The organism is Bradyrhizobium sp. CSA112 (assembly GCF_029051645.1).
GTDB lineage: Bacteria > Pseudomonadota > Alphaproteobacteria > Rhizobiales > Xanthobacteraceae > Bradyrhizobium.
This window is the reverse complement of the sequence record NZ_JAACFS010000017.1, coordinates 111,991-155,062: the sequence shown is the minus strand read 5'-3', so window position 1 is coordinate 155,062 and position 43,072 is coordinate 111,991. Positions and strand designations below refer to the sequence as shown.

The following is a 43,072-nucleotide window of genomic DNA, read 5'->3' as shown; positions in this document are numbered from 1 at the left end:
GGCCCGCCAGCATGTTGGCGAACAGACGTACGCTGTGCGACAGCGGTCGCGACAGGAAGGAGATGATCTCGATCGCGACGACCAGTGGCAGTATGTAAATCGGAATGCCTGGCGGCACGAAAATCTTGAAAAATTTTAGCCCATTTTTGTAGAAGCCGTAGACCAGCACCGTGAAGAACACGAGCAGCGCGAATGCGGCTGTGACAATGATGTGGCTTGAGACAGTGAAAGTGTAGGGAATGATGCTGATCACGTTCGAGACCAGAATAAACATGAACAGCGAGTACACCAGCGGGAAGAACTTCATGCCATCCTCGCCGGCGGTGGACCGGATCATGCTGGCCACGAACACGTAGCTTAACTCGGCCATCGACTGGTAGCGGCCGGGAACAAGTTGTCGGCCTTTCATGCCGCGAATAGTCAGTAAGCAAATTACCGCTACAGTGAGCAGCATGTAAGCTGAGGAATTTGTGAAGTAGATGGCGTGATCGCCGATCTGGCCGATCTTGAAGAAGTTTTTGATTTCGAACTGGTGGATCGGGTCGAGTGTCATGCGCGGCTCCTTCTCCACTAGACCGGCATCTCCAAACTCTCACCAACAGTTAAATCAATTCACATGCCATGTTGATTTAGGTCAATTGGACCCGCTCCCATAAGCGCCCTTGGCCTTCTGGTAGAGGTTCATTGTCTCAGGGCCTGTCTCACACGTCGAGTTGGGGCAAATTCGAGATTGTTCAGCAATCCTGACCCGTTCCAATTGGAACGCAAAAATTTGAGATTTTTCGAGTGCTCTAAGGGACCGCACGACTGCCGACAGTTGACGAGATGAGATGCTGCTTGTTGCGGCGCATGAGTCGGTTAATGGCACCTTTCGGACATGCCGCGCCAAGCTGACGGGGTCCGTTGATAAGAGCAAAGCGGAAGTCGTACTTGGAAGGGCCGCATAATTTGGCGGCTCCCTTTCTCTAGAGGTCCTCCCGCAGGCCCTTGAAGAAGGGATGGCACACCTTTCCCTCGGCAGACTTGGCGCGGTACTCGATCTCGGCGGTTAGCTCCGGCTCCACCCAAATCCCCTTGTGCGCGATCCGCTTAGTATAGGGCTGGATCTTCCGGATCAGTGGCCTCAGCCGCTTCCGCAATTCGGCGGCAGAGGCCTCGTCGAAGCCAATGGTCGACCTTGCCGGCGTAGACCAAGTCCTTGCCCCTGCGGCGGCCAACGTAGATACCGTCCCACTCGTTACCGTCCAGGGCGAAGCCGGCGATCGTCAGCGTCTCGCGCTGGGCGCAGGTCTTTTTGACCCAGTTGTTGCCTCGGCCAGAGGTGTAGGGGCTGTCACGCACCTTCTAGACAACTCCCTCAAGTCCGACCTTGCACGCGTGCGCGAACATCTCCTTGCCGTCGACCTCAAAGCTTTCGCTGAATTGGATGTCGGTGCCGTCGATGATCTTTTTCAGATGCGCCTTGCGCTCGATCAGCGGCAGCAGCGCGAAGCCGAAGCACATGGCGACCTGCTTGCTATCGAGCGCGGCGAAGCTGCGCTGGTGCGGTCGGCGATGGAACCTACCGGCACTGCACAGGCCAGACTGCGCTTCCTGCGCGATCTTGGACTGCCGTTTGATCACGGTTCCGCATGACGGTCGTCGGGTTATTGCGATGAACACGGATCGTGCGAGCCAGCGCGGCCTACCTGCCAAGCAAAACCTATACCCGGGCATCGCACGGGCACTAAGGTTGGGCGACCATCTGCAGCGCCACCACTAACACGAACCGCGCCAACACAGGCGTCCTCGTCACCTCAACCCGTGTCGACGTGTCAGGGCGGCCACCTCGCTGGCGCAAGGTGTGCCGCCCGATCCGGTTATAAATGGTTCGCTCTGCAAATGACTTCGTCATCGGCTTCGAGCACCATAGGCCAACCGCGTGGCGCCGCTCAGTACGGACGGTACCCGCCGGCGCAAATGTAGTTGCCGTAGGCGTCGTAGCAGCTGCCGCGGTAGGCCCCAGCCGCAGCGGCGCCGACCGCAGCGGCGCCCACAGCTGCCGCACCGACACCGTAGCCGCGATAGCCGTAGCCGCGATACGCCCCACCACGATAGCCGTAGCGCCCGCCGCGTACTGCGACAGCGCCGCCCCGAGCTCCTCTAACTGCTACAGCGCCACCGCCGTAGCCTCCGCCACCGCCCCGATAGCCGCCACCACCTCGACCGCGAGCATCGGCGTCATCGGGAACGAAGGTGACTAGCAGCATGGCCGCGGCTGCCGAAGCGATGAGAATTCGACGCAACATCAGCGTACTCCTTCTTCGAGAGAGAGGAAGCCGCGGACACAGGCGCATCGCGCCGAACCGCGGGTCGGTCCGAAGCCTCGCGCACGGGAGCTGCGCGCCCTTGACCTGGATCAAACCTCACGTTCATCTACGTGAACGGGACTGCTCCATCACCGCTCCATCGCGGGAAGCGGTGTCCGCCCAGTCATAAGCCGTTGCGCGTGAAGCGGCGGACGCTGATCATCCCGGCGCACCATCAGCCGATATCCGTCGTGCTTGATCTCGTGAACCCACGATGGCCCGGACGGTGGCCGCGCCGCCTTCGACGGCTGGCACGGTTCGATGAAGCCGGAGGGTCGCCGCCGCTGGACCATGGCCGGAGGATAGGGCAGCGCGTGACGGGTTCAATCTGCGAGAAAGTGCCTGCGCGTTAACCCTCAACCTGTGGCCGTGTGGTAAGGAGCCTTGGGGGAAAATTCCAATGGCCAAAAAGACAGTCAAGCTCGATCCCGGCGACGGCCTGATCGTTGGCGAGGTTGGTCCGTGGGCGACGGAAAAGCACGACCGTCTGCAGAGATACATCCAAGCGGCGCGCGGCGCGCGCGCGAAGTTCTTGCCGCCAGTCGGAAGAGGCGGCGCGAGCTACATCGAGCTGTATTCGGGTGCTGGTCGATCACTGATCACGGGCACCAATCAGATCATCGATGGCAGTGCCGTGGTGGCCTTCAATGCTGGACGTGCGAGCGGTCATCCGTTTTCCGCGATGCACCTGTCTGATCTGGAGCCGCAGAACTCATCCGCGCTCGCGCAGCGCATCAAGGCGCTGGGCGGCGCGGCGACAACCTATGTCGGCGATGCAAATGTTGTTGTCGATCAGGTCATGAGCGCGATCAATCCGTATGGGCTTCACCTTGCGTTTCTGGACCCTTTCAGTCTCGCGCAATTGCCGTTTTCGATCATCGAGCGAATGTTGCGGGTGCAGCGGATGGACATGATCATCCATGTCAGCCTGCAGGATTTGCAGCGCAATCTCGACAAACATTCGCGCGTCGGCGGAACGCTCGACATCTTTGCGCCGGGATGGCGTGATGCAGTGGACGTGAACCAATCAACTGCTGCTCTGCGGGCGGCGTTTATCGAATACTGGCTCGCGATGATCCGTTCATTGGGAACGCATCCCGCCACAGGCATACCGCTGATTGTTGGCGAGAAGAACCAGCGCCTCTACTGGTTGGTGTTCCTGAGTTCAAATCCGCTCGGACAGAAGCTGTGGAATGACGTACAGAACTTGAGCGGACAGGGATCGCTTTTCTAGGGGGACCGTAATGGCTGACACCTCGATCGAATGGACCGACGCGACCTGGAACCCGGTCGCGGGCTGCACGGTGCTCTCGCCCGGTTGCACGAACTGCTATGCGATGCGGATGGCCGCCCGGCTGGATGCGATGGGCGTGAAGAAGTATCGCGGCCTGACCCGCAAGAGCGGCAAGCGAGCGGTCTGGACCGGCAGGATCAGGCTCGATCACAAGGCGCTCAGCATCCCGGCAGGATGGAAAAAGCCGCGCCGGATCTTCGTGAACTCGATGTCGGACCTGTTTCACGAGGCCGTTCCAGCAACGTTCGTTGCCGCTGTCTGGGGTGCAATGCATAAAACATCGCAGCACACGTATCAAATTCTGACGAAGCGACCGGATCGGATGGCGGATATTACCGCATCCCTGCCCGTGCCGCCGAACGTGTGGCTCGGGACCAGCGTCGAGAGCGCCGATTACCTTGGGCGCATTGACGATCTGCGCAAGGTCGATGCTGCCGTCAGGTTTGTTTCGTTCGAGCCTTTGCTGGGGTCAGTGGCTGCAGCCGATCTGACGGGCATACAGTGGGCAATCGTTGGCGGCGAGAGCGGCCCGCGTTCGCGTCCAATGGCCGAGCAGTGGGTCGCGGAGATTGAGACCGCATGTCGCAAGGCAAGAACGGCGTTTTTCTTCAAGCAGTGGGGCGGCGTTCACAAGAAGAGCACCGGCAGGCACTATCGCGGGCGCACGTTCGATGAAATGCCGGGTGCCGTCGCGATGTCCTGAAAGCGTCGCCGAAAGAATTGTTGGTACGCTCCACTCGCTGCGGTTGGAGAGAATGGGGTGTATTCGGGTAACTGCGTTATCCGAAACTGCCCGCCAAGGCTAACGCCGCCGAGGCGTTGAGCGTGGAAATGCAAGGATGAAGTACCCAAAGCTGGCAGCGTCCAAGAGTTGGCCTAATCGGGAACAGTTCGCAGCGAAGCTGAGAATACTCGAAGGCGAGGAGCCGCTGCGTCGCGACAAAAACGCCGACAGTACCATTCACGTCTCCCGTGGCTTCATGGCGTGTCCTCATTGCAGAGAGACCTTTCTGCATCGCATTTGGCGTTCAATGGCTGGGAGTGACCTGATGACCTCCGGCACATGGTCACTGAACACGGCATGAAGGTCGATGTGGAATTTGAGAAATTCATAACGAAAGAAATCAAATGGTCGGCGCAAGAGACGGTGAAAAACGAGAAGCCTGCTGGGCGGTGAAGCTTGTTGAACGGGACCAAGCAGCGGTTCTCGGGGCTTCAACCAGCCGCGCCGGTGCGGCGACGACGTGTTGCGGATGTTGGTGACCGGCGGCCCGCCGGCACGCGGCGGGTTAGCAATCTCCACCGCATAGTGATCAGCTCGCGTTCATCGCCTGCACTGCGCACCACCGGAGCTGGATAGTCCGGAAATACGCCCGGCATCGGCGGCAGGTTGCCGACGTAGCGGTTGATGACACGGAAGAGCGCGATAATTGCGGCTTGATTCGTGGTGATGCTGTAGAGATTGTACATGATAGCGGCGTTACTGCTGATCCTTAGGAGTGGCCCCGCCCGCCGTGTCGGGGACCGATGTCGGACTAGATTCTTCGGCAGGCGTACCTGTTCTTAGCGCCGGGATCTCCGTGCATTCGCCCGCCCAGAGCTTCGTTCCTTTGACCGTTCCGACGAGCTTGCAACCAACGGGCGCCCTAGGCTTCACCTGAACGAGCGGCTTCGCGCCGACGGTCGGCCGCTTTGCCGGTTTTGCGCCTTGAGCGAGTGCAAGTGTGGGAATGAGCAATATAGCGAAACAAAGCGCTGTCCTCATAACGTAGTTCCACTTCTTCAAAAAGGCGCGCGTCCGCAAAAATCAACTTACCAACTTGTTGGCGCGCGCCAGATCCTCCAATGCGTCGGAAAAATCAAAATCTGCTCATCGGACCAAGCATTGTACCACCCTCCCAATTTTCGACGGCATGGAAACCCCAATGGCATAACGCCAGTCTTATCAAGTTCGCCAACTTCCAAATCGCAATCTTCCGGCGCGAGTTGGATCGTTAGCCACCGCAGAGCCCGACACGACATCCCTGCGAGCCTAAAGAGCGCGTGCAATTAATGCCGGCACCAGGCTATGGAAGCCGCCAATCTGTCTGAACGCATCCTGCCGATCTGATCCCTCAGGAAGCCGTTGCGCGGCTTCCCATAAGCTCGCTAACAACCTCGTGATGTCTTTCAATTCATCTGCCTCGGACATTCCAAATGTGCGTCGGCTCAACGTTGAGTCCTCATTGTACGAACGGATAAATATGGGTGTGTGGGGCCGCGACGAGATAGCGCGGCGAGTAAAGGAAGAGAGTAAGTACAAATGGCAGTATCTATGCAGTTGCCGCGCGGGAAGTACTGGCGCAGCAAAAGGTGCTCTTCTCCACGCACGCGGCGTAACATCGATCTCGACGCTCCACTCATGTTGAAAACGAGGATCGGCCAGCGTTTGCGACATCCCTGTGTCATGCAGCTGTCATATTAGAGCCAGTGCCTTCTAGCCTCCGCGCTGATAATCGGTATGCGGCTTGCCCCGAAGCCGTGGCCGACGTTGCGTGCTATGTGTTGCACTCTCGCCGCGAGAACGCCCATGAAAACGCCGCCACTCGATCCACATATCGCTGACGTGGCTCCAGCCGAACCAACCCTCACGAGGTACGACGAGGAGCACATAATCACGTACATGCGCTTGCTTGATGCTGATCAACAAGGCATCGACTGGCGTCGCATCGACCCAGACACCGAGGCCGACCGCGCGCGGAAAGTATTCGAAAGCCACCTATCGCGTGCCAAATGGATGACGGAGCAAGGTTATCGCCATCTGTTGCGAAGCGGCTCCTGATCATCGCGATCCCGCGACTATCGCGGCGGGCGGCCTCGCTGCTGCAGCGGATTCAGCGCTGTGGCGTTAGTCGCTTGCTAACCCCGTTGCGGCATGTGAAGCCGCCGAGGCCGAGCAGCGACAGGCCGCGAAGTGAAGGCCCCTGTGTCCAGTGCCTACGATTGCTTACCTGTGTTTGCTCTCACAGCTCGACGACGGCTTTTTTTGCAGCAAATATAGGACCAGCCGCTCGAACGGCTCATGTTGAGTGAAGTCGCCCGTGCGCCCGCCGCCCGCTGACAGGCCGAGAGACCCTTCGCTAGGCCAAGAAATTCTTCACGGTTGTTATCGGGGAAATAGAAATAGGCATTGAAGTCTGCCCGCTCCAAATCCTATTCCCCGCAGCCGGTTAACCCGCCCACGATCAGAGCCGCAAACGACAGTGCGACAAATACTCTCCTCACATGTCCCCTCCCATCCAAGGCGCAGCGCCAGCAACGCTCAACGTTTCGTCCTCGCGCTGCGCTTGATATCTGGGAGCGCCTTCCTTTCTGCGTAATAGCTGCAATACGCGCCGACGCCCACTTTCAGAGCAGCCAGCAGGCAAAGCGCTACCAGTGAGGTCACAAGTCCCAGCGCGACGTTGAAGGTGGTTGCGATGACCGCCGCGATTGATGAGACTACAATCGTCTGGCTATGTCTTCCGCGTGTAGAGAAGAACGCCTCGCGGATAGGGACATACCGCCTGCTGTTCGTACACAGCAGAGAATGGATTTCCTTCTCAACATTTCGCAGCAAACTTGGGCGCTCTTTCGGGATCACAGCTTTCAAGGCTGCCTTCGCACGCTTGACCCGAACTACCTCTCCATTTCGCGCAACGTATCGCGCGTATCCATCCAGATTGTTGTCCCAATCTTGTAGCGTAAGATGGCCGGGAGCATTCGCTGCAATGATCCGGCGCAACCCCGACTCCGTAAGCCCCAAGCCCTTGATCACGCTCGCCCCCGCCTCGTGTCAGTCGTATATATGCGAGCATTGGTAGCATGACTCTATCCGAGCTAGAGCAGGCCAGACCGACCTGTACCCAGCTTTCTCCAAAGGGGTGGCAGTTACTGCATCGTCGGAGCCGCCTCGACGATCTCGATCTTGGCCGACCGTCCGACCCCGTCCGACGAAACGCAAGTCACCACCAATGGCGGGATCATCTTGAGACGGTTCGCCTTCGATGGTGCCGAGCACACCTGATCGATGCCGTGGGGACCGTAGCGTGTCACGCTGGGTGCCGCGCCCGTCGATAGCGATCAAATGAAACGGCCGCTCGAATTCGCAGCCCTCGACGAAGTCGGCGATCAATTTGGCAAAGCGCTGTTCGTCGTGGGGCGTCATCGTCCTGCAATGATAGATAGGAGAGCTGGGCTGATATACGATCCGGCGACGTAAAGATACCTTGCTTTAGGGTTGCATCAGGTCAACACTGGCAACTCTGGCCCCCGTGTGTAGAGGAGGGCTGCCATGGTTGAGTGGATTAAGGTGGGCGCATTCTCCTTTCTGCTTTCGACGCTGTTGACCGCCGTGACGTTGTTGCCAATCGTGTTAGCTGCGGGCTGAAAAAGCTCCCCTCGATGGCTTCTCCTACTTGATCCAGATCAACGCCGTCGCCCAGCAGCCGCCGGTGAATGGCGCATGGCACTTTATCCACGGCAGGTTTCCATCATTGAAGTTGCAGGAATCGCGACGATCATTTTGAGCGTGGCTGTAGTCGTCGGCGTGCTGTATTCCCTTTGGGCGGCACCCTGAAGGTCGTGGCGTTGCACCTGTTCCATGCCGCATCTCAGGCTCATTCCAGCAAACTGAACCCAATGCCGGTGACGAGATAGACAGCATCGCTTTCATCCACGAGTACGTCGCCGATTGTCATGGTTGTGTGCTGTAGTCCCTTGCTCCGAAGATCGAGAGCTTCACCATTCGGCGACCAGTTCTCCGCTCGCATGCGAGACAAAGCATCTTCCTGATTATTTGCTTCCATATCCTTCAAGTGAACATGAGTAGCCGAGAGATGATCGGGATCGGGCGAGCTTCCAACGATGCCGCGAATAAACGATTGCTTCATATACCAGATTTGATATTTCATCGTGTTCCCCTTTGCGGGTAGGTCGTCATCGTCGTTGGCCGACCTTGCGACCGCTTGCGTCATATACGGTCGTCGTGTTGCCGCTGCTGGACTCGCGGCTGATGACCTTGCCGCGCGCATCGTAGTTCGTTGTCGAGCCTTGGCTGTCGGTCGAGGCGCGGCCGACGACGTTGCCCCGAGAGTCGTAGAACGTGCGCTGTCCCGCGTGCCGCCTTCGGCGTCGCCATGCTCACGCTCATGCGGGTGCCATTTTCCGCTGAGGCGAGGCGCCCTTGGCGCACGCCTGATCGGGGTCTGCGGCCCTAGGCATCTTAAGGCCAAGTCCCATGAAGAAATGGGACGGAAGGCGGGCCGCGTCGTAGATCTCTCATTTTCTCACTTGTGGCGTGCGGCGAGGGCCAAGCCGGGCTCTCGCATGCCGACCCCATGCGGTCGCATGGTCACACGGCGTCGATTCCGCGCGAACAAGGCTGAGAGTAAGAGTTCGGCCGGGTTTTGCCGTGACGGGTTACAGGCTGCGAGAGAGGCTCGCGGCGCCCGTCGCGGAGATCCGCGATGTCCAGACACTATCTTCGGGCGCGCACCGGTGAGGACCGGACAAGCCTTTACGACGAAATCACCAACAAGATCATCGCTGAACTTGAGGCCGGCCGAGTGCCGTGGGTGCAGCCCTGGGGCACCGTGGCGGCGAAGGCTTCTTTGGCCATGCCGAAAAATGCTTCAACCGATCGGACCTACAGCGGCATCAACGTTCTGCTTCTCTGGGGGAGCACGATCGAACAAGGTTTTACCGGACAAAGCTGGCTTACGTTTCGCCAAGCGCGGTCGCTTGGCGGACACGTCCGCAAAGGTGAGCGCGGCACCACCGTGGTCTATGCCGACCGTTTCGTACCGAGCGACGAAAAGCGACGCGCCGCCGAGACCGGTGACGAAGCGCAAGCGATTCCATTCCTTAAGCGCTTTACCGTATTTAACACAGATCAGTGCGACGCGCTCCCCGAGGAAATCGCCACCACCGCGCCACCGCCGCCAGCGGGCTTGATCGAGCCCAGGGTCGAAGCCCTGATCAAGGCCACGGGCATCACGTTTCGTATTGGCGGAGATCGCGCCTTCTACGCGCCGGTCGAAGACTATGTCCAGGTCCCGCCGCCGCAAGCCTATTTCGAGCCGATCAATTGGCACCGCACCGCGTTGCATGAGCTCGGTCATGCGACCGGGCATCGTTCGCGCCTCAAACGCGACCAAAGCGGATCCTATGGCACCAAAAAATATGCCTTCGAGGAATTGGTGGCGGAGCTGAGTGCCGCGTTCGGCTGCGCATCGCTCGGGATCGTGCCAACCGTTCGCCATGCCGACTACATCGGCGCCTGGCTGGAAGTCCTGCGCGAAGACAATCGCGCTATCGTGCGTGCCGCTTCGCAGGCGAGCAAGGCCGCGGACTATCTGCTCGGCTTCGTTTCCGATCCCGTCGCAAACGCGCCGGTGGATCCAGAGGTTGGCAATTACGAGGCGGCGTGATGCTGGACCTGCCGTGGTCGCGCGAGAGTAAGAGGAGGGGATGTTTTTCCGCGACGGGCTGGAGGTCAAGAGAGAGTCTCTTGGCTGCCCGTCGTGGAGGAGCCAAATGACGAAAGTCCAGAAGATCACGCTGTCGCCTTCGCGCGACATTCCGTTCAACAAGCTGGTGCTGAGCCAGTCCAATGTGCGCCGCGTGAAAGCCGGCATTTCGATCGAGCAGTTAGCCGAAAGCATCGCGCAGCGTACCCTGCTGCAGAGCCTGAACGTCCGGGCGGTCGTCGATACCGAGGGTAACGAGACCGGCATGTTCGAGGTGCCGGCGGGCGGGAGGCGCTATCGAGCGTTGGAACTTCTGATCAAGCAAAAGCGCATGGCGAAAACGCAAGCTGTTCCGTGCGTCGTGCGCGAGGGTGGTATTCCCGAAGATGACTCGCTCGCCGAAAATGACGAGCGGGTCGGGTTACATCCGCTAGACCAGTTTCGAGCTTTCAAGACTTTGAGCGACACTGGCTTGAGCGACGAAGATATTGCTGCCCGGCATTTCGTGAGCCCGGCCATCGTGAAGCAACGATTGCGCCTCGCCTCAGTGTCGCCGAAGCTGCACGAGGTCTATGCCGAAGATGGCATGACCCTCGAGCAGCTCATGGCCTTTTCCGTCACGGCCGACCACGCCAGGCAGGAGCAGGTCTGGGAGAACGTCAGTCGCTCTGGCTATGATGAGCCATACCAGATCAGGCGGATGCTGACGGAGCAGACCATCCGTGCATCCGATCGCCGCGCGCAATTTGTTGGGGTTGGCGCCTACGAGCAGGCTGGTGGCGGTATTCTGAGAGATCTATTCGAGCACGATGACGGCGGCTGGCTTCAGGATGTCGCTCTACTCGATCGTCTCGTCACCGAGAAGCTCGCGGCGGAGGCCGAGACCATCGCCAAGGAGGGCTGGAAATGGATCTCGGTCGCCGTGGATTTCCCCTACGGTCACACCGGCGGCTTGCGTGAACTGGAGGGCAAACCTGCCGATCTCACCATCGAGGAGCAGGCGACCATCGACGCACTCAACGCCGAGCAGGCCAAGCTGGAATTTGACTACCAGGACGCGGATGAATTGCCCGACGACGTCGATCAGCGCCTCAGCGAGATCGAAGCGGCGTTAATGGCGTTCGAGGACCGATCGGTGGTCTACGATCCCGCCGACATCGCGCAGGCTGGCGTCTTCGTCAGCATCGATTCCGAAGGACGGCTCACGGTGGACCGGGGTTACGTCCGACCGGAGGATGAGCCGCCCGCGGCTGAGTCCGACCTCCGGCAAAACGTCGACTCGTCGTCAACCGAGGGTCAGGAGGCCAGTGCTTCTGTGCAGCGCACGGCGATCTCGGTCGCCGGACACTCGGCTGAAGCCGAAGAGGATAATGAGGACGCGGCAAAGCCGTTGCCCGACCGGCTCATCACCGAGCTGACGGCACATCGCACGCTGGCGCTACGCGATGCGCTCGCAGAGAATCCAGCCATCACGTTGCAGGCGGTGCTGCACAACTTCGTGCTGACCACGTTTTTCCGGTTCGCTTCCTCCGGAAGCTGCCTGGAGATTGGACTTCATACACCTACCTTTCCAGCACAGGCTCCGGGTCTGAAGGAGAGTGTGTCCGCCAAAGCCATCGACGCGCGGCACGAGAGTTGGAAGGCGCGGCTGCCGAAGAATGAGACGGACCTCTGGGACGCACTGACGGCATTGGACGGCACCGCCCAGGCGTCCCTATTCGCCCACTGTGCGGCATTTGCGGTCAACGCGCTGTACGAGCCGGCTAACCGCTACAATCAAGGCCGTGTCTCTGCCCACGGTGTGCGCACGCGTCTTGATCAAGCCGACGTGTTGGCGCGTGCCGTCGGACTCGACTTGGTCCAGGCCGGTTGGAGACCAACGGTCGACAACTATCTCGGCCGGGTCACCAAGCCCCGTATTCTCGAGGCAGTTCGGGAGGCAAAGGGCGAGTCCTCGGCGCAACTGATCGACCATCTGAAGAAGGCCGATATGGCCAAAGAAGCTGAACGCCTTCTCGACGGCTCCGGCTGGTTGCCGGAACCGCTCCGTCTGCTCGATGTCGCGCCATCGCCGGCGGAGAAGGAGGGTGAAGCGGGCGCGTTGCCCGAATTCCTCTCCGATGACGAGGAGCGGGAAGTCGCTGCCGACGACGATCGGCCACAGTGTCAGGCTGCCGAATGAAATCACGTCGCGGGACGACTCCGGCCGTCCCGCATTCTTCGTATCAGGGGGCCGGCGTACAGCGTCGGCCCCCATTTTTATTGGCGAGGGCTCAAGAGGAAGAGCGCGGCCGGGACGGGTTTGAGCCGCGGCGGTTCAGGAGAGCGCCGGGCGGTTCGGCCCATTCCCGCTCTCCCCGAGACATCCTCCCATGACCGAATCTCTCGTCGGCGGCGTAAGCGCCGCGCCGCTCTCGATGCGTGCCACCGCAGTTGTCGCCTCCGCTGTCGTAAGGGCCGCGCGGCAGCTTTTGACCGATCTCGAACGCGGCCGGCGCATCGATGCCGCCGTCCTGCGCAGCGCGATGGAGGCCGCCTTCGGTGCCTCCGATGCGACCGGCGCCTGGAACTGGAAGACCGCCTATGACGCCTGCGAGGCGGCGACCATCCTGTTCCTGCGGCGACATGGCACCGCCATGCGTGCCAAGGCGACATCGCCGACAGCCATGCTGCCAATGCTGATGAGGATCACCAGTCTCCTTCCGACCCAGACCCGTCGGTCCGAGGAAAGTGAATCCCTCCAGCAGTTTTCGACACCGATCGGGCTGGCGTTCGTCGCCAGCGTTGCCGCCGCAATCACGCCCGCAGACGTCGTGCTGGAGCCGTCGGCTGGCACCGGCCTTCTTGCCATCCTCGCCGAACTCTCCGGTGCCTCCGTTATCCTCAACGAATTCGCCGAAAGCCGTGCCGGCATTCTTAGCGACCTCTTTCCCGCCGTCTGCACGACGCAGTTTGACGCCGCGCACATCAACGACCATCTCGATGCCGGCGTCGTGCCCAGTGTCGTGTTGATGAACCCACCGTTCTCGGTAGCGGTTCATGTCGATCGCCAAATGGCGGATGCGGCACTACGGCACATCGGCTCCGCGCTGGCTCGTCTTTCGGAAGGCGGACGGCTGGTCACCATCACAGGCGCGAACGTCGCCCCCGAGAATCCCGCCTGGACCGACTCCTTCAAGCGCTTGCAAGAACAGGGCCGCGTCGTGTTCTCGGCGGCGATCGATGGTGCTGTCTATGCCAAGCACGGGACCAGCATCGATACGAGGTTGACTGTTATCGATCGAGTGCCGGCTGACGATGTTGGGATATTCGTCGCATCACCCGGCATTGCGCCTGACCTGCCGACTTTGCTCGCCTGGGTCATGCAATACGTGCCGCCACGTCGGCCAGTTGCTGGCACTGCGGCGGCGGTGGTGCCGGCAATTGCCAGCGCTCCCACGCCTCGAACCATCCGCGCCTACCTCGGCCGGCGTCAACCAGCGATGGCGCCAGCAATTGACCTCGTAGCGACCGAAGTCGCCTACGAGCCGGTGGACTGGACGCCCACGGATGCCAGCCAGATCAGCGATGCGCTGTATGAGGCCTATACGCTGCAGTCGATCCGCATTCCAGGCGCGCAACCGCATCCCACCAAGCTCGTCCAATCGGCGGCGATGGCCTCAGTCGGACCGCCAAAACCGTCTTATCGGCCGCACCTGCCGGCCAACGTTGTCGCGGATGGCATCCTCTCGGACGCCCAGCTCGAGAGCATCATCTATGCCGGAGAGGCGCATTCCGAGTTTCTTGCCGGCGCCTGGACGGTCGATGCGACCTTTGACGTCGTGGCGGCCGCACGCGACGACGCGGAGAACGCCGTTCGCTTTCGTCGCGGCTGGTTTCTGGGCGACGGTACCGGCGCGGGCAAGGGACGGCAGGTCGCGGGGATCCTGCTCGACAACTGGCTCAAAGGTCGCCGCCGCGCGGTCTGGATCAGCAAATCCGACAAGCTGATCGAGGATGCGCAGCGCGACTGGTCCGCGCTTGGAATGGAACGGCTTCTCGTCACGCCGCTTTCGCGCTTTCGGCAGGGTACGCCGATCCGACTCGCGGAAGGTGTCCTATTTACCACCTACGCTACGCTGCGTACCGACGAGCGCGGAGAAAAGCTTTCGCGCGTTCGGCAGATCGTCGAATGGTTGGGCTCCGATTTCGACGGAGCGATTATCTTCGACGAGAGCCACGCCATGCAGAACGCGGTTGGCGGCAAGGGCGCACGCGGCGACCAGGCGGCGTCTCAGCAGGGGCGTGCGGGCCTGCGGCTCCAGCACGCCTTGCCGAATGCCCGTGTAGTCTATGTCTCGGCGACCGGCGCTACGACGGTGCACAACCTGGCTTACGCTCAGAGATTGGGACTGTGGGGCGGCGACGACTTCCCATTTGCCACTCGTGCTGAGTTCGTCGAGGCGATCGAGGAGGGCGGAGTCGCGGCGATGGAGGTGTTGGCGCGCGACCTCAAAGCGCTCGGCCTATATGCGGCGCGCTCTCTGTCCTACGAGGGAATTGAATACGAACTCGTCGAACATCAGCTCACGCCCGAGCAGGTTCGTATCTATGACGCCTATGCCGGCGCGTTCGGCATCATCCATAACAACCTCGACGCCGCGATGCGGGCCGCCAACATCACCGGCGAGACCGGGACCCTGAACGCGCAGGCAAAATCCGCAGCGCGATCCGCGTTCGAAAGCTCCAAGCAGCGCTTCTTCGGCCACCTCCTGACCTCGATGAAGACGCCATCGCTGATCGGCTCGATCGAGCGCGATCTCGACGCGGGCCACGCCGCCGTCATCCAGATCGTCTCCACGGGCGAGGCGCTGTTGGAGCGGCGGCTCGCCGAAATCCCGACCGGGGAGTGGGGCGACGTCCAGGTCGATATCACCCCGCGCGAGTATGTGCTCGACTATCTCGCCCATTCCTTCCCGGTCCAGCTCTACGAGCCCTTCACGGACTCCGAGGGCAGCCTCTGTTCCAGGCCCGTCTATCGCGACGGCCAGCCGGTCGAAAGCCGTGAGGCCGTTGTACGCCGCGACCGCCTCATCGAGAAGCTCGCGTCGCTTTCGCCGGTGCCCGGCGCGCTCGACCAGATCGTCCAGCGATTCGGGACGGATATGGTCGCCGAGGTAACCGGCCGCTCGCGCCGGATCATCCGCAAGGGCGATTGGCTGCTGGTCGAAACCCGTGCGGGCTCCGCAAACCTCGCCGAGACCGCCGCATTCATGGATGACATCAAGCGTATCCTGGTGTTCTCCGACGCGGGCGGCACGGGTAGGAGCTACCACGCCGAGCTATCGGTAAGGAATCGCCGGTTGCGGGTCCATTATTTGCTTGAGCCCGGCTGGAAGGCGGATGCCGCCATCCAGGGCCTCGGCCGCACGAACCGGACCAACCAGGCGCAGCCGCCGCTGTTCCGGCCGATTGCGACGGACGTGAAGGCCGAGAAGCGCTTCCTGTCCACGATTGCTCGCCGGCTCGATACGCTCGGTGCCATCACGCGAGGTCAGCGACAGACCGGGGGCCAGGGCCTGTTCCGGCCCGAGGACAATCTCGAAAGCCAGTATGGCCGTGACGCCTTGCGTCAACTTTACATGCTGCTTGCGCGCGGGAAGGTGGAGGGCTGCTCGCTCGAGACGTTTGAAGACGCCACCGGGCTGAAGCTGTCCGATGCGAATGGGCTCAAGGACGAGCTGCCGCCGATCACGACCTTCCTGAACAGGTTGCTCGCCCTCACCATCGAGCTTCAGAATATTCTCTTCACGGCCTTCGAGCAGTTGCTGACCGCTCGCATCGAGGGGGCGATCGCGTCCGGCACCTATGATGTCGGGCTGGAAACACTCCGTGCTGAGAGTTTTGTCATCACTGATCGGCGGACAATTTATGTTCATCCGACAACCGGCGCCGAAACCCGGCTTCTCACGATAACCCAGCGCGAGCGCAACCGTCCTGTCACCCTGGATGATGCCCTCGGCCGTCTTTCGGATCTACGTGCCGTCCTGCTGATCAACGAGCGCTCCGGCCGGCCCGCGGTGCAGTTTCCGGCGCCGAGCTTCATGCTCGACGACGGTGAGATTGAAAGCCGTGTCCGGCTGATCCGCCCGATGGAGCAGCACAGCGTCCCCATGAAGTTGATGGCGGAAAGCCATTGGGTTGAAGCCGATCGCGAGCGTTTCAGCGCGGCCTGGTTGGCGGAGCTTGCAGAGGTCCCCGAGTTCACGGAAAGCACGATCCATGTGGTGGCAGGCTTGCTGCTGCCGATCTGGAAGCGGCTGCCGAACGAGTCGACCCGGGTCTATCGGCTGCAAACCGATGCTGGCGAGCGCGTCGTTGGCCGCAAAGTCTCGGCCGCCTGGGTCGCAAACGTCCTTGCGGCCGACGCGCCAAAGCTGGCTCCGGACGCTGTCTTTGCTGCGCTGCTTGAGGGCCGGACGGTTCTCACTCTCGCCGAAGGCCTCCAGCTTCGCCGCGTTCGGGTCATGGGCGCCTGCCGTATCGAATTGTCGGGATTCACCGACACGATGCGCGATCGACTGCGCACCTATGGGCTCTTCGGGGAGATCATCTCGTGGAAGCTGCGCATGTTCGTGCCGACTGACGCTGATGGCACCGAAGTGCTGGCGAAGCTCCTTGATCGCTACGCAATCGAGCGCATCGCCGAACGGGAGGCCGCGTGATGCCCCGCGATGCCTCCCACCTTGCACATCGCCTCGCGCGCGAGGCGGAGGCGGTGTGCCGCCATTACCTTTCCAATGGCAAGCGCGAGGGACGGTATTGGCTGGTTGGTGATGTCCACAATTCCCCAGGCCGCTCGATGTTCGTGCGGCTCCAGGACTCGCCGAAGGGGCCCGCCGGCAAGTGGACCGATGCCGCGACCGGCGCGCATGGCGATCTCCTCGACATCATTCGCGAGAGCCGAGGCTTACGCGAGTTCCGCGAGGTCGCCGAGGAGGCAAGGCGCTTTCTGAAGTTGCCCCATACTGAACCGGAGCTCATCACGAAACCCGCTCGTCTGGCAGTACCGGTTGGATCGCAAGAGGCTGCGAGACGGCTGTTTGCGATCTCAGGTCCGATTGAGGGCACCATCGTTGAGACGTACTTGCAGCGCCGTGGAATACTGCACGTGCACCATGGTGGTAGCCTCCGCTTCCATCCTCGTTGCTATTATCGGCCTGACGAGCATCTGCCGACCGAAACCTGGCCGGCGATGATCGCTCGCGTCACCGACCTCGACGGCAGGATTACCGGCGTGCACCGCACGTGGCTCGATCCGGACGGGTTTGATCACGTTCGGCTCGGCAAGGCCCCGATCGACACGCCCCGACGAGCCATGGGCGACCTGCTTGGCAACGCAGTTCGTTTCGGCGCAGCGGACGATGACGTGCTTGTTGCCGGCGAAGGCATCGAGACCATGCTATCGCTACGCTGCGTGTTTCCGACCCTGCCGATGGCCGCTGCACTGTCGGCCAATCACCTCTCAGCCATGGCGCTGTCGTCGAGTTTGCGTCGGCTTTATATCGCCCGCGACGCCGATGCCGCAGGTGATGTGGTGCAAGTCGTTCTGTCGCAACGCGCGGAAACCGCCGGCATCGAAGCAATCCCGTTGTCACCTCGGTTGGGTGACTTTAACGAGGATCTGCATGTCTTCGGCCTCGATGCCCTCCGCGTAGCGTTGCGGATTCAGCTGGCACCGGAGGACGTTTCCCGCTTTCTGCTCCTGTCGGCCACTGTCGAATAAGCGTGTTTGGTTGTCATCGACGCCGACAGTTCGGTCACGACGGCCAATGCCGGAGAGGCGCGACCACGGCCTTCTAGAGGGCGATCGGACGGCAGGCGGCCCGGGCCGGCAATGGCTTCGACCGGCTATTTTCCGCCGGCCCTTCGGGCCTTTGCATCGCGAAGCAAAATAGCCGGCCTTCGCCATCCTCCGCTGGCGCTTCGGCCCTTCGCTTCGCTTTCGGGTTCTGGCCCGTTCCGCCCGCCGTCTAAGGATCGCCACGAAGGCCGCGATGGTCGCGGCCGATCCGGCGAAGGACCTCATCCCATGACCGATCATGACGACATTGAACCGCCGCACGCGTCATCTCCGACCGACCACGTCCTCAGCGAATTGCAGCTCTTTGGCTACCGTCCATTCGACGACCAACCTGATCCGAGACCGCTGCCCGAAGGTACGATGATCGCTGGCGCAATCGCGGACATCTTCGACGCGTTGGTCGCCACGCTGAACGCCACCCGGCTCGAACCGGACCTCGAGGATCTGCTCTGGTCGACCGTCAACCTCTTCCACCGTGCGGCAGGCAGAATCAATCGCCAGCTTGACGACAACGAACAGGCGCAACGCAAAAGCCAGCGCGAGCAGAATGGCTCCGAAGTGCAATCAGTTGAGCTTGAGCGCCTTACGGCCGAAGGCATCACGCTAGTCGAACGCCGCAACTGCCTCGAACTGTTCCGCGATCAGGCCATCGAGCGTTTTGAGGTCCACACCGGTTCTTCCTGGCGCCCCCGATCGGGGTCACTTGTCAATCACCGCACGCTCACGGCAGCAATGATCGACTCACGAGATTTCATCGCCGCCAAGCGCCGCGCCGAGGCAGAGGTCATGGTGCCGGCAGGGCCAAAAATCGCACTCACTGGAGGCCTTGACTTCAACGACCATCGTTTGATCTGGGATCGCCTCGACAAGGTTCACGCCAAGCATCCCGACATGGTCCTGATCCATGGCAGCTCGCCAAAGGGCGCCGAGCTGATCGCCGGCAAATGGGCGACTAACCGCAAGGTGCCACAGATCGCTTTCAAGCCGGATTGGACGAAGCACGCCAAGGCGGCGCCGTTCAAGCGCAACGACGCCATGCTCGAACTCCTACCGATCGGCGTCATGCATTTCCCGGGCACAGGAATCCAGGACAACCTCGCCGACAAGGCAAAGCGGCTCGGCATACCCGTCTGGAAATTCGGCGGCGCATGAGCGCCGCTTTGCTCCCTTCCGACGCCACCAACGCGGAGTTGCATCGCCGCAACTCCGCCTCGTTTCGATATTATGTCCAAATTCGCGCCGCGGTGGTGGTGGAAGGCGCGTCCGTTACACCTTTGCACATAGAGCCACCACCATGCTCGCCCTAGGACTTCTTCTCAACACCGTTGGCATCGGTCTGTTCTGCTGGTTGATCTTCACGCTGGCGGTTCACGCCGTGCCGTTCTTCGTGGCGATCAATGCCGGCATTTGGGCCTTTCATAGCGGCGCCGGCGTGCTCGGCACGCCGCTAGTTGCCGTCGCCGCCGGCGGCATCTCCCTTGCGATCGCTCAAATCGCGTTCGCCATCACCCGGTCTCTGATCTTGCGCGCCATCATTGCGGCGGTGTTTGCTTTGCCGGCTACATTTGCTGGCTATCATGTCGTCCTAGCAATGGCGCAACTCGGCGTGCCGTCGCTCGTTTGGCGGGAGGTCTTCGCTTGCGTCGGTGCGGTCTTTATCGGCGGCACAGCGTGGACGCGTTTGGCCGTCTTCACGAAGACCCGACCAGTCGAACCGGGCAGGGCGGTCGGCGACAGTCCTCAGCCAGTTCTCGCGGCCGCCACGCGAGAGGGATGATCTCTTCACCCCCTCGTCGTCGAACAGGTTCGCGTAAATCGGCGCGAGGGGTGTTCAGGACCGGAGCGAAAGAACGCCATTGTCTTCCCCCAGCGCTTGGACCGGGTGGGGTGGATCTCAGTCCCGCTGCGCATAGACGTGCAAGGACGTTGCTCTCGGCGGTCGCTCTGAGGAACGATTCCGCCATTCCCCGCATTATGTTTCTTTTTCTTCGCCCAACTGTTCAGACCTCTTGTACAGCATCACCGAGATTAGCCACGTCTTCTCCCGAGATTGCGTTTCAGCACGCAACGCACCGGGCCTCTGTGATGGCTTGATCTGGCCGAAGACCGGCTGCGCCTCGATCGTCTGAGCCGCAACGCTGTCGAAGCGACTTTCTTCCCCTGGGCTAACGCCCATTCCTCGCGAGGCAAGAAAGTCGCTTCGACAGCGTCCTCCGCTTCGCTCCGGCCCGCGAGCGGGTGCGTCGCCGATCGTCCTCGGCCTGCCCATCGCCATCGAGGCCGCGGTGGTCGCGGGCTCGAAACACAACAGGAGAAATGACATGGCTAACATCGGTTCTTTCAAGAAGGTCGGCAACGATTTCCAGGGCGAGATCAACACCTTGAATCTTGCCAAGAGCGTCCGCATCGTCGCCGAACAGAACCGCTCCTCTAACGAGAACGCACCAAGCCACCGCGTTTTTGTGGGCAGGGCCGAGATCGGGGCGGCCTGGTCGAAGCGCTCGGAGGAGGGCCGCGACTACCTCTCGCTCAAGCTCGACGATCCCTCCTTCACGGCGCCGATCTACGCGAACCTGTTCGACGATGAGGGTGGCGAAAGTTACACCCTGCTCTGGTCGCGGCCGCGCAAGAACGGCGAGTAAACCCCGCCGCCAAGCCCCGCCCGAAGAATCGGGCGGGGCTTTCGCTTTGTCCGCACTTCCGGCTTTCGCGAACTACGAGTTAGACAGGTTATTTGCGTTTGCCGCTCTTCGTCCGCTCGCTGCGGGCTTCATCATCGGCCACAACGAGATCGATGTGGCTCATCCCGAGCGTGCTGGCGAGTTCAAATATCGTCACCACGGTTGGATTGCGTCGGCCGCGCTCGAGATCGCTGATGTATTGTTGGGTAAAGCCGGAAGTCTCGGCAAAACTTTCCTGGGTAAAGCCCTTAGCTTTTCTAAATCGCCCAAAGTTGCGTCTCTACATACTATGAGGTTTATCTCCTATAATATGTATTCATCGAGTTTGTGCTACTGTCGTGGATCGAAGACGACAGCACCTTTCAGCCGGTCCACCGAGAAGCCAGTATCTTGAAAAGTGTTCCATCACGGGCTGCACGTCACGATCGCACTGGGACCTGGAAACCTTGGCATTCGAAGAATTAATTAAGCTTTGCAGTCCAGAAACCTGTGGACCGGTTGGGCCGCTAGCGAGAAGATAGCTGAGGTGCAGCCAGCATTCGCCCGGTCGAAGCTTCTAGGGCCTTAGGAGTTTCCTGTAATGCCGCCGCTCAATGCCAAAGTTGTTGATACAGCGCCAGACGAGCCGGCGCTGACGCCCTACGATGAGCAACATGCCGTCACTTATGCACGTCTCCTCGATGCCGAAGCAGACAACGCTGACTGGCGCGAAGTCGCGCGTATCGTTCTTCAGATCGATCCCACACTCGATCCGGACCGCGCTCGGCGTGCTTTCGACAGTCATCTAGCTCGAGCGAAGTGGGTGGCGCGCCACGGCTACCGTGATTTGCTCCGGCGAGGATGGCCGAAGGGCGAATGATGAAGGCCCTTTGACACTAACGTGAATTCTTATTGACGCCCAATCGGGAAAGCTAATGGTGCGATTGGGCGGACGCATGAACGCAACCAGAAAGCGTCACATTTGTCGTGCTGCAATTCTTCCGTTTTAGTGCAGTGGGGAATTAGTACGATGTCAGGTTTTGATTGGAGATCAGAGCAGGCCTACGCCAACTTCGAGAAGGCAGAAACGGTGGACATTGCCTGGGAGTGGCTGCGCCGCGACAGCGAATACCATAAGGACTATGGAGCCCTTACCACTCCCGCGCGGTTGAATGGTGCGACCGACGATTTCCGGCACAAATGGGGGTTGTCTTTTCGCAGCTGACCCCCAAAAGGCGTTCGATCGACAACCGATTTTCTGGGCGCCGGAGGCTCTGCCATCCGTCCTGTCGTTGCGCCAAATAGCCCCGTCCAGGGACATCGGGCATTATAATCTTGATCTGACCATGCTGCCTGGCGGCGAATTTCGTCGTGCACCAGATGGATGGCACGCGATCGTACCACTACGAGGCGCGATCCATCGCCTTTACCTGCCAAGGCTTGTTTCCAGAGGCGCACCGCTCGCCATTGAATTGCGGCTCGATGCCAATTTCGACATTAGCTCCCTGGCAGCAAACAGATTTTGGTTGGCGCTTGAAGGCCGTTCTATGGGTCCTCCTCATCTCGACCTGCCTGGCCGGCGGCGCCAGCGATTTATTCTAGCCGTACGAGCCCTCGACGGATGGCTGGAGGGAAATAGCTATCGAGAGATTGCCGAAGGCCTATTCGGTAGGCAGCGAATCCACGGCCGCTCCTGGAAAAGCCACGATCTTCGCAGCCGGACGATCCGCCTGGTTCGAGACGGCATCGCCCTGATGCGTGGCGGTTACCGCGCATTGCTGCGTCCGCGACCTCGGAAGAAATAGGCGTTCTCCTGCGGGGTATCGAAAATAGACCCCTCATCTTCGGCATCCCCCTTCCAGCCCCTTCTCCGTCATTGTCGCCATCAACGCGCCAACAACCTCGCTGGCGCTCCACACGGCAACGGAGCTTGTCAGATGTCCGACGCTAGCCTCGGCATATCGCCACGATACCTGCGGACTGCCGAAGCAGCCCGTTATCTCAGCCTTTCACCCCGCACCCTGGAAAAGCACCGGACTTACGGCACCGGTCCCGCTTACCGAAAAATCGGCGGCCGGGTCGTCTACGCGGTTGCCGACCTGAATGCATGGGCAGACATCGGCACCAGAACCTCGACCAGCGATCCAGGCACCGGCTCCGTACTGCCGGCAAAACGCCACGCTCCCATCCCCTATGCGGGAAAGGAGCGGCGCTGATCCATGAAGAGACAAGCTCACACCCCCGAAAGATACCCAACCAGAGAATTCACCGTGAGCGATCTCACCACGGTCGAGCTCTTGTGGCTCGAGAAGCGCATCGAGAATCGCGTTCGGTTTGGTCGTCCCGTGTCGGAGAAAGTCCTGGACCGCAATCGACGCGTCCTGTCTTTCACTCCCGGCAGCATCTTCGCGTTTGTCCGTTGGACATCCAGCGACTTTGGGACCGTTCTATCCCGCATCGATATCTTGCGCGCGGCGATACCGGGGCAACGCTATTCGACGGTACCCTGGATCACGCCGGGCGGTGAGAGCCTGTTGCGACTATCAGGCTGGCTGAAGGTCGAACGGGTTCTGCAATTGATCGATGCCGTCGAGGCGCTCGACATCGATCCTGCCGACGCGGCACCCGACTACTGGCACCACGTTCATAACCGATTGTCGGTCAACGAAACACCGCGACCATACACCCGATCCAGTCACCACGCCTGGCTCCATCGGCGGAGAGTGATGTCATGAATGCTCGGTGCGCGACCATTTTCACGACATTTGCAACGGCCGTTCTTCTCCTTTCGACGGTCAGAGGAGCAACGCCGCACTACATATGGAACGCATCAAATAGCGTTCCGATCGGCCTTTACCGGCTTCGGCCCGTGACAAAGTTGACCGTGACTGAACTTGTTGCCGTTCAGCCACCCGATCTTCTCGCCGCATTCCTCGATCTCAATGGGTACCTGCCACTCGGCGTTCCTATGCTCAAGCGCGTGTTGGCGCTTTCTGGACAAACGGTCTGCAGACACGGCGTAGCAATCGTTGTCGACGGTATCGATATGGGCCATGCACGTGAACGCGACGGGCGAGGCCGTCCGCTTCCGGCCTGGCACGGATGCCGCGTCATTGCTGATGGTGACGTCTTTATCATGAACTGGCAGTCACCGGACTCACTCGACGGTCGTTACTTTGGACCACTGCCAGCATCCGCAGTCATCGGGAAAGCGGTTGCGATCTGGACCGACGAGGAATGATCATGCGCTCCACTCGCTGCCTATCATCCGATCGTTGCTCCTATCTTTGGTCGTTGATCTTTCCCTCCCGGCCGGAGCTCACAACCGTAACCCTCTCACGCCGCACGCAACGGCACAGCTATGCCGACGCACCTGACCGTGCATCCAAGCGCTTAGGTTCGCTTTCGCCGATCGCACGCATTTTGGCTTCAGTCTTGCTGTTCTTGTTCCCAACTGCGGCCTTTTTCCGCTTCGCGTCACCAGCGTCAGCGCAGAATCTATCACGAGCAAAGTCAGCCGATCGGCTTGCGAAAATCATCGAGGAAGCCTCCGATCGTTTTGCCGTGCCGGCGCGTTGGATCCGTGCCGTCATCCAAATTGAAAGCGGAGGCGACAGGCATGCAATCTCGCCTCGCGGTGCAATGGGCCTGATGCAACTCATGCCTGGCACCCGGGTTGAACTCGGCGTTCGCTACGGCCTCGGCCTCGACCCCTTTGATCCGCGCGACAACGTATTTGCGGGCACTGCGTATCTCAGGGAGGTGCATGACCGCTTCGGATCGGCAGGCTTCCTTGCGGCCTACCACGCGGGTCCGTCGCGATATGAACATCGCCTCGCAACAGGGCAACCGCTTCCACCGGACATTGTGGCCTATGTCGCTGCAGTCGCACCATTGCTCGGCGACGAACACGGAGAGCGCGCCGGATTTGGCGGCAGGCGTGCCGTTCCTTGGCGGCAGTCTCCGTTGTTTATCGGTCGCGTCGACGCACGCGACTGACTATCGGTGTGCATCCGTCAAGCTGCAACATCGCAATTCATTGCTCAGTTCACGGCGGTTTTCCCACGCCACAACGGTCCCAGCCGAGCTATCTCTCCATCCATTAAACAAGGATCAACCGCAATGACTGCATTTGCATTTTCTCGCGAGTGGCTGCGAATCCTTGGGAAGTTCAGGCTTGGAGGATGGGCGCTGGGAACGAGCGACCGAGGAGGGCAGGATAAAAGCCGCAAGGTGCGGCCGGTCGGTCGGTTGGGAAATGTCAGCAATCTCAACCATGTTTTGAACATTGCGAAGAACTTGCACAACTTGCCAATTTTGCCAGGGCGCTGTTCTTACTCAACTTTCAACACCTTATGGCGGGTACGATGAGCCGCAACGACGATTTCCGCATTCGTCCAGGCCGCATCCGTTCGACGCGCGCGCCCAAGACAAAATCCTTTCTCGCGCAGGCCCTCAGAGCCGCGCAGAAGGCAGGCGGTCTCTCACACGGCGAAGTTAAGAGGAGTGGCTCCTTCGGGCGCGGTCGCGCGGCGAGCCTCGCCGCGGCGCGGCTCTTGAACAACCGCGCCCGCGGCGCCATGGTCAAGGCGCGTGTCGTGCGCCGGATGCGGTCGCCCGGCGCGCTGCGGGCCCATATCGGTTATCTCAAACGGGACGGTGTCACCCGCGATGGATCGCCGGGTAAACTCTTCGATGCTGCCGGGGATGATGCAGACGGCCGTGCTTTCGCCGAACGCTGCGAGGGCGATCGGCATCATTTCCGATTCATCGTGTCGCCGGATGATGCCGCCGAACTGGAAAGCCTGCGGAGCTTTACCCGTGATCTGATGGATCAGGCCTCGCGCGATCTCGGCACGCGGCTCGACTGGGTCGCCGTCGACCACTGGAACACCGAGCATCCCCATATCCATATTCTCGTGCGCGGCCGCGCTGACGACGGTTCCGATCTCGTCATCAGCCGCGACTACATCGGATCCGGCTTGCGGGCACGCGCGGGTGACCTCGTCACGCGTGAACTCGGCCCGCGATCAGAGCTAGAGATACGGCGCGGTCTTGAGGCGGAGGTCACCAGCGAACGCTGGACTCGGCTCGATCGGGTGCTGGCCCGGGAAGCGGGAAGGGCGGAAGGGGTGGTCGATCTTCGCCCCGAACGTGACGCCGGGCGCGATCCGCTGCGGGATATCCGGATCGGCCGGATGCGGACCCTTGAGCGGCTCGGGCTTGCTGAACCAGCCGGCCCGGCGCGCTGGGTTCTGGCCGCTGACGCGGAACAGCGCTTGCGGGCGCTAGGGGAGCGCGGCGATATCATCAAGCGGCTGCACAAGAGCCTGGCCAGGGATGGCGCTTCTCGCGCACCGTCGTCCTGGGCTCTCGAGGGCGAAGGCCACGGCGAACCCGTAATCGGCCGTCTCATCGCCCGCGGGCTGGATGACGAGCTGAGGGGAACAGCGTTTGCCGTGGTGGACGGGATCGACGGGCGTGTGCATCACCTCAAGCTTCCCGAGATCGCTACGGCCGGCGACGGTCCGATCGGCGGCATTGTGGAGTTGCGTCGCTTTGAGGATGCGAGCGGCCGGCAGCGGATCGCGCTTGCCGTCCGTTCCGACCTCAATCTCGAGCAGCAAGTAGCAGCCGAAGGGGCGACCTGGCTCGATCGGCGCCTGGTTGCCCGCGAACCTGCCGATTTCTCACGCGCCGGTTTCGGTGCCGAAGTCCGCGCCGCGCTCGATCGACGGATCGGCGCATTGGCGGAACGGGGCCTCGTCCGTCGAGATGGAGACAATGTCACGCTCGGCCGCAAGCTGATCGATACCCTGCGCAACCGCGAGATCGATGCGGTGGGCCGGCGCTTGGCGGAGGAAACGGGGCTGGTGCATATGCCCGCCGAGGCAGGCGAGTCAGTTTCGGGAGTTTATCGCCGAAGGCTGTCGTTGGCCTCAGGCCGCTTCGCGATGATCGACAATGGCCTGGGCTTCCAGCTTGTACCCTGGACACCGTCGCTTGAGCGCGAACTTGGCAGGCAAGTAAGCGGCATCGCCGGCCCCGGCGGCGTCGATTGGAGCTTTGGACGCAAGCGCGACCTCTCCATTTGACCCGCCGATCTCTGCGCTGCGATGCGAGAGACCGCGATAGCTTGGATGTGGTCGTTGCGCGCGCCTGCGGAGGGAGCGCATCTGCGCTCATGTCCGCGACCAAGATTCTCTGGGGGCAGCTGTTCTTTGTCTCGATCGTCGTGCTCGCCTTTGTTTGGGGGGCGACCGAGTGGACGGCCTGGCGTCTCGCCTTCCAGTCGCAGCTCGGGCCTGCTTGGTTCATGGTTGGGCGCTGGCCGATCTATCAGCCGCTTTCTTTCTTCATCTGGTGGTTTCAGTTCGACGCCTACGCGCCGAAGATATTTGTCGAGGGCGCCTGCATCGCCGCGAGCGGCGGATTCGCCGCCATCGGTATCGCCATCATGCTGTCGGTCTGGCGGGCGAAGGAAGCTCAGCAGGTGACCACATACGGCTCGGCGCGCTGGGCTGATGCACGTGAGGTCAGGCGGGCGGGACTTCTTGGGCTCGACGGCGTCGTGCTTGGCCGTTTTGATGGCCGATATCTTCGGCACGACGGCCCTGAACACGTCCTTTGTTTTGCCCCGACCCGCTCGGGCAAGGGTGTAGGCCTGGTCATTCCGACCCTGCTGACCTGGCCGAGTTCCACAATCGTCCACGACATCAAGGGTGAGAATTTCCAGTTGACGTCCGGTTGGCGCGCACGCTTTGGAACCGTGCTCCTGTTCGACCCGACCGATCAGGCAAGCGCGGCCTATAACCCGCTCCTTGAGATCCGCAAGGGAGATTGCGAGGTAAGGGACGCCCAAAATATCGCTGACATCCTCGTCGATCCCGAAGGCGCGCTTGAGCGCCGGAATCATTGGGAGAAGACCAGCCATTCCTTGCTGGTTGGCGCGATTCTACATGTCCTCTATGCCGAAGCCGACGAGACGCTCGCCGGCGTCGCCAATTTCCTGTCTGATCCGTCACGCCCGATCGAGGTGACGCTGAATGCGATGTTGGCGACGCCGCATCTCGGCGAGCGCGTTCATCCCGTGGTCGCTTCGGCCGCGCGCGAGCTCCTCAACAAGAGCGAAAACGAACGCTCAGGTGTTTTGTCGACCACAATGAGCTTCCTGGGGCTCTATCGCGATCCCGTCGTCGCCAAGGTCACGGGACGGAGCGACTGGCGCATCCGAGATCTCGTTGACGGGCCCCAGCCCATCTCGCTCTACCTGGTCATACCGCCATCCGACATCGCGCGCACAAAACCCCTGATGCGGCTGGTGCTCAATCAGATCGGACGGCGGTTGACCGAGAGCCTGGACATCGATCGACGACGGCAGAAGCTGCTTCTGATGCTCGACGAGTTTGCAGCACTCGGGCGGCTCGACTTCTTTGAGAGCCAGCTTGCCTTCATGGCAGGTTATGGCATTCGCAGTTTTCTGATCACCCAGAGCCTGAACCAGCTCGAACGCGCCTACGGACCGAACCACGCTATCCTCGACAACTGCCACATCCGGGTCGCGTTTTCGACCAACGACGAGCGCACCGCCAAGCGCGTATCCGACGCACTCGGGACCGCAACCGAGATGCGCGCGATGAAGAACTATGCCGGGCATCGCTTAAGCCCGTGGCTAGGCCACCTGATGGTGAGCCGCCAGGAAACATCTCGACCGCTGCTCACGCCGGGGGAAGTCATGCAGCTCTCGCCTAACGAGGCGATCGTGATGGTCTCGGGTGTGCATCCGGTGCGCGCCAGCAAGGTGCGATACTATGAGGATGCGCAGCTAACGTGCCGGGTCTTGAAGCCATCCCCTGCCAGTCCGGTAACTATGGCCGCGCAGACGGACGATTGGTCATTCCTCACGCAAATTGCACCCTCTGTCGAACTCCTCGCAAAAGTGAAGCGCAGGTCCCGTGATCCCAACGGGGGCATTCGCCGCGAGCCAAAGTTGCCGCAACACGAGGATGTTGTCATCAGGGCACCGCTGGTCGAGAACGAATTCGATACCGCTCCAGATGATAGCGATGCTGAGGCCGTGCAGGCGCGGGTCTTGGACCGCTCGATGCAGGGCGTCGCGCGTTCCGTCAGCCTCGATCCAGACGATCCAATGGACCTCTGACCAGGTCGACGTGAAAAAATCCCAGCTCAGCATCTACCTCGATCCAGAGACGTTCGCGAGCCTAGAGGCTTTCGCAAAGCGTCACAGCAAGCCCAAGTCGCTAGTCGCCGAGGCTGCCATCGCCTCCTTCCTTTCGCCCGACGACTCCGACCGGAGGGAGGCTGCCATCGCCAAGCGGTTGGACCGGATCGTGCGTGTGCTCGAGCGGCTCGAACGAAACGATACCGTCACGCTGGAGACGATCGCGCTATTCATCCGCTTCTGGCTGACATCCACACCGGCGCTGCCGGAGCAATCGAGCCCTGCAGCACGGGCCAAGGGCGCTGAACGCTACGATCGCTTCGTCGAAGCGCTCGGACGGCGGCTATCCAGTGGGTCGACCATGCTGAAGGAGGTGAGTATCGAATCTTATGACGCGGAGGACGCCGTCCGCGGCAAAGACGACGCCGGCGCGAGCTAATCAAGCCGCCAATTTCTTCTTTCGCTACGCCAGGGTACGATCACCATCATCAACGGTTGCAAGCGTCCACGATGCTGCCCTTCTGTTATCTCCGACAGAGTCAATCACTCCTTGGCAAATCCCATCGCACCGCAATCGTTGCGGCCATGACCGGTGTGCTGAGAGTACGGAGAAGAGCGAAAATGCAGCTCCACGGCGAACTCGATCTGGAAGCCAGCCAGGCCGCGGTGGCCAAATCGTCGCCTCACAAGCGGAATTCCTTGGTAACCCGCAAAGTAACCATCCGGATCACCGAGAAAATTCACGAGCAACTCGAAGCCGCGACTGAACGTCCGGGCGTGGGAAAGAGCATGGTCGTGGAGGCTGCCCTTGCACAATTTCTGAATCCGCGTCCTTCAGAAAATTCGGTGCGGCAGAGCTTTGACGAAATACATGCCCGATTCGATGCTCTAGAGCGCAATTTGCGGACGATCGCTGAGACGGTCGCGCTGCATGCGCGATATCACCTCGCGGTGATGCCGCCTTTGCCGCAACACCAACTGCGAGAAGCCTGCCAGCTCGGCGACGAGCGCTTCAAGGTTTTGGCCGAGCAGGTCGATCAGCGGGTTCGGCAGGGTCGTCCGCTTATACAGGAGACAATTGATCGCCTCGATGCAACACGCGTCAACGGCTCGAAATCGACAATCGATGAGGATGAGCCCGTCGAGCCTGAGCCGACATACCGCCTAAACGGCGCCGGTTCGCGAGGCGATGAAGACATCAAGCACGGATCGTCCGCTGCCGCCCAGGAGGGCGGCAGCAATTCCAACTTTCGGCACTTGCCAAACTCCTTCTGCTGGCCGGCATGATCAAACTGGAAGCGAAGAGTCGGAGGCACTACAAGCGGCGCCAAACTCCGAACCGGATGCGGATGAATACCAAGACTTCGGAGAGCACCCGCGCCAGAAGTGGCGCCTGATCCTGGCCGTCTTCCTTCCGTTTGCCGCCGGCTATTACCTTTCGTTTTTGTTTCGGACCATCAATGCGACGGTCGCCGGCTCCTTGACGGCGGAATTTGGCCTTAGCGCTGGCGATCTTGGTCTGCTGACGTCTGTTTACTACCTGACTTTCGCGGCCGCCCAGATTCCGATTGGCATCTTGTTGGACCGATATGGTCCGGGGCAGATCCAAGGTGCCGTGATGGTTGCTGCAGCTCTGGGCGCGGCATTATTTGCTGTCTCGGACAATTTTTGGCTGCTGCTTGGCGGTCGAGCGCTGATCGGTCTAGGTGTCGCTGCATCATTGACGGCTGGCCTGAAGGCGCTCGTGCTCTGGTTCCCCAGGGAACGTGTACCACTGCTCAACGGTCTAATGATTATGTTGGGTGCGTTGGGTGCTCTGACGGCAACCCTGCCTGCGGAACTCGTGCTGCTCTCGATGGGCTGGCGAGGATTGTTTGAACTGCTCGCGATTGCCTCGGCCGGATGCGCTCTTGTCATCTATCTTGTCGTCCCAGGGATGCCGGCAGCTATATCGGGGGCAGGCGGACCTGCTCGTTGCAGTCTTAAGACGGTTTACGCCGACCCACGCTTCTGGCGCCTGGCCCCACTTTCGGCGACGTGCATTGGGACGGCCTGGGCGTTGCAGGGATTGTGGGCGGCGCCATGGCTCAACGATGTCCAGCGTCTCGACCGGTCGGAATTGCTCCGCCATTTGCTTATCATGGCGATTGCATTGAGTTTGGGTGCGCTCTTGTGGGGCGTCGCGGTCGATCGGTTGCGCCGACATGGGGTCGGACCGCGGGCGCTGTTGGGCCTTGTCGCCACGATTTTTATATCGGCTCAGTTGGCATTGATCCTTCGGCTGCCGCTCCCGTCGTATGTCCCGTGGATCGTGGTGGCGGCGGTCGGTGCTGGAACTGTCCTCAGTTACGCGATCCTGGCCGAGTTCTTCCCCACGGAATTGGCGGGTAGGGCCAATGCGGCTCTGAATCTCTTCCACATCGGTGGCGCGTTTGTCGCGCAATACATGACGGGTTTAGTAGTTCAGCTCTGGGCTCCCACAGATGGGCACTATCCTGAAATCGCTTACCAGACCGCGTTTGCTTTGAACGTCGGCCTGCAGATCGCGGCTGGGGTCTGGTTTGCCTTGGGTCCTGACGCGCTTGCGAAGGCTCGGCAGCCATATCCGGGGTGCAGCATGTTGCAAAAAACTCAAGCTCGCTTTCGTGCAACGGGAAGCCGACGGAAGGCTGCGCCGGCACGTCTGTCGAAAGGGCCTGCTCTGACTTAGGGGCTATCGCGCTACCTAAGATGCGTACTCATAAAAATGGGCTTGATCGGTGCGGTTGATGGATGTCCGTATGCCTCCATAACGACCAAATTCCGCATCGCACCGAAATGAGGCGATGTGCCTATAGGCGAACTGGGAAGCCCGCCAATTGCGGAGGGCTTGTCGATGCAAAGTGTTTGGCTGATTTCATTCTATAGTGATGGGGAAGGGGTTGCCCCGATAACCACCCTCTTGGCTGATGACTCCTACTAGCTGCGAGAGCGCAAGTAGGAGCATGTGCAAATGACCCCTCAACTCATTCTTGCTGTAGCGATCGGCGGCGCGCTCGGGTCGGTCGCGCGATATTTGGTCAGCATCGGATGGGGAAAACTGTTCGGAACGGACTTTCCTTGGGGCACGCTCATAATCAACGTGACCGGCTCATTTTTGATTGGTGCTCGTTGGCCCGTTCGCAGCCAAATGGGAGTTGTCGCAGGCAACGCGGGTATCCCTGACAGTCGGCATTGTGGCGGCTACACGATGTTTTCCACATTCTCTCTGGACGCCTACTACCTGACTGAACGAGGACAGACGTTGGCATCATTCGCTTACATGGTTGCGTCGGTCGCGCTGTCTGTTGGTGCGCCGATCGCCGCGCTGCGGGTCGTTCGGGCACTGTCCTGAACTTGGCTGGCGTCTCTGGCCGCTTTGCCAGGACCCGCTGCCGGACGAGTAATGGGAATAACGCGGGCGAGGCGCCCGAAGTCTCAGCGCGGCCCATAATGCGCCACGCCGAGGCCGTTTCTTTTTTGCGCTTCCGCGTGATTAGCGTATCGCGCAAAGCTTCATTTTGGTCGGCGTCGTTCAGCATCAAAATCATACGATTGATTTTGGTCCTAACACCGTCGGGGAAACGAATTTATCCTGGGCCCATCTGCCCAGCGTAGGTCGGTTGGGCGAAGTCCGCCAATGCGAGCCGACCAACCGGAATATAAAGGACAACATATGTTCCCAGGATGGCGGTCCAGCGCTCGGTGGCGGTAAGCTGCCCATTGTCGTAGCGGCGCTCGATCCGGGGCGCCAGCAATCGTCTTTCATAGCTCTTCGAGCCTTCCTTGATCATCGTCTCACGGGTGCACCCCCCTCCGGTCAAATCTGCCACCGGATGCATACACGCAGTGTTGCGAACGGATACAGCGATCTCCGGCCAGAATGGCATGTTGATGCGCGATCTGTGGAAGGTGTTTGGCCGATCAGTCGCCGCAAGGTTCAGATGCAGGTTCCGGGCTGTGTCTTGATATAGCTCAAACGAGGCTTGCGGCCCGCGCGCCTGTACTGCAGCACAGCATAGACATGCCGACCGGCATCGATACTGCGGAACCATGCGCGGGAGAAGATCGCCGGGGCCCACCATTTGCCGCTATCCAGGTTGGACGAGGCCGACCTCGCGCTGCACGAAGGGAAGCCCGTCATCGGGCTGCCCGAATGAGCTCGCGCACGGCTCTGCCGGTGTGACGTGATGGCCGCTTTTGAGACGTGCCGACGGTCACTGAGAAAGTCCGCTAATCGGGGCAGACCGGAAGTGAGCGACGCACGGTCAGAACGGCGCGAATGACCCGGACATGCGCTGATCACATTCAAGCAAGTCAGGAATTGAGTGCGCCATAAACCATGCCCAAGGTTACGCTGTAGGTTAGGAGCATTGCCAGCGAGAACAGTGCGGGTGAAATGCCAAGTCCGGCCTGGAGTGCGAAGAACCCAAGGCCGATCATAGGGAAGAACACCATTCCCATAATCGCCCATCCGAGCACACCGTATGTCATTCCTTTGATCGCACCAGAACTGCCTGGCAGCCATCGATAAAGATGTCCAAAGACCAAACCGACGATGGTCGAGCCATTCAGGAACGAAAGTAACCAAGGGACGACCGGATGGATTGCAGTGCCGGTTACATGGCTCAGCGTCGTCTGGAGACTATCGTAGGGCTGGAATGACGGAAGCAGTCCAGCCCGAGACTTGAAGTACATCAGCAGCGAATGCGCAATGCTTCCGCACAACCCTGCAACAACTGCCTTCCAAATCCTATCTCCTGAAGGCATAGTATCGGTCGCTCATTCTCAGGAGTGGCTTTCCAAATAGCCGCGCGGTCGCAGCCACTCGTCGCGATCATGGACGCAATTCGACTGAGGGCGTCAGGCCGGCCTCGTCGGCTACCGCACCCTGTGCATGGCGGTCCCTGACGACGATGATCGGAACAGCAATGAGACCACTAACCAAAAGCGGCCAATCCTGCCGGACGTCGAGAAGGATAGCAGCGCTACCGCCGATGAGTGACCAGATGAAGGGGATCACTAGAAGCCAGTAAGAGAAGCGGCGGGTCGTCATAAGTAACAGGCCGAAGGTGAAAATCGTGACGGGGCACGGCGCTACGCCGAACATCGGTAAGGCCGGCCAAGAATGCCCCGTTGCGATTCCGATCAGCGGATAGACGAGAGACGCGTAGAGAATAAACCCTGCGCCGACTACTGCCCGAAAGCCGCAATTGATCGCGAAGCGAAGACCATCGCGGACGACGCCGGTGTAGAGTAGTACCACGCCCTCTACCACGAACAAGACGCCAAAGGCGAAAGCGGCCTTATTGACCGACGAGAAGAAGACGCCGTGATAGAGAACGCCGGTGCATAGCCACATCAATCCGAGGACGGCTGAGACGACGCGGTCAGAGGCACGACCCGGCCGAAGAAGGGTGGCCATGGCGATGGCTCCAAGCATGTAAGCCACAATCTGCGTGGGCCAGATCGCCTTATTGTAGGTCGCGAAGACGTTGAGGAACTGCTCAAGCGTGAAGGGAAGCATAGTGCGATCCTCGCCGATAGCTTGCCTTAAGCGTAGAGGACTGCGCTGCGGCGGTGCTTGATGAGGATCAACGTCGCCCCTCAAAGTCCGCTCGTGGACCCAAAGCAGACTTAACGCCGCCTCGGCGATGTCCGCTGCTGTGGGAAAAGTGGACCAGGGCAGGGTTCTAATCGACTTCCGCTTTTGGACCCGAAGCGACGTTGGGCCCCGGGTTGATTTGTCGGACGTCATGTTTGACATCGCTCAAAGCCGCACGGTTCAGCGGCACTACAATGTTCAGCGCGTTCTGCGACGTTCGCGATTGTGGAGACGAGCCATGGACGAGGAAATCAGAGGAAAAATTCTGACTTTGTTGGACCAACACCGCATCATGACGGTTGCGACGCTGCGGCCGGACGGCTGGCCCCAGGCAACTACCGTCGGCTACGTGAACGAAGGTCTGACGCTCTATTTTCTCTGCGGCCTGGACAGTCAGAAGGCAAGAAACCTCGCGCGAGATAATCGGATTTCGCTGACGATCGATCACGACACCGCGAATCTAATGACGATTACCGGTCTGTCGATGGCAGCCCGCGCGCATGCGGTGGATGATCGGGCCGAAGCGGAGAAAGTCTTGGGCATGCTGCCGCTGAAGTACCCCGACGCGCCTCCTTTGCCCATGAAAATGCCGAGCCCGGACGAAATCCGCCTGTTCCGCGTAACGCCGACTGTCATTTCAGTCCTCGATTACTCCAAGGGTTTCGGACACACAGATCTCGTCACTTGCTGATCGCGTCATCTCGGTGGCCTACTATGTTTGCAATCCATAGCAAGCCCTCGCTAGGTAAGGCCGCGACCCGATGAATAGAAGGCAAATCCTAATTGGTTGCGGTGCTCTGGCGGCCGCTGGAGCGGGTGCGACCTACTCGGAGGTACGTAAGCTGGGCTCGATGCTGGATTACAACGCCTCCGTCGCGACGATGCGCGCAGCCCTTTCAGAGCGCCCCGAGATGCGGGATCTCATCCGCTACGCGACACTGGCAGCCAGTGGACATAATACCCAGCCATGGCGGTTCAAAATAGCCAAAGACAGAGTCGACATCCTACCCGACTTCTCGAGGCGGACCCCCGCGGTGGATCCAGATGATCACCATCTTTTTGTAAGCCTCGGCTGTGCAGCCGAGAATTTAGCCATTCCTCTGGCGCGCATGGCCGCCCGGGCGAGCTCCGCTTCGACCCGGCCGACGACGGCTCCATCGTGTTTGCGCTCGGGGCTGGGCCTACCGCGGGCTCTAATCTGTTAGATGCGATCCCGCGCCGCCAATCAACGCGCACCGAATATGACGGCAGGTCGGTCGACGCCGCTGACCTCCAAGCTCTGGCAACTGCGGCTGCAATTCCCGGCGTCGATTTGGTTCTGATCACTGATCGGCCTCAAATAGACCGAGTGCGCGATCTGGTCGTGGCCGGAAACAGCGCCCAAATGGCGGACGCTGCATTCGTGCGAGAGCTCAAGAATTGGCTAAGATTCAGTCCACGCCAAGCAATTGAGTTCGGTGACGGTCTGTTTAGTGGGACGAGCGGCAATCCCGTCCTTCCGACCTGGCTCGGTCCGCTCCTGTTTGATTCGGTATTTCGCGCTAACGCGGAGAACGATAAGTATGATGGCCACCTTCGTTCTTCTGCCGGCGTCGCTGTCTTCGTTTCGCAGAGGGACGACCGGGATCACTGGGTCCGGGCGGGACGCGCGTGCCAGCGTTTCGCATTGCAAGCGACCGTTCTAGGCCTCAAGCTTGCCTTCGTTAATCAGCCGGTCGAAGTTGCAAGCCTGCGGCCGGAGCTGGCGGCGCTGGTTGGCCTTCCAGGGGGCGTCCCGACATCGTCATGCGCTTCGGCTACGGTCCCAAGCTACCATTCTCGGCGCGAAGGCCAGTGCAAGCGGTCCTGGCTTGAGCGGCCAGCGGCGACATCGGAACAGTTTGGACACTATCATGCATCAGTTGATCGACAACGAGCCAGCGCAATGGTCCTCGGCATTCAAGGCCGGCGTTGCGTATTTCGTGGTCGGCTTCGGGTTCGGCTTCCTGTTGGGCACTTTTCGGATGTTCGTCATAGTGCCCGCGGTCGGCGAGATATCCGCTGTTATGCGCGAGATGCCGATCATTCTGGCGATCTCGTGGTTTTCATCGCGGTGCTCCATCATCTGAAGCGCTTCGCGCCGGATCAGAGGAATACGATTTTGTTCTCAGGCTATCAGGCCGAAGGCACGCGGGGGGCGGCGATGACGTCAGGTGCAAGAACAATTCGGATCCACGGTGAGGATGTCCCGGTTGCCGCCGAGGTTCGCAACATCGACGCCCTGTCGGCACACGCCGATGCCGACGAAATAATCGAGTGGCTCAAAAGCGCCAGGATGGCGCCGAGAACGTTCATTACTCATGGCGAGCTGCGAGCCGCGCAGGCGCTGCAGGGCCGCATCGCGAAAGAATTGGGATGGGCCAGCCTCGTGCCTGAACGAGGTCAAGAAGCAGCGCTGAGCTGAACCGGGCCCGAAGGAGGGCAGTGATCCGACGTTCTTAGTCCGTAGGATCACTGCATTACGCTCATTTCTCCTTCTTCGGCCCTATATGGTGCGGCAGATCCGTTTTGGGGCCGCCGCTATAATGATGGCTGCCGCCGGACTTGCTCTTCGAGCCCGTGCTCTCTTTCTTGCCCATGTGGTGCGGCTCGGTCTTCGGTCCACCTGAGTAGTGGTGGCCACCACTCTTATCGCCTCCAGAAGGAGCGGTCTGCGCCATGGCCGGGAGCGCAACGAAGGACATAATGGTGGCGGTTACAAACAACTTGCGGGCGTTCATTCTCATTTCTCCTGTTTGACCCAGGTGGTCTCGAAAGCAATCAAACCAGATGCCCGATCTGGGAAAACGATCAATCCAGAATCGGAGACGTAGCGCTTGAGCTGGATCAACGATCATCCGGCGCCAGTCCGAGTCGATGCACAAGACTTCATCAGAGATATAGACGCGTCAGGTAGCGTTTTCTTACAGCGACCAAGTTGCGCATGTGCCACAAAAGCTTTATCGCGACTTCGGGCTGGTTTGGCCAATTCCAGAAAGACCGGCGCTGAACGACCAGCAACATGGTGACGATCAACACATCGATTCATTACGTCGTCTCATGCAAAAAGATTCGCTTGGCTGAGGACCGTGCATTTGACATTGGTCGACCTGTCGCCGGGTGCGTCACCCCCGCCTGCTTGCACGGCTATCGGAACTGTCCCGCGGGATAAGGTCCTTCGTCGTCTCCGTCGGCGAATGGCGCTGTCGGGAATGAGGGGAGCAACGTTGGCTGACGAAACGCCGAGCCGCGCGTCCAGTTGGACGCTGCAGATTGTACGGAAGCGGCTCTGGGAAACGATCACCATCAGGTCCGTTCTGCCGCAGCCGGAGCGCGATCTCCGTCTGGATCTGTTTCGTGGTCTTGCGAACTGGCTCATTTTCTTGGGGCATATTCCTGACTCCGTCCTCGTCTGGTTCACGACGCGAAACTACGGCTTCAGCGATGGAGCAGATCTGTTCGTATTGATTTCCGGGTACACGGCGACGTTTGTGTTCGGAAAGATGATGATGGACCGCGGTTTTGTGATTGGGGCGACCAGGTTGTTGCGTCGGGTGTGGCAGCTCTATGCCGCGCATCTGCTGCTCTTCTTGTTCTATCTCACCGCGGTGCACTATCTCTCGCACAGGTTCGACGATCCTCATTTCATGGATGAGTTCAACGTCGCGCACCTCATGAACTCCCCTGTCGAGACGCTTTCGCAAGGCTTGTTGCTCAAGTTCAAGCCGCTCAATCTCGATGTCCTGCCGCTCTACATTGTATTGATGGCGGCTTTTCCGATCGTGCTTTGGTTTATGTTGCGGTGGCGAAATGCCGTGCTGATTGGATCGATCGGGCTGTATCTGGCCGCTCGTCACTATGGCTGGAATTTTCCGTCCTATCCCGCGGGAGTCTGGTACTTCAACCCGTTTGCCTGGCAGGCGCTGTTCGTGTTGGGGGCGTGGCTTGCGCTCGGCGGGGCCGAGGCCAGCCGATGGCTGCTCCGCTTTCGGATCCTCTATTTCCTGAGTGTGAGTTTCCTGCTGTTTGCCCTGGTGCTTACCCTCGCAGAGCGGATTCCGGATTTGCGGCAGTTCATTCCGTTAGCCATTGACGAGGTATTCATTCCCAATGACAAGACGAATCTCGCGCCCTACCGCGTGATCCATTTGGCGAGCTTGGTCTTCATCGTTGTCTCGTTCATTCCGATGGACTGGCCGGGGTTGCAGTGGCCAATTCTCAAGCCGCTCATCAGGTGCGGTCAACAGTCGCTACCGGTCTTTTGTGTAGGCCTGTTCCTTTCATTCGTGGCCCATTTTGTGCTGTCGTTCGGTTCAGAGGGGGTTCTGGCCCAGCTCCTGGTGGGTGCCGCAGGCCTATGGATGATGACGATCATTGCCTACTATCGGACGTGGTCGAAGCAGGTCGACAAGAGTCTGTTTTCCAGCCGGAAATCGGCGACCGTACAGGTCGGTGGCGATCCGTGAGCCGTTCTTATGCGGTAGTGCTACTTTGAACTTCCGGACGCATGGGCGAGGCGGGAATGATAACCTCCGAAAAGATTTTCACCGAACAAACGCAAGGTGCCATTCTGCACGGGCTTCACTGGACCGCGTCGGCTATCGAACTGCTCGGAGTCGTTGTGATCGTCTGCGGCGTCATCGCTGCAACGATCTGGTCCTTGGGCGAAATGCGGCAAGGGTCATTTGACGACGCGTTTCGTTCCTATCGTGCCAACCTCGGCCGCGGAATCCTGCTTGGCCTGGAGTTTTTGATTGCCGCGGATATCATCGGAATGGTCGCAATAGTGCCGTCGTTTGATCGCCTCGGCATTCTCGCCCTGATTATCGTGATCCGGACGTTCTTGAGCTTCTCCCTTCAAATCGAGATCGAAGGTCGTTTGCCTTGGCAGCGGTACAAATCGGCTGCGGGGAAGGCGGGTCACGTCGTCCTCTGATTGGAATCCGATTTCGCGGGAGGAGCAAAGCCGTACAAGATCCCGAACATGTGCTCCAGAGATGCGTCGCGATTGAGCCGGGTCGCTTCGATGGACGAGGTAGCTAGGTTGATCAGTTTCCGTTCGGCGCCAAGGTAGGGATTGTCGTCAGCCAACGGCTGACGGTTGTCGTGGATCGACTTGGCAAGGGCCGGGAGCCCGCGCAGCCACGGCAGAAGCGCTGGCGAGAAGAGATAGCGGCTGGCCCGCATCGGGTGAAACCATTTGGCCAATTCTGCCGTCAATGCATTGGAAGCAGCCTGAACGAAGGGGCTGAAGAGCGTCTTGTAGATCGTCTCGGCCATTTCGGAGAAATCCCTTATACGTTCGAAGGCGGCATCCGGCTTCGGGAAGTTGAGATCTTCGACTTGCCGTGGCTCGAACCGAACCGCAAAAGGCAGATTGGACGGGTCGTCCGAAGTGCCTGCTCCCTCGATCTTCATCTCATATAGGCCGGGTGCCAGCTCTTGGATTTCCGAGAGACTGGCGAGGATGGCTCGGTTGCGCGCAGATGGAAGCTTGCATAGGCCCTGCCGTCATGCCTCAGAGCTTTCGAACGAGGAAGCTAGTAGCGAAGCCGTATGTGCCAGACGAGTGTAATTTTCTAGCGGGTTCTCCGTCTATATTACTTGATGCGCCTCAACTTGTGATCTGCCTCAACTTGCTCAGTTGATTTGCCTCAACTTGAGCTGTTTTTGGTAGGCAAGCAGTGGGCATCTATCAGCGTCAGGATAGGAGAAGGCCATGGATAGCATGAAGAGGTTCGTTGGATTTGCAGCTGCGCTTGCCGTCCTGGGCCTAGCCCCGGCCGGGTTGCCGACAGCTAAAGTTGTGGCAGCAGATCGCGCGCAGCTCGCCATGATGGACGAGATGAAGATGAAGTCCGATTCCTCCAGCAACCCGAACAGCAACATGGGGAATATGGGGCAGCCCGGCGGGCAGACGCAGAACATGGGCGGCGGTCGCATGGACGACAAGATGAAGATGCCGATGCCGGGTCAGATGCAAGAGTGTCAGGGCTCCGGCTGTCAGCAGGGGGACTCCAACATGATGCAGATGATGCAAATGATGGAACGAATGCATGGCCGGATGAACGCGCCGTCCGGTGCCGGCATGGCTACCGGTGCCACCGCGAGCGGACCCGCTGATGTGACCGAGAGACTGGAAGGGCGAATCGCGTTCCTCAAGGCCGAGCTGCAGATCACCGACAAGCAAATGGCCGACTGGAACGTCTTGGCGGACGCGCTGCGCTCCAGCCGCCAGCATCTGTTGGAAGCGCGCAAGCTCCTTGTGATGGATGACAAGGCGGCTGGCCCCGAGCGAATCGAGCGGTATGAGCACCATTTGGGCGAACGCTTGGAAGCCATCAAATCGGCGCGCTCTGCCTTCAATCGGTTGTACGTGGCCCTCAGTGAGGGCCAGAAGCAGACGGCCAATGCTATCCTGCTGCCTCTAATCGCGACGTTCTGACGACGTCTTCGTGAAAGCAGAGGCCATGTCGATATTCGAGTTCGTATTTCGACATCGCGCTGGTCTTTGGGTGGCGGGCCTTTGCAGTTTAATTCTTGCAGAGGCCGCATTTGCGGCAAGCGTGGCACCACAACCACCAGCTGAGCAACTACGAAGTGGAGGTACCCCAAAGCGTCTCGACGCGGGTTTCGGACGGCCAAGCGATCTGCGGTTAGCGCAGGCCGAGGACAGTCACTCGGCGCACCATCCAGGCGCCAACTCCGGAGGCGCCAACACGCCTCAGTCGAATAATCCCTCAACTAGAGCTGGCGGTTCCCCGGCACCCTCGTCAAGCAACTCAAGCCCGGCCGAGATGGGGATGATGGGCGAGATGATGGGCCGCCCACGCAAAGAGTTCTATCCATCGTTGATGGAAATGCCCGCTCTCTCCGCTGACCAGCGGCGCGACCTTGAATCCCAAGCTCGTGTCTGGATCAATTCTGGAATCGAGAGCCTTTCTGCCGCGGAAGGAGACCTGCGGCACGCAATCGCGGGAGGTGACATCGTCGCCGCAGATCAGGCTTCGAGTCGAATTCGAGGGTCTCTCGATCAGGTTCAAAGTGGCGTCACCGTGCTGCGATCGTTGAGTGAAGGAAAATCTCCGCATCAGATCGCGCAAAATTGGTTCAAGGCGCAGATGAATCTCCTACCACCGCCGGCAACCTTCACGGCGGAGGGAGTGCTGGGCGTTTCCTGGTTTCATGTTATTACCATGGGGCTGCTCGCGATCTTCTCGGCAGGAATGCTGGCGGTCTATATAGCCAGAATGCGCCGAGCCAACGCTCTCGTCGATAGATTGACAAAGGCGCCCGCTGTTACACCCACACCGTCGCCTGCAGCGCGCAGCGCTTCGCCTGGTCAGGAAAAGGTGGCGCCGATTTCGACGATGGCGGATACCGGCGGTTTGACGAAACCGGGAGAGCTCTGGAAAGGCAAGCTTAGGGTTTGTGCGATCTTCAAGGAAACGCCGAGCGTGAAGACGTTTCGCCTCCAAGATCCGCAGGGTGGCTCCATTCCTTTCACGTTTCTTCCCGGTCAGTTTCTGACCTACTCCGCCCAAATCGATGGAAAGACCGTCAGGCGGTCTTACACGGTCGCATCATCCGCGGCCCAAACCGCCTACGTTGAGACCACGATCAAGCGCGAAGACGGCGGAGTCTTCTCCGATTACATGCACGAGAACGTCAAGGAAGGAGACATGCTTGACGTGATGGCTCCCTCCGGCGCCTTCACTTTTACCGGGAAGGAGGCCGACGGTGTCGTGCTGATCGGAGGTGGCGTGGGCATCACGCCGTTGATGGCCGCGATACGATATCTCTTCGATATCGCCTGGCCCGGCGAAGTCTACCTGGTGTACGGTGCACAGACGACCGAACAGTTCATTTTCCGGGACGAACTGGAATACCTTCAGCGCAGGATGAACAATCTCCACGTTGCCGCCACCATGGCGCGCGCAGCGGGTACGTCGTGGATGGGAAGCGAGGGCCAGATCACGGCTGAATTCTTGACGCGGTCGGTACCCGATTTGGTCAAGCGCCGTGTGCACCTGTGTGGTCCTCCAGGGATGATGCAGGCGCTCAAGAAGACACTTGGCGAGCTTGGCGTCCCGCCCGAACAGATCAAGACAGAGGCGTTCGGCCCTGCTCTCGGGGCTGTTCCGCCTCCGGGAAAGACGGTTATTGAAAGGGGCAGGCCCGACAAAGGCGCAGGCGTTGCAGCGATAGGTCCTGCGACGGCGTCCGTTCGCTTTGCCAATTCCGGCAAGGTTGCTCCCCTGCCTCCAGACAAGAGCGTGCTCGAAGTCGCAGAGTCCATCGGCGTGGCGATCGACTATTCCTGCCGCGCGGGTACCTGCGGTGTCTGCAAGACTCACCTGCTCGAAGGCAGCGTCACGATGGAAGTCCAGGATGCGCTCACCGACGAGGACAGGGCGAAAGGCATGATACTGGCGTGTCAGGCGAAATCGATCGGAAATCTGGTCGTCGAGGCTTGAGATGGGCGATAGAGAGCGGCTGATCGTCGATATCGTCCTCGCCAGCCTGTTGCTGCTGGTTCCCGCATTTTTGCTTCACTCCGATCCGAGATTTGCTGGAAGCTTGGCCGGGTTTGCTCTTGGCGCTGCGGCCGCCGGC

Annotated in this window: 41 protein-coding genes, 4 pseudogenes and 1 riboswitch (1 of these 46 cut by a window edge); of the genes and pseudogenes, 32 read left to right on the top strand and 13 right to left on the bottom strand. The window is 60.2% G+C overall.

The window, feature by feature from the left end; all coding sequences use genetic code 11:
* The 3 genes and pseudogenes from GWE18_RS25445 to GWE18_RS25435 form a co-directional block, all read right to left on the bottom strand.
* The coding region (locus GWE18_RS25445; RefSeq protein WP_275188425.1) for a F0F1 ATP synthase subunit A at positions 1-553 on the bottom strand (553 nt) is incomplete at its 3' end.
* A gap of 412 nt (positions 554-965) precedes the next feature.
* Positions 966-1,482, bottom strand: a pseudogene (locus GWE18_RS25440) (DNA ligase); the annotation flags it as partial.
* Between the two features lie 449 nt (positions 1,483-1,931).
* The gene (locus GWE18_RS25435) at positions 1,932-2,288 is read right to left on the bottom strand and encodes a hypothetical protein (RefSeq protein WP_275188424.1); all 357 of its coding nucleotides are present in this window, start codon (positions 2,286-2,288) and stop codon (positions 1,932-1,934) included.
* Between the two features lie 460 nt (positions 2,289-2,748).
* Here GWE18_RS25435 and tcmP point away from each other — a divergent pair, with 460 nt between their 5' ends.
* Together tcmP and GWE18_RS25425 are read left to right on the top strand one after the other, a co-directional pair.
* Complete coding sequence (gene tcmP / locus GWE18_RS25430) at positions 2,749-3,582, top strand: three-Cys-motif partner protein TcmP (protein ID WP_275188423.1); 834 nt, start codon at positions 2,749-2,751, stop codon at positions 3,580-3,582.
* A gap of 10 nt (positions 3,583-3,592) precedes the next feature.
* Positions 3,593-4,345, top strand: coding sequence for a DUF5131 family protein (locus GWE18_RS25425; RefSeq protein ID WP_275188422.1), 753 nt, complete (start codon positions 3,593-3,595; stop codon positions 4,343-4,345).
* Positions 4,346-4,824: 479 nt separating this feature from the next.
* Here the strand turns inward: GWE18_RS25425 and GWE18_RS25420 are convergent.
* Positions 4,825-5,112, bottom strand: a pseudogene (locus GWE18_RS25420) (SOS response-associated peptidase); the annotation flags it as partial.
* Positions 5,113-6,211: 1,099 nt separating this feature from the next.
* Here GWE18_RS25420 and GWE18_RS25415 point away from each other — a divergent pair.
* Positions 6,212-6,463: a DUF2285 domain-containing protein gene (locus tag GWE18_RS25415; protein ID WP_275188421.1), complete on the top strand. Its 252-nt coding sequence runs from the start codon at positions 6,212-6,214 to the stop codon at positions 6,461-6,463.
* 480 nt (positions 6,464-6,943) lie between these two features.
* Here GWE18_RS25415 and GWE18_RS25410 read toward each other — a convergent pair whose 3' ends face one another.
* Both GWE18_RS25410 and GWE18_RS25405 read right to left on the bottom strand, forming a co-directional pair.
* Entirely contained in the window at positions 6,944-7,438 is a 495-nt protein-coding gene (locus tag GWE18_RS25410; RefSeq protein WP_275188420.1) for a hypothetical protein, read from the bottom strand.
* An 841-nt stretch (positions 7,439-8,279) separates the two neighbouring features.
* Positions 8,280-8,573, bottom strand: coding sequence for a hypothetical protein (locus tag GWE18_RS25405; protein ID WP_275188419.1), 294 nt, complete (start codon positions 8,571-8,573; stop codon positions 8,280-8,282).
* A 555-nt stretch (positions 8,574-9,128) separates the two neighbouring features.
* Between GWE18_RS25405 and GWE18_RS25400 the strand changes: the two genes are divergently transcribed.
* From GWE18_RS25400 to GWE18_RS25375, 6 genes are all read left to right on the top strand, one after another.
* Positions 9,129-10,091, top strand: a complete 963-nt coding sequence (locus tag GWE18_RS25400; protein WP_275188418.1) for a zincin-like metallopeptidase domain-containing protein — start codon at positions 9,129-9,131, stop codon at positions 10,089-10,091.
* A 106-nt stretch (positions 10,092-10,197) separates the two neighbouring features.
* Positions 10,198-12,312: a ParB/RepB/Spo0J family partition protein gene (locus tag GWE18_RS25395; RefSeq protein ID WP_275188437.1), complete on the top strand. Its 2,115-nt coding sequence runs from the start codon at positions 10,198-10,200 to the stop codon at positions 12,310-12,312.
* A gap of 190 nt (positions 12,313-12,502) precedes the next feature.
* Complete coding sequence (locus GWE18_RS25390) at positions 12,503-16,834, top strand: strawberry notch-like NTP hydrolase domain-containing protein (RefSeq protein WP_275188417.1); 4,332 nt, start codon at positions 12,503-12,505, stop codon at positions 16,832-16,834.
* Positions 16,834-17,895 carry a toprim domain-containing protein gene (locus GWE18_RS25385; protein WP_275188416.1) on the top strand — a complete coding sequence of 354 codons (1,062 nt, stop codon included), beginning with the start codon at positions 16,834-16,836 and terminating at the stop codon, positions 17,893-17,895. The genes GWE18_RS25390 and GWE18_RS25385 overlap by 1 nt, the downstream gene beginning before the upstream one ends.
* A 306-nt stretch (positions 17,896-18,201) precedes the next feature.
* On the top strand, positions 18,202-19,125 hold the full coding sequence (locus GWE18_RS25380) for a DUF2493 domain-containing protein (RefSeq protein WP_275188415.1): 924 nt from the start codon (positions 18,202-18,204) through the stop codon (positions 19,123-19,125).
* Positions 19,126-19,267: 142 nt separating this feature from the next.
* Positions 19,268-19,750, top strand: coding sequence for a hypothetical protein (locus GWE18_RS25375; protein WP_275188414.1), 483 nt, complete (start codon positions 19,268-19,270; stop codon positions 19,748-19,750).
* 195 nt (positions 19,751-19,945) lie between these two features.
* On the opposite strand, the gene GWE18_RS25370 is transcribed toward GWE18_RS25375, so the two are convergent.
* Positions 19,946-20,296: a hypothetical protein gene (locus GWE18_RS25370; RefSeq protein WP_275188413.1), complete on the bottom strand. Its 351-nt coding sequence runs from the start codon at positions 20,294-20,296 to the stop codon at positions 19,946-19,948.
* Here GWE18_RS25370 and GWE18_RS25365 point away from each other — a divergent pair.
* Positions 20,295-20,615: a DUF736 domain-containing protein gene (locus GWE18_RS25365; protein ID WP_275188412.1), complete on the top strand. Its 321-nt coding sequence runs from the start codon at positions 20,295-20,297 to the stop codon at positions 20,613-20,615. The two genes, GWE18_RS25370 and GWE18_RS25365, sit on opposite strands and share 2 nt — an antisense overlap.
* An 88-nt stretch (positions 20,616-20,703) precedes the next feature.
* Here the strand turns inward: GWE18_RS25365 and GWE18_RS25360 are convergent.
* A pseudogene (locus tag GWE18_RS25360) lies at positions 20,704-20,931 on the bottom strand (helix-turn-helix transcriptional regulator); the annotation flags it as partial.
* Between the two features lie 303 nt (positions 20,932-21,234).
* Between GWE18_RS25360 and GWE18_RS25355 the strand changes: the two are divergent.
* The 13 genes from GWE18_RS25355 to GWE18_RS25295 all read left to right on the top strand — a co-directional run bounded on the left by GWE18_RS25355 (position 21,235) and on the right by GWE18_RS25295 (position 32,188).
* Positions 21,235-21,513: a DUF2285 domain-containing protein gene (locus tag GWE18_RS25355; protein ID WP_275188411.1), complete on the top strand. Its 279-nt coding sequence runs from the start codon at positions 21,235-21,237 to the stop codon at positions 21,511-21,513.
* A 150-nt stretch (positions 21,514-21,663) separates the two neighbouring features.
* The gene (locus GWE18_RS25350) at positions 21,664-21,858 is read left to right on the top strand and encodes a DUF6499 domain-containing protein (protein WP_275188410.1); all 195 of its coding nucleotides are present in this window, start codon (positions 21,664-21,666) and stop codon (positions 21,856-21,858) included.
* A gap of 121 nt (positions 21,859-21,979) precedes the next feature.
* Positions 21,980-22,438 carry a DUF2285 domain-containing protein gene (locus GWE18_RS25345; protein ID WP_275188409.1) on the top strand — a complete coding sequence of 153 codons (459 nt, stop codon included), beginning with the start codon at positions 21,980-21,982 and terminating at the stop codon, positions 22,436-22,438.
* 132 nt (positions 22,439-22,570) lie between these two features.
* A complete protein-coding gene (locus GWE18_RS25340; RefSeq protein WP_275188408.1) occupies positions 22,571-22,849 on the top strand; it encodes a helix-turn-helix domain-containing protein in 279 nt (92 codons plus the stop codon).
* 54 nt (positions 22,850-22,903) lie between these two features.
* Complete coding sequence (locus GWE18_RS25335; protein WP_275188407.1) at positions 22,904-23,368, top strand: DUF2840 domain-containing protein; 465 nt, start codon at positions 22,904-22,906, stop codon at positions 23,366-23,368.
* The gene (locus tag GWE18_RS25330) at positions 23,365-23,874 is read left to right on the top strand and encodes a S26 family signal peptidase (protein ID WP_275188406.1); all 510 of its coding nucleotides are present in this window, start codon (positions 23,365-23,367) and stop codon (positions 23,872-23,874) included. Before GWE18_RS25335 ends, GWE18_RS25330 begins: the two co-directional genes overlap by 4 nt.
* Complete coding sequence (locus GWE18_RS25325) at positions 23,871-24,632, top strand: lytic transglycosylase domain-containing protein (protein WP_275188405.1); 762 nt, start codon at positions 23,871-23,873, stop codon at positions 24,630-24,632. Before GWE18_RS25330 ends, GWE18_RS25325 begins: the two co-directional genes overlap by 4 nt.
* 368 nt (positions 24,633-25,000) lie before the next feature.
* Positions 25,001-26,728: a DUF3363 domain-containing protein gene (locus GWE18_RS25320; protein WP_275188404.1), complete on the top strand. Its 1,728-nt coding sequence runs from the start codon at positions 25,001-25,003 to the stop codon at positions 26,726-26,728.
* Positions 26,729-26,817: 89 nt separating this feature from the next.
* Positions 26,818-28,794: a conjugal transfer protein TraG gene (locus tag GWE18_RS25315; RefSeq protein ID WP_275188403.1), complete on the top strand. Its 1,977-nt coding sequence runs from the start codon at positions 26,818-26,820 to the stop codon at positions 28,792-28,794.
* 10 nt (positions 28,795-28,804) lie between these two features.
* The gene (locus GWE18_RS25310; RefSeq protein WP_275188402.1) at positions 28,805-29,254 is read left to right on the top strand and encodes a CopG family transcriptional regulator; all 450 of its coding nucleotides are present in this window, start codon (positions 28,805-28,807) and stop codon (positions 29,252-29,254) included.
* Positions 29,255-29,436: 182 nt separating this feature from the next.
* A complete protein-coding gene (locus tag GWE18_RS25305) occupies positions 29,437-30,102 on the top strand; it encodes a hypothetical protein (RefSeq protein ID WP_275188401.1) in 666 nt (221 codons plus the stop codon).
* Positions 30,005-31,525 carry an MFS transporter gene (locus GWE18_RS25300; protein WP_275188400.1) on the top strand — a complete coding sequence of 507 codons (1,521 nt, stop codon included), beginning with the start codon at positions 30,005-30,007 and terminating at the stop codon, positions 31,523-31,525. Before GWE18_RS25305 ends, GWE18_RS25300 begins: the two co-directional genes overlap by 98 nt.
* A 192-nt stretch (positions 31,526-31,717) precedes the next feature.
* A riboswitch (Fluoride riboswitch) is annotated at positions 31,718-31,780 on the top strand.
* A gap of 27 nt (positions 31,781-31,807) precedes the next feature.
* Positions 31,808-32,188, top strand: a complete 381-nt coding sequence (locus GWE18_RS25295) for a fluoride efflux transporter CrcB (protein WP_275188399.1) — start codon at positions 31,808-31,810, stop codon at positions 32,186-32,188.
* Between the two features lie 235 nt (positions 32,189-32,423).
* On the opposite strand, the gene GWE18_RS25290 is transcribed toward GWE18_RS25295, so the two are convergent.
* The 3 genes from GWE18_RS25290 to GWE18_RS25280 form a co-directional block, all read right to left on the bottom strand.
* A complete protein-coding gene (locus GWE18_RS25290; protein ID WP_275188398.1) occupies positions 32,424-32,627 on the bottom strand; it encodes a hypothetical protein in 204 nt (67 codons plus the stop codon).
* Positions 32,628-33,150: 523 nt separating this feature from the next.
* Entirely contained in the window at positions 33,151-33,603 is a 453-nt protein-coding gene (locus GWE18_RS25285; RefSeq protein ID WP_275188397.1) for a DUF6789 family protein, read from the bottom strand.
* A 67-nt stretch (positions 33,604-33,670) separates the two neighbouring features.
* Complete coding sequence (locus GWE18_RS25280) at positions 33,671-34,360, bottom strand: DUF6064 family protein (protein WP_275188396.1); 690 nt, start codon at positions 34,358-34,360, stop codon at positions 33,671-33,673.
* Between the two features lie 316 nt (positions 34,361-34,676).
* Between GWE18_RS25280 and GWE18_RS25275 the strand changes: the two genes are divergently transcribed.
* The 4 genes and pseudogenes from GWE18_RS25275 to GWE18_RS25260 all read left to right on the top strand — a co-directional run bounded on the left by GWE18_RS25275 (position 34,677) and on the right by GWE18_RS25260 (position 36,881).
* Positions 34,677-35,129: a pyridoxamine 5'-phosphate oxidase family protein gene (locus GWE18_RS25275; protein ID WP_275188395.1), complete on the top strand. Its 453-nt coding sequence runs from the start codon at positions 34,677-34,679 to the stop codon at positions 35,127-35,129.
* Positions 35,130-35,597: 468 nt separating this feature from the next.
* Positions 35,598-36,146 (top strand): annotated as a pseudogene (locus GWE18_RS25270) (Tat pathway signal protein); the annotation flags it as partial.
* 184 nt (positions 36,147-36,330) lie between these two features.
* Positions 36,331-36,546: a hypothetical protein gene (locus tag GWE18_RS25265; RefSeq protein ID WP_275188438.1), complete on the top strand. Its 216-nt coding sequence runs from the start codon at positions 36,331-36,333 to the stop codon at positions 36,544-36,546.
* Positions 36,516-36,881, top strand: a complete 366-nt coding sequence (locus tag GWE18_RS25260) for an MBL fold metallo-hydrolase RNA specificity domain-containing protein (RefSeq protein WP_275188436.1) — start codon at positions 36,516-36,518, stop codon at positions 36,879-36,881. Before GWE18_RS25265 ends, GWE18_RS25260 begins: the two co-directional genes overlap by 31 nt.
* A 61-nt stretch (positions 36,882-36,942) precedes the next feature.
* Here GWE18_RS25260 and GWE18_RS25255 read toward each other — a convergent pair whose 3' ends face one another.
* Positions 36,943-37,197, bottom strand: coding sequence for a hypothetical protein (locus GWE18_RS25255; protein WP_275188394.1), 255 nt, complete (start codon positions 37,195-37,197; stop codon positions 36,943-36,945).
* Between the two features lie 456 nt (positions 37,198-37,653).
* Between GWE18_RS25255 and GWE18_RS25250 the strand changes: the two genes are divergently transcribed.
* Together GWE18_RS25250 and GWE18_RS25245 are read left to right on the top strand one after the other, a co-directional pair.
* Positions 37,654-38,922, top strand: a complete 1,269-nt coding sequence (locus tag GWE18_RS25250; protein ID WP_275188393.1) for an OpgC domain-containing protein — start codon at positions 37,654-37,656, stop codon at positions 38,920-38,922.
* A gap of 56 nt (positions 38,923-38,978) precedes the next feature.
* Complete coding sequence (locus GWE18_RS25245) at positions 38,979-39,392, top strand: DUF1622 domain-containing protein (RefSeq protein WP_275188435.1); 414 nt, start codon at positions 38,979-38,981, stop codon at positions 39,390-39,392.
* On the opposite strand, the gene GWE18_RS25240 is transcribed toward GWE18_RS25245, so the two are convergent.
* Entirely contained in the window at positions 39,377-39,925 is a 549-nt protein-coding gene (locus GWE18_RS25240) for a DUF3141 domain-containing protein (RefSeq protein ID WP_275188434.1), read from the bottom strand. The two genes, GWE18_RS25245 and GWE18_RS25240, sit on opposite strands and share 16 nt — an antisense overlap.
* A 250-nt stretch (positions 39,926-40,175) precedes the next feature.
* On the opposite strand from GWE18_RS25240, the gene GWE18_RS25235 reads away from it, so the two are divergent.
* From GWE18_RS25235 to GWE18_RS25225, 3 genes are all read left to right on the top strand, one after another.
* Positions 40,176-40,901 (top strand): Spy/CpxP family protein refolding chaperone, encoded by a 726-nt coding sequence (locus tag GWE18_RS25235; RefSeq protein ID WP_275188392.1) that lies wholly within the window; start codon positions 40,176-40,178, stop codon positions 40,899-40,901.
* Between the two features lie 358 nt (positions 40,902-41,259).
* Positions 41,260-42,933, top strand: coding sequence for a 2Fe-2S iron-sulfur cluster-binding protein (locus GWE18_RS25230; protein ID WP_275188391.1), 1,674 nt, complete (start codon positions 41,260-41,262; stop codon positions 42,931-42,933).
* 1 nt (position 42,934) lies between these two features.
* Positions 42,935-43,072: the 5' end (the start) of an iron reductase gene (locus tag GWE18_RS25225; protein ID WP_275188390.1), read on the top strand. Its footprint extends 561 nt past the window's final position; the window shows 138 of its 699 coding nt (coding positions 1-138); its start codon is at positions 42,935-42,937; its stop codon lies beyond the right edge, outside the window.

Coding starts and splice junctions, on each gene's coding strand:
- GWE18_RS25435 (WP_275188424.1), bottom strand. CDS start 2,288: ATGTTGCGTCGAATTCTCATCGCTTCGGCAGCCGCGGCCATGCTGCTA.
- tcmP (WP_275188423.1), top strand. CDS start 2,749: ATGGCCAAAAAGACAGTCAAGCTCGATCCCGGCGACGGCCTGATCGTT.
- GWE18_RS25425 (WP_275188422.1), top strand. CDS start 3,593: ATGGCTGACACCTCGATCGAATGGACCGACGCGACCTGGAACCCGGTC.
- GWE18_RS25415 (WP_275188421.1), top strand. CDS start 6,212: ATGAAAACGCCGCCACTCGATCCACATATCGCTGACGTGGCTCCAGCC.
- GWE18_RS25405 (WP_275188419.1), bottom strand. CDS start 8,573: ATGAAATATCAAATCTGGTATATGAAGCAATCGTTTATTCGCGGCATC.
- GWE18_RS25400 (WP_275188418.1), top strand. CDS start 9,129: ATGTCCAGACACTATCTTCGGGCGCGCACCGGTGAGGACCGGACAAGC.
- GWE18_RS25395 (WP_275188437.1), top strand. CDS start 10,198: ATGACGAAAGTCCAGAAGATCACGCTGTCGCCTTCGCGCGACATTCCG.
- GWE18_RS25390 (WP_275188417.1), top strand. CDS start 12,503: ATGACCGAATCTCTCGTCGGCGGCGTAAGCGCCGCGCCGCTCTCGATG.
- GWE18_RS25385 (WP_275188416.1), top strand. CDS start 16,834: ATGCCCCGCGATGCCTCCCACCTTGCACATCGCCTCGCGCGCGAGGCG.
- GWE18_RS25380 (WP_275188415.1), top strand. CDS start 18,202: ATGACCGATCATGACGACATTGAACCGCCGCACGCGTCATCTCCGACC.
- GWE18_RS25375 (WP_275188414.1), top strand. CDS start 19,268: ATGCTCGCCCTAGGACTTCTTCTCAACACCGTTGGCATCGGTCTGTTC.
- GWE18_RS25365 (WP_275188412.1), top strand. CDS start 20,295: ATGGCTAACATCGGTTCTTTCAAGAAGGTCGGCAACGATTTCCAGGGC.
- GWE18_RS25370 (WP_275188413.1), bottom strand. CDS start 20,296: ATGTCATTTCTCCTGTTGTGTTTCGAGCCCGCGACCACCGCGGCCTCG.
- GWE18_RS25355 (WP_275188411.1), top strand. CDS start 21,235: ATGCCGCCGCTCAATGCCAAAGTTGTTGATACAGCGCCAGACGAGCCG.
- GWE18_RS25350 (WP_275188410.1), top strand. CDS start 21,664: ATGTCAGGTTTTGATTGGAGATCAGAGCAGGCCTACGCCAACTTCGAG.
- GWE18_RS25345 (WP_275188409.1), top strand. CDS start 21,980: ATGCTGCCTGGCGGCGAATTTCGTCGTGCACCAGATGGATGGCACGCG.
- GWE18_RS25340 (WP_275188408.1), top strand. CDS start 22,571: ATGTCCGACGCTAGCCTCGGCATATCGCCACGATACCTGCGGACTGCC.
- GWE18_RS25330 (WP_275188406.1), top strand. CDS start 23,365: ATGAATGCTCGGTGCGCGACCATTTTCACGACATTTGCAACGGCCGTT.
- GWE18_RS25325 (WP_275188405.1), top strand. CDS start 23,871: ATGATCATGCGCTCCACTCGCTGCCTATCATCCGATCGTTGCTCCTAT.
- GWE18_RS25320 (WP_275188404.1), top strand. CDS start 25,001: ATGAGCCGCAACGACGATTTCCGCATTCGTCCAGGCCGCATCCGTTCG.
- GWE18_RS25315 (WP_275188403.1), top strand. CDS start 26,818: ATGTCCGCGACCAAGATTCTCTGGGGGCAGCTGTTCTTTGTCTCGATC.
- GWE18_RS25305 (WP_275188401.1), top strand. CDS start 29,437: ATGCAGCTCCACGGCGAACTCGATCTGGAAGCCAGCCAGGCCGCGGTG.
- GWE18_RS25300 (WP_275188400.1), top strand. CDS start 30,005: ATGAAGACATCAAGCACGGATCGTCCGCTGCCGCCCAGGAGGGCGGCA.
- GWE18_RS25295 (WP_275188399.1), top strand. CDS start 31,808: ATGACCCCTCAACTCATTCTTGCTGTAGCGATCGGCGGCGCGCTCGGG.
- GWE18_RS25290 (WP_275188398.1), bottom strand. CDS start 32,627: ATGATCAAGGAAGGCTCGAAGAGCTATGAAAGACGATTGCTGGCGCCC.
- GWE18_RS25285 (WP_275188397.1), bottom strand. CDS start 33,603: ATGCCTTCAGGAGATAGGATTTGGAAGGCAGTTGTTGCAGGGTTGTGC.
- GWE18_RS25280 (WP_275188396.1), bottom strand. CDS start 34,360: ATGCTTCCCTTCACGCTTGAGCAGTTCCTCAACGTCTTCGCGACCTAC.
- GWE18_RS25275 (WP_275188395.1), top strand. CDS start 34,677: ATGGACGAGGAAATCAGAGGAAAAATTCTGACTTTGTTGGACCAACAC.
- GWE18_RS25265 (WP_275188438.1), top strand. CDS start 36,331: ATGCATCAGTTGATCGACAACGAGCCAGCGCAATGGTCCTCGGCATTC.
- GWE18_RS25255 (WP_275188394.1), bottom strand. CDS start 37,197: ATGAACGCCCGCAAGTTGTTTGTAACCGCCACCATTATGTCCTTCGTT.
- GWE18_RS25250 (WP_275188393.1), top strand. CDS start 37,654: ATGGCGCTGTCGGGAATGAGGGGAGCAACGTTGGCTGACGAAACGCCG.
- GWE18_RS25245 (WP_275188435.1), top strand. CDS start 38,979: ATGATAACCTCCGAAAAGATTTTCACCGAACAAACGCAAGGTGCCATT.
- GWE18_RS25235 (WP_275188392.1), top strand. CDS start 40,176: ATGGATAGCATGAAGAGGTTCGTTGGATTTGCAGCTGCGCTTGCCGTC.
- GWE18_RS25230 (WP_275188391.1), top strand. CDS start 41,260: ATGATGGGCGAGATGATGGGCCGCCCACGCAAAGAGTTCTATCCATCG.